This is a genomic window from Aquimarina sp. (assembly GCF_977115655.1).
Genome location: NZ_CDSBKO010000029.1, coordinates 1 through 57,671, shown reverse-complemented (window position 1 = coordinate 57,671; position 57,671 = coordinate 1). Strand labels below are relative to the sequence as shown.

The following is a 57,671-nucleotide window of genomic DNA, read 5'->3' as shown; positions in this document are numbered from 1 at the left end:
TAAAAATCTATGATACTCTAAATTTGTCCATAATAATTCACGAACAGTTCCCAAAACGAATAATTTGGCTACGGTCATTGGTTAGATTTTAGGTTTTAAGGGTTAGCAATTATTTTGGTTTAATTGCTTAGTAGCTAAATTAGTAAATCTTTTATTTTCTTAATTTTTTTAATGTTAATGAATGTGTAAGGTTTAGGGACAGTTTTTATTAGGTATTGAATACATCGATGTTTAATAAAAACAAAACCCCTCTATCCTATAATTTAGATAGAGAGGTCGTTCCAATTCCCTTTTTTTGGTTTTCGTATTTTTTATGTTTACGTATCGTCGTAGTATTATCTACTACAATACGAGGGTTATATTAGTATAAACGATACCAAGATGGATTAAATCTGGTTTGTTTTTAGTCGTTTTCTGGTGAGATAAATTTGTAGATAAGCCCTGCAAAGATTGCTCCTATAATTGGTGCAACCCAAAATAGCCATAGTTGCTCTATTGCCCAACCACCTGCAAATATTGCTTGGCTTGTGCTTCTTGCCGGGTTTACAGAGGTATTGGTTACTGGTATACTTATTAAATGTATAAGGGTTAAACCTAATCCTATTGCCAATCCTGCAAATCCTTTTGGTGCTTTAGAGTGCGTTGCGCCCAAAATGATGATCAAAAACATAAAGGTCATTACTATTTCTGTTACCAGAGCCGATAGCATACTATAGCCTCCCGGGGAGTGTTCTGCATATCCATTGGCAGCAAATCCGCCAACTTCAAACCCAGATTTTCCGGTAGCGATAAGATATAATATCCCTGCACCGGCAATACCACCAAGTACTTGAGCAGCAATATAAGGCAGGAGTTCGTTTTTATCAAAACGCCCGCCTATCCATAAGCCTATAGATACTGCCGGATTAAGGTGGCAACCCGAAATGTGCCCGATAGCATACGCCATAGTTACCACAGTTAGACCAAAGGCGAGTGATACGCCTGCAAATCCGATTCCTAATTCGGGATATGCCGCTGCCAGTACAGCGCTTCCACATCCTCCTAATACCAACCATAAGGTTCCGATAAATTCTGCAATTAATTTTTTCATGTTAGTTACTTAATATAGTTTATTGTTAATAATGGTGGGTATGCTAATTACTAAAGTAAGAATATTTTGTTTTACTACTGCTAATTTACGTGTCCCTTTTTTAATATTTTTATGGTAATCCGTATACTAAATAAAAAAAACTATATATCTGCAATCGACCTGTACATACTATGTACGGGATATAATCCTTTTTGTTATGTAAGTCCCTTTGCCGAATTAATGCTTACCAGATCCAGAGTAGTTTTGTAGAGATCTGTATTCAGTATTTTAGATTTTATCCAGGCATAAAAACTCATGTCAAAAATATCTTCTTTTTGTGATGTTTGGGTAGTAAGTGTTTGTAGTACTTTGTCTTTAAAAGTACCGGTAGTGGCTATCTCTGGTTTGTTATAACAGGTAGTGGCTAGTTTTAAAAAAGAAAGTACCCGCGTATCTTCATTATTCTTTAAATACAATCCATGTTTTTTCTTAAAACCGGCAATTCTGGATTCTACCACCTCGATATGATCCAGCTCGATATGTAACAGGATTTCTATCAGGTTTTTTTTTATTACCCACGCAATACCTGCTTTTTCGGTATACCAGATATCACTATGGTAAAAATCATTAATAGTGTTTAGGGCTTTTTTAAATTGTTGCTGCTGAAAATAGAATACAATAAGACCTAATTTAAGGTCTAAAATATAAGAAATCTGATCTTTATAGTTTTCATAATCAAAAACCTCTAACATGGTAATAGCTTTTTTTGCTTCACCTGTATAATTAAGGTTAAGGGATTGTAAAAGAATGTATTGTGGGTAGAATTGCTGATGGTATTTTTGCCCGTGTTTTTGCATTTGCTCTTGCATAGCCTGCAAATAGAGTATAGAGGTTTTAAAATCTTTATTTCTAAAATAAGAATTGGCTACATAGTACAAGATCTGAATGTGATAAAACAGGTGTTTGTCTATCAGGCTTTCTTTATTTTCGATCTGTTTATAAGTCTCTTCTACAAATGGCAAAACAGTATGATAATCTCTGGTAACATAAGCCGTTTTGTTGGTAATCTCTAATATTTTAAACAAGGACCTAAAGGTAAGGTCCTGTGTGATGGATAACCCAAATTTTAATAAGGTATTTTTGATAATAGGCACTATACCTTTTTTTTGTTGTATAAGCTCATGTTGTACTGTAGCATAAAACAAGTTTAAGTTTTCTTCTTGCTGTAACGATTTTTTATTGTTTTTAAAATGAATAAGCAACGTGTCTAAAGAGGCAGAAGTATTAAGATGTGCATATTGTATTTGCGTATAATAGATTTCGTTAAGAATACTAAAAAGAGCATAATCTTTTGCTTTTTGCTCTGCTTTTTTAATCGTTTTAAATGCAATTTTATATTGTTTTTGCTCAAAAAAAATTCTACTTACCCTTAGTAATCTTATAGCTTCCATTTCTTCAGAAGTTTCCTCTTCAAAACTTTTGGAAGCTATAAAATCGATTAAAGTATCGTGTAGCCTTTTGCATAAAGCATGGTATGCCCCTTTGGCTTTTTTACCATAAATAAGGATGTCCAAATCTTTATGTGTAGAAGTGCTGTCTAAAAGTTTAAACAACTGTATGTTTTTGGTATCATTCCTTTTGTTTTTTTGGCGCAACAAAGCTATAAAGCGTCTCTTTTCTTCATTAGATAAGGTCTGGATAATAGAAGATAGCATATATTATATAGTAAGTTTTTGTGTATAAAAGTACTATAATTATTGAAAAATATGATTTTATGTATAAAATATATCGTAAGTTTTTTTGTAAAGTAGAATTTTATATCCAAGTAGATCATCGCACATTTGTCTTGTCAAAATAAACAATTGAATAATCATCAAAATCAATTATTATGAATTACAAGTTTAATGAAGATGTATCTGAGAATACTATCGAAGATGTTACAAAAAAAGAAAAGAAAGTATACGATCAAAAGCCTACACCGGCATTTATATCAGCATCCTGGGCAGCACTTTTTATAGGGATGATATCGTATTGTACCGGGTTATGGAATGCAGGGATGGCTCTTAACGAAAAAGGATACTATTTTACTATCCTGCTATTTGGATTATTCTCTGCAGTATCTGTACAAAAAAGTGTGCGAGACAGATTAGAGGATATACCCGTTACCGATATGTATTATGGTATTAGCTGGTTTACCACACTTACTTCCATCTTGCTGTTAATTATTGGTTTATGGAACGCAGATCTGGAACTTAGTGAAAAAGGATTTTACGGAATGTCGTTTGCCTTAAGCTTATTTGCTGCTATTGCAGTGCAAAAGAACACCAGAGACAAAAAATTTATCGAAAACAGTAAAAAGTAATCAAAAGAAGGGACCTGAGGGGGCTTGAGGTCTCTTGTTTTGATGATTAGAAAAGGCAGCCGTAAAGTTGCGGTTGCCTTTTTAAAACTATTGATATACCCGGTAAAGATTAATGTAAAAGATGAAGAAATGATAACAAAAATGATTCATGCCATTATTTTTGAATATTCCTATGCGCAGCTTTATTGGCTTACTTTTTTCTATTTTTTTGCTTTGTATTATGGTATAGCACCTGTGTTTAACAGAGCATGTATATGGCTAGCAAGTAAAGGGATGGTTTATAAAATCCGTAAAGAGAAAGCTACAAAAAAACAAATGAAAATGGAGAAGGTACATTCTCTGAAGTCGATTTTTATTTTTGGGTTTTCGGTACTGCCAATAGTGTATTTGATAAGGTCAAATAGTATAGTGTTGCTTCCGGATACTTTGTTGAATACTTTATTAGGTATACTATTGCTAACTTTATGGAACGAGATCCACTTTTTTGTGGTACATCGAATAATGCATATTCCATTTTTTATGAAGACTGTGCATAAAATCCATCATAAATCTATAGTCCCAACAGTATATTCTGTATTTAGTTTTCATTGGTTTGAAGCTTTACTGTTAAGTACGGTTCCGGTTACCATACTTCCGTTTGTACCATTTTCATCTATAGCAATTTTTTTATACCCTTTGATAAGCATATTGTTAAACTATTCGGGACATTGTAATTACAGGTTTGGAAAAGGCAATGGGGCAGACTGGAAATTATTTGGTACCCGACACAATGCACATCACAGTGAGTTTAAAAAAAGTTATGGATTTGCATCACATATCTTAGATAAATTAAGTAATAAAATAAGCCATCGGTGGCAATCAAAAAAATAAACAGATGAAAAATGTATATATAACAAGTTCTGGTATCTATTTGCCAAACAAACCAATATCGAATGATAAAATAGAAGAGTATTTAGGGAAGATTAACGGGCAAAAAAGTGCCGTAAAGGAACGTATTTTAAAGCAAAACGGAATTAAACAGCGCTATTTTGCCATGAACATGAAGCAAGAAAGCACACACTCTAATGCACAACTGGCAGTAAGAGCTATCGAACAGGCTATGAGCAAAAGCACGCTTAGTAATAAAGAGATAGAATTATTATCTGCAGGAACGACTCAAGGAGATTTGCCCGTTCCTGGATTTGCGAGTATGGTACATGGTGGGTTGGATTGGGGAACTTGCGAAGTAGCAAGTTTTCAAAGTGTATGTGCCAGTAGTATGATGGCCTTAAAAAATGCGTATGTGCAAATAAAAGGAGGGGAAAAACAAAATGCAGTTTGTGTAGGAAGCGAATTTGCCAGCAGGCTGTTTAAAGCTTCCAGATTTGAAGCTCAAAAGATGAAATCCGTTCCTTTTGACACAGAATTTTTAAGGTGGATGTTATCGGATGGGGCAGGGGCATTGGTACTCGAAAATAAAAAGAGTACAAAAGGGATATCTTTAAAGATAGAATGGATAGATATTAAGTCACACGCTAATACTTTTCCTGTATGTATGTACACGGGCAAAAATGATAATAAAAATGAATCTGAACAAACTTGGTTGGATTACCCGGATTATGAATCGGCATCAAAGGCAGGGGCTATAAACCTGAAACAAGATGTTAGATTACTTAATAAAGTTGTACAAACAGGGGTTGGGCACTATTTTGAACTAATTGATAAAGGAATGATTGCCCCAAAGGATATTGATTGGTTATGTTGTCATTACTCTTCAGAATATTTTAAAAAACCTATTAAAGACCTTATGGAAAAAGGGGGTGGAGAAATTCCGGAAGAAAAATGGTTTAGTAACCTTACCAGTAAAGGAAATACAGGGGCAGCATCTATATTTATAATATTAGAAGAGCTAATGTATTCCGGCAAATTAAAAGAAGGACAATCTATACTGTGTATGGTTCCTGAAAGTGGTCGGTTTATCACCTCGTTTATGAAGCTTACCGTTGTAGGCAAACATGATAAAATCCACGAAGGATATCCGATTAGAAAAATTGAAGCCCCGGGATTAAACATCAATTCTGATGAGGTATCGCAATGGTTGGTTAGAAACCTCTCCAGGGTTTGGATAGATTTTGAAAGTAATTTGTTAAAAGTGCCCATTGTAGAAAAGATACATCATAAAACATTGCGATTAGAAGACTACAAATTACTTTTAACAGATTTACGGCAGCAAGTAATCGATGGGTCTCAGTGGATATCACGAGCAGCTTCTAATATTGATATCGAATTATTTGATTTGCGTTCTGCTTTTATAAAACATACGGCAGCAGAGCATAAAGATTACCAAATGTTAGAACAAAACTTTGAAAACCTTGGAGAGGATATCTCAAAAATACATTCTGGAGAAAAAAATATTGGTAGTCAGGCACTTTCTTCCTTTATGTTTCAACAAGCTAGTAAACCAAATCCTATAGATCTTTTGGGAGCAATGTTTATTATAGAAGGTATTGGTAAAAGGCTTGCTGCATATTGGGGGACAATGATTAAAGATCAACTAGGTCTAAAGGATGATCAGGTTTCTTTTTTTACATATCATGGTATTGCAGACGAAAAACATTTCGAAAATTTAGAAAAAGCACTAAACCATCCTTTAATGCATATCGATTTGGCTAAAAAAATAGTAAAAACCGCAAAAACAACAGCACTTTTATACGAGATGCAATTAAAAGAGTTGGGTAATTATTAATCTATACAGTAAACCGATGAAAAAAGATATATTTAATATAGCAACACACGATAGCAGGGACCCTAACCCATGGCTAGCCCTATATCTGGATAATAGTATCCCTATTAATGATACCACCAAGAGAGCCTTGATGCTGGATAATGATTCCAGATCCGCGAGGTATTTACAACCATTACTGGTTTTTTGGTCAAAAATCACCATGTTTTTTATTCATGTACTAAAATTTTTCTTTCCAAAGTTGTTTAACTCTTCCAGATTTTTACATATTATTTTAGCATGGGGGCTTAAACATTTTGTAAGCCCAAATGCAAATTTGTTAATATTTAGGCATTTTCATGTAGGGAGCGAAATTTTACAATTTATAGCAGGAAATATTAAGGGGGTTAACGTAAAAACAAGCCCGTTAAAACCAAAAGATTTTAAGGATGTAAAAGATGATTTGTTTCTTAATCACGACCTTAATTTATTCAATTTTGTCATTAATTTAAACAAGGAGTTAAAGGAAAAAGGAGCTATCATTGGCCATGTTAAAGAGTTAAATACAACAATGATTTCTGAAGATCAATTTGATCATATTAAATTCCCGAATAGATGGACCAATATTCTGGATTTAAGATCTGCTATCGAACTTTTCACCCCTTTTTATCAGCTTTTTTTAACAGCAAATGATTTTGTTAGAGCTTCTAACTCTTTACAATTAGATGAAACCATTGCGGTTTATGTTTCTCAGATATTAGGAACCCCGGGGCATTTGGGGTTAGTTAACAACAAACACCCTATGGTACCTAGAACCACATATTCTGCTGCATATAATCTGGTATTGCATGGTTTGGCGGCAGAAACCTTGCATGAAATTTTGGTTACCATTAAAAAAAAGAATGCTAGTGATGGGATTATGGTTCCCAAAAACGGATAGTTGTGATAGACAGATGGTAAATCTGTTTTAGAAAATGTTTAGTTTTGAGCGTAAATTAGTTTTACAAAAAAAAGTTGTCTGAAATTTTTCAGACAACTTTTTTTGTAAACTACTATTTTATGTAACCTGCTTTGCTGGATAAAAAAAAGAAATGTTTTGTTTTAACAAATATCCAGAATCCAAATTTACCAGGCTTCTTCAATTTTAATGCGTTCTCCATTTTGATAAGAAGCTATAAATGCACTTTTAAACCCTAGTCGAACTATTTCTCTTCGAAAAACTTTGGCTTCTTCCAGAGTTTCAAAATTACCTAAAGCATATTTGTTATATCCTTCACTTTTAATTTCTTTAAAATTCACAAAGTTTTTAGAATACAGGGACAAGTCTTTGCTCTCAAAAGCTCCAATCTGCACTGCATATACTTTTTCTCCTTTTAAAGAACCTGCAGAGCCTGAGTTATTTGTGTTTCCTACTTCTTGATTCATAGAAAGATTCTGGATGGTTTGTGTTAACTCAGTTATCTTATTGTCCCGTTGGGTAATCTCAGACTTGTGCTTTTTTTGAGTAACCATATTATCAGGGGTATTAAAATTCATAAAATATACCGTTCCGGCAACTCCTAATAATGCAAGAATACCTAATATGATGGTTGCTGTTTTAAACTTTCTGGATTTTTCCTGCTCGTCCTTAACCGCTTTGGTACGCACATAATCTGCGGTACGTTTAGACTCTTCGGCTTTTTCTATTTGGTCTTTATAATTTTGTAATTCTTCGTCTGTTATAAAAGGCATCGGATATGTATTTAGATGTTCAAATATAATTGATTCTTGCAAAACTTCAACATTTTGTGTGTTTTGGCAATTTAAATAGGAAGTAAGATTGTTAAAATTAAACAGAAAGATATGGATAATTGTTGATTATTAAGGTTTATTTAATCCATACATAACCTTATTCTGTAAAATCAAAAATACATTTGTACGGGGTAATATTTTAATCCACATTGTGGAGTTTAATTCTCTGTATTCTATGATTAAAACAAAATATATTTTTGGAAGTATACCTTGTGAGTTTTTATAGAAGTTGTTGTATATTAATTATTTGTATTTACTAAAAAAGAAAAGAATATTTTATTACAGTAAATTTAGACGATAATTAAATTGTGTATTATAGAATTAACGGCAGGTACTGCCAAGTCTCAATGGTGTATTATAAATACTATTGTTTAAGAAGGATATATAGTTACTGTTAAAATACAGTTTTTGTATAATTAGAATTGATTGAATTGTTTAAAGGGAGAAAACGCGATCTAGAGGATTGCGTTTTCTATTTTAATACCTTCAAGGTTTTTCAAAACCTCTATACCTTCAAGGTTTTGAAAAACCTTGAAGGTATTAATTTTATCGAACTCTTCTTAAGTAAAGCTACTCAGCAATTTCTACTATCAAATCCTCTTCGGTTTTAGTAACTTTTGCCAGTCCTAGTTTTGAAAGTCCTTTCATCCCTTTATCCCAGGCTTTGTTGCTTAACCCACTTGCACTTTTAAGATTTGCCAGTGCCAAACTTTTTTCTTTTTTAAGAATGTCAAAAATCACTTTTTCATTTTCATTAAGCTCTACTTGTTTTTTCTCTGGTCGCATTTGCGGAAAGAACAGAACTTCTTGTATAGATTTGTTATTTGTCATAAACATTGCTAATCTGTCAATACCTATTCCAATACCCGAAGTTGGAGGCATACCATACTCTAATGCACGTAAAAAATCCTGATCTATAAACATCGCTTCATCATCTCCTTTTTCAGATAACTGTAATTGATCCTCAAAACGTTCTCGTTGATCTATAGGATCATTAAGCTCTGTATATGCATTAGCAAGTTCTTTGCCATTTACCATTAATTCAAAACGCTCGGTAAGTCCTTCTTTAGAGCGGTGCTTTTTGGTAAGCGGACTCATTTCTACAGGGTAATCGATAATAAAGGTAGGTTGAATGTAATTTGCTTCACATTTCTCTCCAAAAATTTCATCTATCATTTTTCCAATGCCCATAGTCTCATCCACCTCAAGTCCTAAAGCTTTGGCCGCTTGTCGAATTTCGTTTTCACTTTTTTGATACAAATCGTACCCTGTATGTTCCTTAATAGCGTCCAGAATACCAATACGTTTGTAAGGTGCTTTATAATTGATAACATTGTCTCCAAATTTCACTTCAGGAGTACCATGCAGGTTCATTGCTACTTTTTCTAATAGCTTTTCTGTAGTATCCATCATCCAGTGGTAATCTTTGTATGCGGCATACATTTCCATTACGGTAAATTCTGGATTATGTGTGCGATCCATACCTTCGTTTCTAAAGTCTTTTGCAAACTCATATACTCCATCAAACCCCCCTACAATTAAACGTTTTAAATATAGCTCATTGGCGATACGCAGGTACAATGGGATGTCTAACGCATTATGGTGTGTCATAAACGGACGTGCAGCTGCGCCACCCGGTATTGGTTGCAGAATAGGTGTTTCTACCTCTAAAAACCCCATTTCGTTATAAAAATTACGAATGGTGTTTACAATCTGTGTACGTTTAATAAAAGTATCTTTAACTTTAGGGTTAACTACAAGATCTGCATAACGCTGGCGATATCGCAGTTCTGGGTCATTAAATTCATCATGTATATTTCCCTCCTTATCTGTTTTAGGAAGAGGAAGTGGTTTTAGGGATTTACTAAGTAATGTAAAGTTTTTTACTAATACTGTTTTTTCTCCTACTTTGGTTGTAAAAAGATCTCCTTCAATACCTATAAAATCTCCTATATCTAAAAGTTTTTTATAGACTTCATTGTATTTAACCTTATCCTCACCGGGGCAAATTTCATCTCTGTTAAAATAAACTTGTATACGTCCGTCACTATCTTGTAATTCGGCAAAAGAAGCGTTGCCTTGTATTCGTCTGGACATTAATCTACCTGCAATAATGACTTTTTTGCCATCTTCGAACTTGTTTTTTATCTGTTTCGAGGTATGGTTAACCGGGTATAAAGGTGCCGGATAAGGATCGATACCCAGATTACGCAAAGTGCTTAATTTCTCTCGTCTTACAAGTTCTTGTTCTGATAGTTGCATAAATTCGTCATTTTAAAGGCACAAAAGTAGCCTATTTGAAGAATTTAAAGAAAAGTCTGCTTAAAAACTTTTACTCTGGATTAGATGTAGCACTTAATTCTTTAATTTTATCTTGTATTTCTTTATTGTCTTCAAATTCTAATGATTTTTGGTAGTATTGGATTGCGTTGGTATTATCTTTTGTATAAAGATATTTGTTGGCAAGATTTATATAGGTTTTTGCTTCTTTTGGAAACAGAGCTATATTAAATTTTAATATTTCGATAGCTTCTTCTTTTTTATGATTATAAAAAAGGACACTTGCATAGGTGTTTAATTCGTATAAATTTTCTGTTTTGCCCTTAAATTGTTTTATAAGCTTTTTGGTGTTTTTAGAGATATACGAAATTCCTTTTTCAACCAGTATCTCATTCATTAAAATTACCGAACTATATTTTGGAGTATAGTTTTTGGTAAGTAAAGAAAGAATATCTTCTTCTATAGTTTGCACAGGAGATTCTACAATACGATTAACTTCTCTACCGTTTTTATAAAAAATAAAAGTAGGTACTCTGTGAATGGTAAGCCCTTCGTGTTCTCCTCCAGGACTTTGCTTGTAAGTTTCCTCGTTTCGGTCTACAGCTATAGTGGTTAATCGATCTAATAAGAAATTACTTTTTTCAAGAACTTTATAAAAACGAGGTACTTCTCGTTTGCTATCTCCACACCATGTGCCCATAAAAAGAGTGATAGTATAGTTGTTTAATAAAGATTTTAAAGAATCAATTTTGCTTGGTTCTGGGGTGTACTCTTCATAGTTTTTTAAAAACCATTCTTGATATGGCTCTTGTACAAGTGCGGATTTATTTATTTTTCCTAAAAGCACAGGAGGGCTTGTTCCTTCTTTAACCTCAAGATTAAAAGATTGAGAATAGAGCGTGCTTGCATATAAAATAAGGAATATAGTAAGGTATAGAATTGTTTTCATTGTATAAGTTTTATATTTATGATAAAGACATAAGTTCCTCAAGGCATGCTTTTGAAAACAAAATATATGTTTTAAAAAACATGCCTGGCGAACTTTCTATCTGGTTGTTGGTAGTATTTTCTAAAAGATGAGTAGGATAGGTTTTTTACTTGCTGATAGGTGTGCCACTCGTATTTACCTTTGTTTTAGGAGTAACCATGGCTTTTATTTTAAGGGTTTCGGTACCATTTTGAGTGTTAGCGGTTATGGTAACTTGCTTGGTTTGCATGTTTGGCTTGCCATTAGAGTTAAATGTAACCAGTAATTCTGCTGTTGCGCCAGGAGATACAGGTTCTTTGGGCCATTTAGAAACAGTACACCCGCAGCTTCCTTTTGCACTAATAATGACTAAAGGAGAAGTACCTGTATTAGTAAAAGTAAATTTATGCTCTACAATGTCTCCTTCGTTGATTGTGCCAAAATCATAAGAGATTTCTGTAAAAGTCATAACAGGAAAATTTGCAGGTATTGTGTTTTTACTTGCAGTAATTTCAGAGGTGTTAAGAGCTGTGTTTTTAGTATCTGTGTCTTTACAAGATATAAAAGATAATACAAATACACTTGTTAGAATTAAAATAGAATTTTTCATTTTGTTTTGTTTTTGAATTAGAGTTTCAAAAATCAAAATATAGGTCGGTAAAATCTATAAAATTGGGGTCGAAAAGGGGACTAGAACCCAGGTGGAATTATTTTTTATTGTTGTTGTACAGGGTTTTAACTTCATCTCTGGAGCTAACATCTAATTTTTTATATAGATTGTTTATATGGGTTTTTATGGTGCTAACACTTACAAAAATCGAAGAAGCAATCTCTTTATTTGTCTTATCCTCCAAAATAAGATCCAAAACTTTTTGTTCTTGTTGAGTAAGATTTTTGCCAATAGTATATGATACACCTTGTTTTTTGCGATAGGTAATTACCTGAAATATATTGTATGTAATGGAAATGCCTAATAATAGCAATAGAAATATAATCCAGTTTTTTTGTGAAGATGCTTGTTTTGGATTGATTAAAAATTTATCCGAAGCTAACTCTGCTTCATATTGCTTGGTATAAGTACTGTTTGGATATTTTTTTTGTAACCGGTTTAATAAATTATCATAATATACATTTTGTTGTAAATCTTCGAGATAATTTGAATACAGGTTGTTTGCTTTTTCGGATAAAAATGTATACACATAAAGTTCTGTCAAGGGTTCATTTTGCTTTTCTGCAAATTGTTGTAAAGTAGTAAACCATTTTTTAGAATTTATTTTTCGGTTAGTTTCGCTTCTATACGAAGCAAAAGCAAAACGCATCTCATCTATGATAGAATCCACTCGTATAAAAGCATTACTTTTTTCATTGTTAGAAATAATTTCGCAAAACATTTCATTATCAAAAGAAAAAGGTAAAGCAAGTGTATCGTTATTATTGGCAATAAAAAGAATTTCTTTACTGTTCGGGCAAAACCCGTTAAAATGAACAGTTTTTTTATTGTTTTCTGTACAATTTTCTATATGAATTCGATACATCTGGTTCTGTAAAGGGAGATTATCTCCCGAAAAACTAAAATACCCAACAGAGTCGCTTGTTGTTTTTTGAATGATTTGTTCCGGATAAACTCCGGATAATTTTCTGTAGTCCTCTATCATAGATAAATAAATATCTCCCGACCAGTTTTTTTTATCTGTATATCCAGAAAACTGATACTGTGCAAATACTATTCTCGGGCAAGCTAATAGTAATAGAGAAATAATAAGGTGTTGTAATTTCATATATTCGTAAAACTAGTTAAAAATATAGAAATTGAGTTTATTTTTTAAGTATTCAAGGCAAAAAGCTTGTATCAGACTTGATCTGGTATCAAGCATAGCTATAGTTATGGTTATGTTTTTTAATGAAGAATAGATGAAAAGAAATAATTTATTAGTCCTGTTTCAAAGTTAAAAAGGTATGATATTGTAACATAATATAATTGTTGTATACATATAGATATAATCTTTAATTTATTTTACACAAAAGGGATGAGTATTTGGAGAGTTTTATTAGCTATTTTTTTTCCACCATTAGCGGTTTTAGATAAAGGCTGTGGTTCTGTTTTAATAGTATTGTTATTAACTATTTGTGGTTGGGTGCCAGGAGTTATAGCAGCATTGGTTATCCTTAATAATCCAAAATAAAGAAAAATCTACATAATTGTACACCTGTTTTTAACATGGCACGGATTTAGCAGGGGGTTATAAAAATCAATTTCTTATGGTTAGAAAATTCCTTATGTGTGCATTGGTAATCTTATTATTAGGGTGCTCCTCTACAAAAAAATATAATGAGCAAATAAGCAAGTTGCACAGTATTGAAGAAATACAAGAAGATATTGATTTTACGCACCATAAATTGCAGAGACTTCATCCGGATTTATACTGGTATATAAGTAAAGACTCTCTGGATAAAAAGATAAGTACTTTAAAACAGAGTATAAAAGCCCCTATTTCCAGCATTGAATTTTACAAACGCTTGGCTCCTGTAGTGGCAAGTATACGACAGGGACATACCGCTATTTATTCTCCCAGAAAAAGGCAATCAAAAAAAGAGAAAAAAGCAAAAGGTAAAAGAAGCTATGAGTTTAAACCTCTGGCTTTTGAAGGAGAGGGAGATAAGGTTTTTATTAAGAAAAACTATGGTAAGGATAGTACTTTGATAGCAGGATCTGAGGTATTGAGTGTAGATAACGAAAAAACAAATGACTTACTAACTTCTTTTAAAAAACTTTATACGGGAGACGGGTATAATACTACTTTTATTCCTAAATATACCAGTTCTAATTTTGGCTCTTTATATGCCAGAACCCATGAACAAAAAGATAGTTTATTGGTGACTTTAAAAACCGGGGATAGTATTTACTCTCGTTATATATATCCTAGTTACAGTAAGGAAAATGAGGTTTTAAAAAAAGATACAGCTACGGTTCCAAAACAAAAAATAAGTAAGCTGGATAGACAAATAGCCAGAAAAAAGAACAAGCAAATTCGTAAAAATCAAGATAAATATGGTTATGATTCTTTTAAAAAAGAGTATAACAGAAATTTTGAGTTTATAACATCAGATACTACCGCTACTGTTGCTTATATGAAAATTAGAAGCTTTACCAAAGGGAATTATAAAGATTTTTATGAAGAAAGTTTTTCAAAAATAGATTCTGCAAAATGCCAAAACCTGATACTTGATTTAAGAGGTAATCTAGGAGGAAGACTATCTGAAATTGATGAACTCTACTCGTATGTAACAGATAAAGAATATGTATTTATAGAAAAAGCCAAGATGACTAAACGCATGAGCTTTTTGTATCCCTTGTTTCATACAAAATCCTGGATAGCAAAAAGCGGAGCGGTATTGTTCTCTCCTTTATTGGCAACATATCAACTGTTTAAAGTTAAAAAAATAGAAGGGGCTCCTTATTTTAAATTCAAATATAGTAAACCCCGAGCCCCAAAACCTAATGCCTATACTGGTAAGATTTATGTCTTAATAAACGGAGAAAGCTTTTCTGCAAGTAGTATTTTATCTACACATTTAAAAGCAACCAAACGAGCCATATTTATAGGAGAAGAAACAGGTGGGGCATATAATGGCACTATTGCGGGTTTGTTTACTATACTAGAGCTTCCTAATTCTAAAATAAATATGCGCTTTGGTCTTATGAAAATAAATGCACCCCATACAGTACAACCAGATGGATTTGGTATTCTGCCAGATGTGTATATTCAATCTGAAAAGGATAAAGATGAAGAATTAGATTGGGTACTACAAAATGTAAAAACTGGAAGTTGAAAATATGTACTGTAATCCATAAAGTGTTTTTTAAAATAGAAGAAGGGCATTGTTTACTCTTTTTTATCCTTGTATCTTTACCACTTTTTATATAGTTATGAATAAAAAAATTCAATTTCAGGATATTGGTAATAAAGATTTTAAGGAAACCTGGGAGCATCAGGAAGATCTTTTTAATGGTATTTTGGATATAAAAATTAAAAACCGAAGAGAAGATGCAGGTTTAGAAACACCTAATTACTTTCTCTTTGTAGAACACCCGCATGTATATACATTAGGCAAAAGTGGGGATATTGATAATCTTTTGTTGTCTGAAGAACAGCTTAAAGAAAAAGAAGTTACTTTTTATAAAATTAATAGAGGAGGGGATATTACCTATCATGGTCCGGGACAAATTGTAGGATATCCAATTCTGGATCTCGATAATTTCTTTACAGATATACATAAGTATTTACGTTTTTTAGAAGAGATGGTGATTCTTACTTTGGCAGAATATGATATTAGCGCAACCAGAAGCGAAGGGGAAACAGGAGTATGGTTAGATGCAGGGACCCCGTTTGCGCGTAAAATTTGTGCTATGGGAGTTCGTGCCAGTCGTTGGGTAACAATGCACGGCTTTGCATTAAATGTAAATGCCGACTTGGGATATTTTGACCACATTATCCCGTGTGGAATAAAAGGAAAAGCAGTTACCTCGCTTCATGTAGAATTGGGGCTGGAAAAAGTAAATGAAGAAGAAGTGAAGAAAAAACTATTAAAGCATTTTACGACACTTTTTGAGGCAGAGTTTGTATAATAAGTTTGTTATTTATCGTATTCGTTTTCATACTAAAAAAGGAAATAATAGGTTTTATGTATAAATCCTCTATTCTTAAGGTATAGAGAGTTTAGTTAAATTTAATATGCCCATAGATGAAAACATATATTCTACTTAGTTATCTAATTCTTTCAGGAGCTTGTAAAACTTGTGCGATACCTAATAGCTTAAGTATTGTTCCGGTAACTTCAAAAATTGAAAAAAATGAAGAATACTGCCCTGAAACCGGGGAATGTAGTATAAAACTACATAAAAATGCATCTATACTACTTAAACAGGATACCGTAAACACCTACTATCCTATTATTGAAAAAGGAGAAAAAATAGTAGTAGTCTTTGAGTTTTTAATTAAAGGGCCAGAGGGTACTGTTGATGGGGATTATTCTGAAACTATACATTTTGAAATAGATAAAGATATTAAAACTCTTAATATTAGCGGAGAACAGCTAAAACAAGCAAACTTAATTTTTGGGAAACATTGTTTCTGCAGGGGTGAAGCAGGATATTATAAAATTGAGGAAGGTAATTTGAATATTGATGGATCAAAAAACACTATTGACATTGATTTATCTTTCAAATTAAATGATGTTTCTCATAAAATAAATCGGATTAAAGAGATAATAAAGATTTAATACCGATTACACTTTATTTATCACGATAAAATTCTCTTTTTCGAATATCCTTCAAAATAAAGACTAACCATAGCTATACTTAGGATTATCTTAGTACAAGATGCTATGCTGATTTTTTTCTTCTTTGCATACTAAAAAAATAGCTAATTCTTTTGTATTGCATATTCATAACTTAATATATTATTGAGAAATTATTTTTTATCAGGCATATCATAATAAGGTGTACAGACAAAATAATAGCTTTAAAAAACAAGCGGTACATTTTCATGTACCGCTCATTTATATTTTAATTATTAAATACTATTTATTCTTTTACAAATTGAAAAGATTTGTATTTACCTTCTCCTTCCGGATTAAGCTTTAAAATATATAATCCCGATGGTAATGAAGCTGTATTAATTGTTTTAGAAGTTAGCTTACCACTCATGATAATTTTTCCAAGCAGGTTAACAACTTGATATGGAGTGTCTTTTTTAGAGATTACGTTTAAAATATTTTCATTTCCTACCGGATTAGGAAATAAAGATACTTGTACAGGAGCTGTAGTGATAGTTTTATCTACAATCACCATAGATCTGGAAAGAGGATTTCCAATAGTAAAAGTTGTAGCTTCAGATGTTCCAAAAGACGCTCCGGATGCTATAGTTGTGCCCTCAGATACAAGTGTGTAAGATCCGTTACCATAAGAACAGCAAATACCATCACCGTAACTGTCCTTAAGTGTAAAAGTATAAGTACCAGGATCTAAACATTCTGTAATAGTAATTGTCGATCCATCTGGTTGCGTACCGTATGTTCCTCCCGATGCTACTACTTGATTATTGCTGTTGGTAATTTGCCAGCTTGTTTCTTCCGGGTAGTTATCAAAAGTAAGAGTCAATACAACATCTGTACAAGTCGGTGATCCACCACCGCCTTCAGTAAGGCGTACATTGTCTATTGCTATATCTCCTTGCCAAGTACTGCCTGTAACCCCGTTAAAACGTAGCTTTACAGTTGCTCCTGTATATGCTTTTAAATCTATATTTTCAGATGCCCAGGAATTTCCCTGATTTCCTGATTTTGACCATAAAGAGGTCCATGTTGCACCATTGTCTGTACTGGCTTCCAAAGCTAAGCTTCCCATGCTTGCAGCACCGTACATGTGATATTGAAATGTAAAGTTAGCAGCTGTTAGATTATTTAAATCAAAACAAGGAGAATTTAATATGGCTCTTTTTGTTGGGAAATTAGGAGAAGAAGACTCCATATATACATAGTACGTCCCTTCTGCAGCACTTGCAGGACCTGTATTGTTTGATGGGGTTCCATTTGCATCTACAGTCCAGTTAAAATCATCGGTAGTATCTTGTGTCCAGGCACCAAGAGTGTTTTCAAAGCCTTCAGTATAAGGAAAAGAAGATACATCTGCCGTACAGGAATTGCCGCCAGAAGATGGTAATGTGGTAATATTTACAGTATTACTAGCATTAGATACATTACCTGCAGCATCTTTGGCTTTTACGCTAAAAGTGTATGCAGTATTTGGAGACAAACCAGTAACTTGATAAGAAGTAGTGGTAACGGTAGTAATTACAGTTGTCCCTCTGTATACATCGTATCCGCTTACTCCTACATTATCTGTAGAAGCATTCCAGCTAAGATCTGTAGTTGTTTGTGTTGTGTTAGATGCGGCTAAACCAGTTGGTGCGGTTGGCGCTTGGGTATCTGTTTGCGATGTAGTAGTAACATTTACAACATTACTGGCAGCAGATACATTGCCTGCAGCATCTTTAGCTTTTATGCTAAAGTTATAAGATGTATCAGAAGTTAAACCAGTAACTTGATAAGAAGTACCGGTAACTGTAGTGATTACTGTGTTTCCTTGGTATACATCATATCCGGTAACTCCTACATTATCTGTAGATGCATTCCAACTTAAGTCTACAGAGTTTTGTGTTACATTAGATGCAGTAAGATTAGCAGGAGCTGATGGTGCTTGCGTGTCTCCACCAGTACTTCCTGTAATGGTAAAGTTGGCATTAGAAATATCATAGAAAATATGACCAGAACCTCTAACCATAATTCTGTTTTGTGTTCCTGCAGCGTTTGGTACAGTTATACTTTGAGATCCGTCATTAGCAACAGCAGAGGCAATTGTTACAGGATATGTATTTCCTCCATCGGTAGATAGTAAAATATCTACATTGGCAGCATTAATACCATTTGCGGTTGTTCCGGCTACATCCCAGGTAACCGTTTGTGTGGATCCGGCAGCCCAACTCACGTTACTATTAGGGGTGTTTACTACAAAAGGCCCTGCGGCACCAGCTACAGTTATTTTGGTGTCATCACTGGCAGTACTTGCGCCACCGGCAACATTATCTCTAACAGTAAGTCTAAAATTCATAGTTCTGCTTACAGAAGGAACTACCTCCCAGGTCGAAGATGTTTGCCCTGCAATTACTGTAGGTAATGCCGGCATGTATCTGTCTGGGGATACAGTAGGGTTTACAGATCTAAAAGCTGGTCCGTTGGTAGATGTTGCAACAGGAGGCATAGTAGCTACTTGTGCATCCATCTGCTCCCAGCAATAAGTTAAATTGTTTCCAGAATTAACGTCAGAACCACTGCCTTTTAAAACAAAAGGAGTAGAAGCAGGAATAGTGTAATCTTGCCCTGCATTTGCAGTTGGGGCAGTATTACCCGTATTGCTTTGCGCACCACATCTGCTGCTTCCCTGAGAAATGTTTGCCCACATTTCTTGTATACTTATAGCATGAAAATATGCATCACTATTATTCTGTACATTAGGAGCACATATACCTGCATATCCCATAATAGTAGATGCGCTTCCTGGCTCTACAGATGCGCTGGATCTGTTGCAATTATTGTTCTGAGTGTGATTTCCTCCATATTGATGACCCATTTCATGGGCAACATAATCCACATCATACGGATCTCCTATAGGGCGATTACGTCCTGTAATTCCTTTCGCTTTAGAACTTGTGCAAGGAGATCTAAGCTGTGCTAAACCACCACCACCGGTACTAAAAGCATGCCCAATATCATAATTGGCAGAACCAATATAATTATCGCATACAGTTTGGCTTTCGTTTATTAAAGAACCAGCATTACTATTACTTAAATTATCTGTGTTAGCATCCAGAAAAATGATATCTGTATTGTTGTTTACAAGAACCATTGTTAACGCTAAGTCTTTTTCGAAAATACCATTTACTCTTGTCATGGTAGTATTTATGGCAGAAAGTACAGCTTCTTTCTTTACTTGATCAGATGCATTAGAACTAATTCCTTGATTATTTATATGAAACTGAGAATACTCTCCTGTACATGCAATCGCAAGTCTAAAGGTTCTTAATTTACCATCATTTGCATTTTTAGTTGCATTGATTTTTTGGTTTGGTAAGCTGGATTGTACACTTTCTTCTACAAAACATTCAAAACTATTGGGATCTGAAGGTAAATCTGATTTAGCATAAGAGATATAGCTTTGTTTATCTTTTGTATATGGATCAATGTAAATGGTAGAATGATTACCAGAAGTTATCATTGCATGCAGACCAACTTTTGAAAAACTGAATCTGGCAAAAGATGTTGGATCATCGATACCGTAACCAACAAAAGATTTAATGCTTGGAAATCTATTTGCCAAGTCTTTGTCCAGAACAGAAGCTTCTAGAATTCTAAACTTTTTAAGAACCCCTTCGCTGGTAGGTAATTCCATTATAATCCCAGAGTTTTTTTGTTGTGTTCTGGATGGGGTACTTTGTAAAATAGAATTTAATTCATTGGTGTTTAAAGTAAATAGTTGATACTTAGTTGGAGTTGTTTTTCTAAGCTCTTTAGGTTTGGTTTGAGATTTCCCAAGTGGCATGGGACTCCATAATTGTGCATTAATACTAATACTCGTCATTAAAAATGCGAGTACCAGTATTTTGTTAAAAATACTTGTTTTCATAATTGAGTTGAGTTTGTGTTAAAATATGTTATTATAAGGTTACAACTTGAAATGTTAAACATTAGTATATATATTGTTAAATTTAACTCTTTAGTTGTAATCCAGTTAACAAAAATACAATAAAATGTTAATTTTTTTTATCACTTAACAAAGATCATCTCTGTTAATTTTGTTTAACGTCAAAAATTATGGTTAATCAATCAAATTACTTTAAGTATAGCTAAATTAATATGAAATGGCATAAAAGATTCATAAAGGAAAAAATCGAAGTTCAATGCAAAAAACGCAGTCATAGCAGAGCTATGACGAGTATTTTTAACGTAGAAATTCGATTTTTTACTAGAAAGATTAATGTTATTTTATGCTGATTTAGCTATACAGTAAGGCGCTAGTTTGTAATAAATTTGCGGTCTGTGCCAGAATGATCCAAAAACAATACTTTCTGCTTATTGTTTCAACATACACAAAAACTCATTGTTATAACTAAATGGTATAATAGATTTTTTAAAACATTATCTGGATTTAGGGGACATAGTTTTATAAGCTATTCAAAATAGTGGTGTATGTTCTGTGTTAGGTTTTGAACAAATATTTTTTAATGTGTGTTTTGCAATCTAATTGATTTGATAGATCAAAATACTATTTTCTTCTCCCTGAACAACAAATTCGATATTAGGATCTTTATCTATATTGCCCATGCTTAGCACTGAGTTTCCATACACAGGAAAATTTGGAAAGAGCTCGGCATTACTATCATACAGGTACACTTTTTTTGCTTGTATATCGGTAATAGTAATGTAGATTTTGTCATTGATAAAATAGAGTTTAGGTTCTGTATATATACCAAAATCCAGTTCTACGGTTTTACCTTTGACAGAGAGTTTGTTTTCAGAAAAGGTTATCAATGTCTTATTGGTAGCAATTACTTGATTACCTTCTTGCAAACCTAGATTTTGTTTTATAGATGAGCCATCATTTTGTATTTGAATTAAATCTCCGCTTTTGGTGGTAGATGTAATTTTATCCAGATATGAATACCATTCGTTTTTAGAAAAATCAATTTTTTCTTTTACATCAATCCTTGTTTTTCCTAACCGGTCTAAAATAATGAGTTTTCCATCTTTTTCAGAAAGCAAAATATAATCTTTGGCTCCTATTCTAATATGTTTGGGGGGTAATATAAGATCTGTTTGCGTGCCCTTAAATCCAAATCCTTTTACAATATCCGCCTCGGCGTTATACATAGTAACTATATTTCCTTGGGTAATTAGGATGCGATATCGCTTACTTTTATCATAATCAAATAAGGCAAGTGGTTGTGTAATGGGTTTTTCAAATTTTTTCGGATATGGTTTTACATCTTTGCCATCCCGATCTACTAAATATAATGTACTTGAGGTATTAAATAATAATTGGTAGCGACCATTTTTATAAATATCGATTTGTTGAATATCCCCTAATATTTCACCGTCAATTTGTTTTTTCCAATAAATAGATCCTGTGTCAGAAATAAGGTATAAATTGTTTTTGACATCCTGCACAGCTACATCCATACCTTTGGTTCTGTGGTTTTTTACAAGGATCGGTTTGTTTAGGACTTTGTCTTCCAGGGTGGTAGAGGCTATTTGTGTTACAGATGTTGCAGCTCCTTCGGTTTTGTTTTTTTGTAAGGTACAATGAATATGAGCAAAATCATTTTCTTTAATAATTTGTATTACCCCTATCTGGTATCCTTCATCTTTAAGGTTTTGCCACTGCTCTGTATAGGTTTCGTCTGCGTTTTCTGCAATATATTGTTTTATGTTTTTAACAAAACCAACTATTAATATCGAAGATTCGCTAGCCAGATCTTTTACAGTGGTTTTATAATAATCTTGATTAAATAGCAGGGTTTGATTTAAAATATTGGCAATAATATCCCGAAGCGAATCTATAGTAGGGCCAAAAATCACGAACTCATCTTGAATAAAATAATATTTAGCCTCAAAATTTTTGACCAAAGGGCTTAGGGTATTAGAAAAAGAAGAAGGATTGTCGTAACTATAGATAGAAACATTTCTGTAGGTTTCTGTTTTTTTTTCTCCCAGATTTTCTTTAATGGTTTCTATATCCAAAACATTTAAAACTAAAGCATTTTCTTTTTCCAGAAAAATCATTCCAATCTCTGAAACATTAGACAATAAATCATCCAGATCTGTTGGGATATCCTCTGGGGCTCTGTCTTGCGCTTTGGATAAATTCTTTTTAAATACAGGATAATCATTATAAGTATACGATATAAATCCTTTTGCAGTAACAGGGGTAACTTTAGAGATTTTATTTTCCTGAGGTATTGTGTTATCAAAAATCCCTATAGTGCTGGATAAAGAGTCTTTTTCGATAGCAATACCGTCCAGATAGATTGCGTTTTGTTTTATTGTGGCATCGGCAGATATCCAACCGCTAAAGTTGCGCAGGGGTTTTAGGTCGGTATCAGGTAATAAGCTGTTGTGGATATTCTGTAGTTTTTTTCCGTTTAGTAATAAGGATAAAGTGTTTTCGGTACCCGAAACGTCATAAGCTTTTTGCAGATCTTCATCTATAGGCAAAGGAGCTGTGTGCATACGTATGGTATTTTCTATCAATAGTTGAGAGGATGACGCTATTAATACACTATCTTTTTTGGTGGCAAAGAATGTTTGATCGTTGGATGTTACTTTGTATATGGTGTGCCCCGAATAATTGATGGTTTCTACCTTCTTTGCAGATAAAGAATCTTTTTGGATTAAAGAAGGGGTTAATTTTGAAATATAGGTATATTCAAAATCGTTTTTTCCTAAAGGAGAAAAACACAATAAACCTTTTGCTTGATTTTTTTTGTCTAAAACAGAAAGACTTTTAAAATATTCAAAAAACTCCAGATTTTTATTTTTTTTAATAAAATCATTGTCTCTTAATTTGCTTACCGCACCTTCTAAATCATTTATTTTTATAACGATCTGACTATCTCTGGGGATATAATCCACCAAAGAACTGGATTGTTGTGATATGTCGTCACAAGAAATAGCAATAATAAGTAAAAGGATAGTAACTATTTTTTTCATTGTGCCAATGCGTTTTGTATTTCTGGATGGAGTTATCAAAATAAAAAATTCATTTTCCTGATTTAATACTCAAAATATAAATTAATATGTAATATTTTTCCTAAGTCCCAAAGATATAATTATTTAAGATCTAGTGCGAGTTGTTCGGGTAATAACCTAAAGCTTTTTCTATGGTATTTGGTAATACCATATTTACGTATTGCTTCTCGGTGCTCTGCGGTGGGGTATCCTTTGTTTTTTTTCCAGTTGTACATAGGGTATTCTAGGTGTATTTTTTCCATATAGGCATCTCTGTATGTTTTTGCCAAAACAGATGCTGCAGCAATATTCAAATACTTAGCATCTCCTTTAATAACGCAAGTATGTGGTATATTATGATATGCTTTAAAACGATTTCCGTCTACAATAATATGTTCTGGTTGTAGTTGTAATTGCTTTATTGCTTTTTGCATAGCAAGAATAGATGCATTAAGAATATTGATTTCATCGATCTCTTCCATAAAAACATGTGCAACACCGTAACTCAAAGAACAGTCTTCTAGTAAGGGTTTAAGACGGGCTCTTTTGGTTTCGCTTAGTTGTTTGGAGTCATTAAGGATAGGATTACTAAAATCATCCGGAAGTATTATCGCGGCCGCAGTGACTGGTCCTGCCAAACAACCTCGGCCAGCCTCATCGGTGCCACATTCGAGAATATCAGAATTTAATTTTAATTTAAGCATAACACGAAGATACAGTATGAATAGAATACCCGAAAATTATTTTTAAAAATTGAAAAGAAAGTTACCCTAAACAAACAATGAGTATTCTTTACTTTCGTTAAAAAAGTATATTTTTGCCACAGTTCAGCATTCTAATGAAAAAAAACATAGTATTCATAATCGCATTTCTATTTGTATCTATACTTTGGTCGCAAGATAGGAAATTAGGAGAAACAGAGCAAACCGGTATTGGTGCTCCAAATCCCCAAGAACCTAAACCATCCTTGAGAAGACCTAAGGATAAAAAGGAAAAACCACCTGTAACGGAGTATAAAATCATTACTATACAAAGTGATACTACATATTTGGATACTACACTATCTATACAAAAGGATTATAAGTTTAATTATCTGCGCAGGGATGATTTTGAGTTATTGCCAATACATAATGTAGGACAATCTTATAACAGCCTCGCCAAGCAAGAAGAAAAAAATCATTTATTACCTCTTTTTGGTGCCCGATCCAGGCATTTTAATTTTATGGAAGTGGAAGATATTAGATATTATCAAGTCCCTACGCCACTTACAGAGCTATATTTTAAAACTACTTTTGAGCAAGGACAACAACTGGATGCTTTTTTTACAGTAAATACCTCGCCACGCCTTAATCTGTCTATTGCATATAAGGGAGTGCGCTCTTTAGGAAAGTTTCAACATGCACTAACCAGTTCCGGAAATTTTAGAGCAACAGCAAGTTATGTAACCAAAAATGATCGCTATAAAGTACGTACGCATTTTGTTGCACAAGATTTGCTTAATCAAGAAAATGGGGGATTGTCTCCACAAGGTATAAATCAATATTTGGCACAAGCAGAATTTGTTGGAGAAGAAAGTGAGTTTAAAGACAGGGGATCCATATCTGTTAATTTTCAGGATGCAGAAAACAAACTTTTAGGCAAACGATTTTATTTGGATCATCAATTTGCTGTTCTTAAAAAAACAGATAGCACAGCTTTGGGTATATCCGTTGGGCATATTATGGATATAACCGATAAAAGGTACCTGTTTAATCAGGCAGCAATAGCCCCCAATAATCTTTTGGGAAAATCCTATGTAGGAGCAAATCTTTCAGATAATGTTGCCTTAGAGGATTTTACCAATCAAATGTTTTTAGAATTTAATAATAAATGGCTGGGTTCATTACGGGTATTAGGAGAAAATTCTAACTATAACTACGGGTATAACAGTATATTAACCAGGGCAGATGCTTCTGGTAACATAACAAATATTACAAACCGACTCAAAGGGGATGTCTACACTATAGGTGGAGAGTACAATAATACCTACAAAGGCTTTAATCTGTTTGCAGATGGCAAAACTATTGTTTCCGGGGATTTTAAAGGTACTTATTTTAATGCAGGTGCCAGTTATGATTGGAATGATAAATATGGTGTTTTAGCAAAAATAAGCTCTGGATCTGTAGCGCCAAATTATAATTTTTTACTCTATCAAAGTGATTATATAAATTATAACTGGCAAAATGATTTTAAGAATACAGAAACTAAAAAACTACAACTAACCCTTAAAGCCATGAAAATAGCAGAGTTAGAAGCAAGTTACTCTACTATAAAAAACTATTCTTATTTTACAAAAAATGCAGATTTAGCAATTGTTCCGTTGCAATATGCAAACAATATAGAAGTGTTGAAAGTAAAGCTTACTCAAGGTGTAAAATATTGGAAACTTGGTTTGGATAATACCATCATGTATCAAAATATACAAGGGGGGGATAATATATATAATGTGCCAGAATATGTAACCCGAAACAGTTTGTATTATGAAGATCATTGGTTTAAAAATAATGCCCTTTTTTTACAAGCAGGAGTAACCTTTAAATATTTTAGTGGATACAAAGCAGATGGATATGATCCTGTTTTGTCAGAGTTTTATGTGCAAAACGTCGAAGAAATTGGAAGTTACCCACAGTTTGATATCTTTTTTAATGGTAAAGTAAGACAAACCCGTATTTATTTTAAATTCGAAAACATAGGAGAAGCTTTTCAACAAAACAATGAGTTTTCTGCTCCTGGATATGCTACCCGAGATGCGGTATTACGTTTTGGTTTGGTATGGAATTTCTTTTTGTAGAACCGCAAATTATTTTAAAAACTTGAATATTTGAGAAAGAAAATTGTTTTGATTTGAAAATCTGGAAATATAATAATTAGTACAGAACCATAAAAATCTTAAAACATAACATAAACTTCTTACTTAGCATAAAATAATTAATAAACTGTCCGGGGTTTGGCATGGATTTGTCAGCACCTTTTTTTTAATTTTTTTAATTCACTTTTCGCAGCATTCAAAAGCATGGTCAGATTCTTTTTTTGGGCAGCACTTTTTGAATTGGATAAATCCTCTGTAGTGCGATAAATTAATGATTCACAATATTTAATTTTATTTTCAGTCGGTAATTTTGAGATTATGGTATTGTATAAATTATCTATACAAGTTAACGGTTTTTTGGGGCGTTTGTAAAATAAAAACATTTAATACATTAGTTTAAGTTTTATGAAATTTTCATTATTAAAACTGACTATAGGCTATGCTATATACTATCAAATTTCATTCCTAAGTACTATAAAAAGCGTTAAAGTATTGTGTAAAGATTAGATTTGATTTTTTAGGTTATATGTTATATTTAAAATAGTAATTTGCAAGATGTTGATAATAAAAGAAATACAGAGTTTAAGTGTTAAATTAGTATTTTGCTGTTATTTTCATTCCTATAAATGGTATTTTTAGTAATCCTAACCTACATCATTCTTTTTTTGAATATATATATAATAACTTTTTTGTTGTTTGCTCAAGAGTCCGCGCCTGCAAATACAATACTCCAAAATATATTAGGGGTTATGGTTACAGTAGGAGTGGTTTTAATCTGTATATACTATATTTTACGATATATAGAGTCAATTTATGTAAAACATAGAAAGAAACCTTATTTTATTCATTTTTATCCTACTCTCAGGAAATTACCAATCCATTTGCAGAAAATTTTGGAAGAGAATGATTTTTACAAGTCTTTAGGCAAAAAAAGGAAACGGTATTTTATGCATAGGACAGTTAGGTTTTTAGAAGAAACTAATTTTGCCGGCAGAGAAGGTTTAGCAGTTAATGATTTCATGCGTATGCAAATAGCGATAATGGTAACCAAACTTACTTTTGGAATGCGACATTATTTACTAGACTATTTAAGAACTATAGTGTTGTACCCGTCATCATTTTATTCTATTTTAAACCAAACCGAAAACATTGGAGAGTATAATCCGGGATCCAAAGCTCTGGTTCTGTCCTGGAAGGATTTTCAAAAAGGAAATTTGCATCAGGATAAAGGAAAAAGCCTTGGTATACACGAGATAACACATGCTATTCATTATAATTCTATTAAGAACAGTAATATTAGTAGTGAGATTTTTTATGATACATTTTTGATGTTAGAAAAATATTTAGGATCTACAGAGTTACGAAACAGGATTGTACAAACAAAGATATTGAGAGATTATGCATATACCGATAAATTTGAGTTTATAGCTGTTCTTGTCGAGGTATTTATGGAGTCCCCAAAAGAATTAAAAAGTAAATTTCCTCAAATCTATACGTATGTTTTGCAAATGCTTAATTTTAGATATTTTGAAGAATAATATAAATTTCATTATAAAGAAACGATTATCTTTATAGCAAAAATAATTTAATTACTTATTTTATATGGAAGAATTTCAGCAAATACTACCTGTTAGTTCCCTTACTGACGAAAAAAGAGTAGCGTTTTATAAAAAAACATATACTCATCTTGCTATGGCCGTTTTACTTTTTGTAATTGTAGAATGGGTGTTTTTTCAGATAGAACCTTTAGTAAATTTTGCCTTTTCTATGACCCAAGGCTGGAGATGGCTACTTATGTTGGGAGGTTTTATGCTAGCTACCAATTATGCAGAAAAAATGGCTTTTAAAAACCATAATATAAACCAGCAATATTTGGGTTTGTTGATTTATGTAATTGCCGAAGCATTTATTTTTATACCTCTTATTGGTATGGCAATGATGATTGCAGAAAGCGGAGGAGTTAACATCCTTAATCAGGCTGCAATTTTAACTTTATCTCTTTTTACAGGCCTGTCAGCAGTTGTTTTGGTTACCAAAAAAGATTTTTCATTCTTAAAATCGATGCTGGCTATTGGTTTTTTTATTGCTTTAGGATTGATTATAGCAGGGATGATTTTTGGATTTGATATGGGGCTTTGGTTTAGTGCAGGGATGGTTGTGTTGGCATCTGGATCTATTTTATACCAAACTTCAAACATGGTGCATAAATATTCCGAAGATCAATATGTAGGAGCATCATTAGGATTGTTTGCATCACTAATGCTATTGTTTTGGTACATATTGAGCATCTTGTCCAGAGAATGATTGAAGATATATACTATAGTAAAGCCAGGTAATTTACCTGGCTTTTTAGTTTAAATGCTTTTCGCTAATTGATTTTAAAATTCTTTTAGCATGAATTTTTGAGTTTTCTATGAACCAAAGGTGTGTATCCATCCCCCCGCATATTACCCCTGCCAGATATAGGTTTTTTATATTGGTTTCCATGGTTTCTTCAATATATTGAGGATGTAGTTTTTTATCTTTAGAAAGTTGAATACCTGTTCTTTGTAAGAACTCAAAATTGGGTTTGTATCCTGTTAAGGCTAATACATAATCATTAGGAATACTTAATTCCCCTTCTGGTGTTTGGAAGTTCATTGTTTCAGGTAATATTTTTTTTACTACAGCATTATAGTACACTTTAATATTGCCTTCTTTGATACGATTTTCTATATCTGGTTTTACCCAGTATTTTACTCTTTTTCCAATTTCTGATCCACGAATAAGCATAGTAACATCTGCACCTTTTCTATAACACTCTAACGCCGCATCAACAGCAGAATTACTGGCTCCGATAATTGCCAATTTTTGTTTTGCAAAAAAATAAGGATCTTTATAATAATGAAAAACTTTTGACAAATCTTCTCCCGGAACATCTATAGTATTGGGAATGTCGTAAAATCCGGTAGCAATAATTATATAAGAAGAAGTATAGCTGTTTTTGTTGGTTTCAATATAAAAAATATCCTTCCTTTTGTTTATGGTATCAACTTTTTCAAATAACTTAATTTTTAAGTCATTATAAGTTACAATTCTTCTGTAGTACTCTAATGCCTCATTTCTTTTTGGCTTTGTTTCATTACTAATGAACGGGATTCCATCTATTTCCAGTTTTTCTGAAGATGAAAAAAACTGCATGGTAAGCGGGTAATTATATAAGGAATTGGTGATAGTGCCTTTTTCAATAATAAGGTAGTCAATACCTTTTTTCTTTGCTTCTAAGGCACAAGCGATACCAATAGGGCCACCTCCCACAATAATCAAATCCGTATGTGTCATCAAAAAAATATTTGTTGTTTTGTGATTTCTGTAAAGCTCTTGTTATTAAAATTTCTGTATCAAAAAATGCAAGCTTATATAATAAGAGCTTGCATTTTGTACAGATGATAATCTTTGTTTTTGTTTTAAAACTTATGCGGTTATAATCTCTTTCAATTCTTTGATAGTTTGAGTGGGGTTATGGCTTTTAAAAACAAAACTTCCGGCAACCAGTACATCTGCTCCTGCATCGATTAGCTCCTTAGCATTTTTACTGGTAACACCTCCATCAATTTCTATGATAGTACTAGCATTTTTTTGTGTAATGATCTCGCGTAGCTGGATGATTTTTTTATAGGTGTTCTCAATAAATGATTGTCCACCAAATCCCGGATTTACACTCATGATACATACCAAATCTATATCATTGATAACATCTTCCAAAAGGTTTACGCTGGTGTGTGGGTTGATGGCAACCCCGGCTAGCATTCCTTCGGCTTTAATTGCTTGTAGGGTTCTGTGTAAATGTGTACAAGCTTCATAATGCACGGTTAAAATGTTACTGCCCAAATCAGCAAATGTTTTAATATATCTATCGGGATCAACAATCATTAAATGTACATCAATGGTTTTATTTGCGTGTTTTACTATATCGCGCAAAACAGGCATGCCAAAAGAAATATTAGGAACAAAAACGCCATCCATAATATCTATATGAAACCAATCGGCCTCACTATTGTTAATCATTTCTACATCGCGTTGTAAATTAGCAAAATCTGCTGCCAGTACGGAAGGGGCAATACGTTTTAAAGCCATAAAAAGTGTTGTTTACGGCAAAAATACTATTTAAGTTTTAAATATCGTATTAAGTAAGCTTCATAATTTTTTTGGTTAGATAAGAGATACTGTCAAAATGTTCCGGGTTATTTGTTTTTTCTTTTTTTTAAAATAAATGTAATTCTTTATGGTTATAATGATCAGATATTACAGTAAATGAAGAACTGTATTCAGAAAAAGAATTTGCTATTATTTCTTTACCCAACATTTTAATGATATTATAATGCCTCCCATCTTTTTTATTTTATCAAAGATCGTTTTTACAAGAATATCTTCTCCTTCAAGGATTTGAAAAAAACCATCAGAGTGTACTAGTGTCCCGGTAATGTTTAAGGTGTTATTATTAGTTCTTACAAAATCCATAAGTTTTACTATGTCATAACCAGACACTTGTGGGTTAACTGTACTAACATAACGGATTACAATCTCATGATGATTTTGTTAAAAGAGTCTTGCTTAAAGATATGTATTTTGGGATTAAATTACTAGGCTATTCTAGCTTCGGGTATAAAAAAATGACATTTAATTGTTTGTTTTTCAAGTATTTATTGGTTTTTGTGAAATTATTATGGGTTGCTATAAAAAAAACCTCCGGTAATCAGCCGGAGGTCATTCATCAATCAAAAAACGAACAGTTATGTTATAAAACTGTTTGTAACTGCAATTTAGGAATTTATCCTAAATAAGTTTTCAATATTTTACTTCTGGAAGTGTGTTTTAATCTTCGTATTGCTTTTTCTTTAATCTGTCTTACACGTTCACGGGTTAAGTCAAATGTTTCTCCAATTTCTTCAAGAGTCATTGGGTGTTGATCCCCAAGACCAAAATATAATCTTATTACATCTGCTTCTCTGGGAGTTAATGTTTCTAATGCACGTTCTATTTCTGTTCTTAGAGATTCATGCAGTAACGTTCTGTCTGGGTTTGGAGATTCGCCAGAGTTAAGTACATCATATAGGTTAGAATCTTCTCCTTCAACAAGTGGAGCGTCCATACTTACGTGACGACCAGAGTTTTTCATAGACTCTTTAACATCGTTGATAGTCATATCCAATTCTTTTGCAATTTCTTCTGCGCTTGGCGGGCGCTCATGAGATTGCTCTAAGAAGGCATAAGTTTTATTGATCTTGTTGATTGACCCAATTTTGTTTAATGGTAAACGAACAATACGGGATTGTTCTGCCAAAGCTTGTAAGATAGATTGACGAATCCACCATACTGCATAAGATATAAATTTGAATCCTCTGGTTTCATCAAAACGTTTAGCAGCTTTGATTAATCCCAAGTTACCTTCGTTTATTAAATCCGGAAGTGTAAGTCCTTGGTTTTGATATTGTTTTGCAACAGATACTACGAATCTAAGGTTGGCCTTTGTTAACTTTTCAAGGGCTCTTTCATCTCCTGCTTTAATACGTTGGGCCAATTCTACTTCTTCATCTGCCGTAATAAGATCTACTTTCCCTATTTCTTGCAAATACTTATCTAGCGATGCAGTTTCACGATTCGTTACCTGCTTCGTAATTTTAAGTTGTCTCATCTATTTTTACCTTGAAATTTAATTATGAATATTATGGGGCCTTTATCTTTTATACGTAAGATGTTATATAAATGTTACAAACATGAAAGTCTTTTTTTTAAATTTATATAAAAAGCAACTTTAGGAGATTGATTTTTTAGGGAGTTATACCAGTTGTATTTTGAATTTGCAGGAAAATAGAATCAGATGTTTTTTTAATATTCAAGGCAAAAAGCTTGTGCGGACTTGGTATGGTATCAAGCATAGCACTTGTACAGGGCTAAGATTGTTATGTTTAATTTTTATTTTGAAGCGCATGCGAAAAAGAAAATTTTATTACAATAAACCCAAAATGCAAATAGTATTCAATTTAATTATATCAAATTAGTTATGAAATGTCGTGTGAAAAACGAAATTGCTTTTTTGTTTTTATACGCTGTGATTGATTTGTATAGCGATAGCTATGGAAATCACGAACAAGAAAATAAAACAGGAAATGAATAATACCAATTTACTTTCTAATGACGTATTAAATAGTTTTTTCTCCATTTTTTTGTTAAGATATGTTATCGTAACCAAAGCTATAGCTAAATCGTTATAATTTGTCATATTTTTTTGTATTTTGTAGTATGGCATATTCATTAGATTTCCGGCGACAAGTATTTAAGGTGAAGCAAAAAGAAAAACTTACTTTTCAAGAATTAAGTGACCGTTTTGATATTCCTATCAGAACACTTTTTAGATGGCAAAGCCGTATTGAACCTAAGACCCAACGCAACAAGCCAGCTACAAAAGTTGATATGGAATCATTAGCCCAAGATGTCAAGGATCATCCTGATCTATATCAGTATGAGCGAGCAAAGAAGTTTGGGGTAAGTCAAAGTACTATCTTCTACGCTTTAAAGCGTTTACAGATCAGTAATAAAAAAAACGTTGTTCCATCCTAAGGCTGATTGGTTGTCCAGGTTATTATTTCAACTCAAGATATTTCGTTACGAGTTTGTGGTTTTATAAAAAAACCATCTTTAAGTTCTTTAAAGATGGTTTTTTTAGGATAAGATAAAAATAAAAGATTATTCTTCTCTTTTATTTTGTCTTGGTTTTCTGTCGTCTCTGGGCCTGTCTCCTTTTGGTTTGTCCCCTTCAGGTCTTGGAGGTCTGGGTAATAATGCTTTTCTGGAAACTTTTTCTTTACGTGTCCTTGGATCAATGCCAAAATATTTCACATCAAATATATCGCCCATTTTTACAACATCGCTAACATTTTCTGTACGTTCCCATGCTAATTCTGAAACATGAAGTAAAACTTCGTTTCCGGGAGCTTCTGTGTATTCTACAACCGCTCCAAAATCTAGCATTTTGATTACTTTAACTTCGTATATACTATTTACTACTGGTTTGAAAACAATAGAATCTATTTTTGCCAGAACAGCGTCAATTCCTTCCTGACTTGTTCCTAGTATTTCAACCAGTCCTTCTTCGGTAACCGGATCTTCATTGATAACAATAGTAGTTTTGGTTGCTTTTTGCAATTCCTGGATTACTTTTCCTCCAGGTCCAATTAAGGCACCTATATATTCTCCCGGAATTGTTCTTGTAACCATTTTAGGAGCATGTGCTTTTACCTGTGTATTCGGAGAAGCAATAGCTTCAGTTAATTTGCCTAAAATATGTATACGACCATTGGCAGCTTGCTTTAATGCATTTACTAATATCTCATAAGAAAGACCTTTTACTTTAATGTCCATCTGGCAAGCAGTAATACCATCTGCAGTACCAGTTACTTTAAAGTCCATGTCACCCAAATGGTCTTCATCTCCTAAAATATCAGATAAAACTGCGTATTTACCAGATTCACTATCTGAAATTAGCCCCATGGCAATACCTGAAACTGGTTTTTTTAATTGAACACCTGCGTCCATTAATGCCATAGTACCGGCACAAACAGTAGCCATAGAAGAAGAACCATTAGATTCTAATACTTCGGATACAACTCTTACAGTATACGGGCACTCCTCTGGGATCATTACCTTTAGTGCACGTTGTGCTAAGTTTCCGTGTCCTACTTCTCTGCGCGAGGTGCCTCGTATTGGTTTGGCTTCTCCTGTAGAAAATGGAGGGAAGTTGTAGTGAAGGTAAAATCTTTCTTCTCCTTCATAAGAAGGCATATCTATTTGATTAGCTTCTCTGGATGTTCCTAATGTTACTGTAGCTAATGCCTGAGTTTCACCTCTTGTGAATATAGCAGAGCCATGAGTAGAGGGTAAGTAATCTATTTCGCACCAAATTGGTCTGATCTCATCGGTTTTACGACCATCTAATCGTAACCCTTCATTTAAAGTAAGGTCACGAATAGCAGCTTTTTCTGCTTTAGAATAATATTTGGATACCAAATCCCCAAAGTCTTCTAGCTCTTCTTCAGAAAAAGTAGCTGTTATTTCTTCTTGTATTTCTGAAAAAGCTAAACCACGTTCTTTTTTTGAAGAACCAGCTTTGGCAACAGTATATACTTTTTCGTATGCCAAATCATGAATTTTCTTAGCTAAATCTTCATCTTCTCTTTCTGATTCATATTCTCTGGTTTCTTTTTTTCCAAAGGCTTCAGCTAATCTTATTTGGGCAGCACATTGTATTTTTATATGCTCATGAGCAAATTTGATGGCTTCTACCATCTCTTCTTCACTGATTTCTTTCATTTCACCTTCCACCATCATCACAGAATCTGCAGAAGCACCAATCATCATATCGATGTCTGATTCTTCTAATTGCGCTCGGGTTGGGTTGATGATAAATTCACCATTTATACGACCTACACGAGCTTCTGAAATTGGGCATTCAAAAGGAAAATCAGATAGCTGTATTGCTGCAGATGCTGCCAGTCCTGCCATTGCATCCGGCATAACATCATCATCATGAGACATTAATTGGATCATCACTTGCGTTTCTGCATGATAATCTTTAGGAAACAATGGGCGTAATACACGGTCTACCAATCGCATAGTTAGCACTTCACCATCACTTGGTCTTGCTTCTCTTTTAAAGAATCCTCCAGGATAACGACCTGATGCTGCAAATTTTTCTCTGTAATCTACTGTTAATGGCAAAAAATCTACATCGCTTTGTTTGTAATTTGAAACAACTGTACATAGTAACATACATTTTCCTGATTGTACAACAACAGAGCCATGTGCTTGTTTTGCTAATTTTCCGGTTTCAATAGAGATTTCTCTACCATCACCAAGGTCAATGACCTCTTTGTAAACTTTTGGAATCATATTTTTTTGTTGATTCTAACCTATCGCTTTTATCAAAATGATAAAGCTTGATACGTTTAATTAAACATTGGTTTCCGTCTTACTCGGACGGACAAGGTTGTGTTGTTGTTGTAGTTGTACGACCAATGAAAAACTAAGGCATGCATTCCTGTTAATAAAGAGGAATGTTTTTTATTACAAAAACAAAAAAAGAGGCGTGAAGCCTCTCTTTTTATTACTTTCTTAATCCTAATTCTTTTACTATTGCACGGTATCTTAATATATCTTTTTTGATAAGATAATCTAATAGGTCTCTGCGTTTTCCTACTAATTTTACAAGAGAACGCTCTGTGTTAAAATCTTTACGATTGTTTTTTAAATGCTCGGTAAGATGTGTAATTCTGTGCGTAAACAATGCAATTTGACCTTCTGCAGAACCACTGTCATTTTTTCCTTTACCGTGCTTTGCGAAGATTTCTTCTTTAACTTCTTTCGTTAAATACATTCCAATATTATTTAAATGATTTTTATGTATATTCATAGCACTTTGCTATGAGCGTGCAAATATACTGTTTTTTGTTTTATAAATGTGTTTTGTCTAAAAAAACATAAAAGCTACGTGTTTTCAGAAAACATTTCTTTTTTACTTTTCAGGCTAATTAATTCATTAACGGGCGATTAAGAATCAAATTTAAGTACAGGTTTACTTTTTGTTTTAGCTCGTGCCTGGGGGTTATAAAATCTAAAAAGCCGTGCTCTTTTAAGAATTCTGCGGTTTGAAACCCTTCCGGAAGTTCTTTTCCTGTAGTGTCTCTTACTACACGAGGTCCTGCAAACCCAATTAATGCTCCCGGCTCTGCAATATTAATATCCCCTAACATTGCAAAGGATGCAGTAGTACCTCCTGTTGTTGGATCTGTACATAAAGATATATATGGTATTCCTGCATCTGCCAATTGTGCTAATTTTGCAGAGGTTTTTGCTAATTGCATTAGGGATAATGCTGCTTCCATCATACGGGCACCTCCTGATTTGGAGATAATCATAAGCGGGATTTTATGTTTCAAAGAATAATCTGCGGCTCTTGCAATTTTTTCTCCTACCACACTACCCATTGAACCCCCAATGAATGAAAAATCCATACAAGCAATAACCAAATCATTTCCGCAAGATTTTCCTACTGCTGTTCTTACGGCATCTTTTAGATTTGTTTTGTCTTGTGCCTCTTTAAGGCGATCTACATATTTCTTTTTGTCTTCAAATTTAAGAGGGTCCTTAGAGGTGATGCCTTTGTCTAATTCGGTAAATTTATTGTCATCAAATAAGATTTCAAAATATTCTTTACTTCCAATTCTTACATGATATCCGTCTTCCGGACTAACATAAAAGTTTTTTTCAAGTTGTTCTGCGTCTACAATTTTCCCTGTAGGGGATTTATACCAAAGCCCTTTAGGGACATCTTTCTTGTCTTCGGTAGCTGTTTGTATACCTTTTTGTGTTCTCTTAAACCAAGCCATAAAGTTATATTATATTAAAAAAGCCGAAACTTTATAAAAAAAGTTTCAGCTCTGGTTTCAGTATTTACAATGTATTTACATTGTTTAAGTCCTCAAATGCTTTTTTAAGACGAGTTTTAAAAGTGATTTCTCCTTCTCTTAACCATTTTCTTGGATCGTAATGTTTTTTGTTAGGTTCTTCGGCTCCTTCAGGATTACCTATTTGTGTTTTCAGATACTCGATATTGTTTACCATATAGTCGCGTATACCTTCGTTAAAAGCAAACTGTAAATCAGTGTCGATATTCATTTTGATAACTCCGTATCCAATAGCTTCTCTTATTTCTTCTATAGTAGAACCGCTCCCTCCATGAAATACAAAATCGATGTGGTTATGTCCAACTCCGTATTTTTCTGAAATAAATTCTTGAGAATTTTTAAGGATTTTAGGTGTTAACTTTACATTTCCGGGTTTGTATACGCCATGTACGTTTCCAAAAGCGGCAGCTATAGTAAATTTATCACTTATTTTACTCAATTCTTCATAGGCATACGCTACTTCTTCTGGTTGTGTGTATAATTTAGAATCGTCCACATCGCTATTGTCTACTCCATCTTCTTCTCCCCCTGTTATACCAAGTTCAATTTCCAAAGTCATTCCCATCTTGCTCATACGAGACAGGTATTCTTTACAGATTTCTATGTTTTCTTCAATTGGTTCTTCAGACAGGTCAATCATGTGCGAGCTATATAATGATTTTCCTGTTTCCGTATAAAATTTTTCTCCGGCATCTAATAAACCATCGATCCATGGAAGTAAATTTTTTGCACAGTGGTCAGTGTGCAAAATAACAGGTACTCCATAAGCTTCTGCCATTAAATGAACATGCTTGGCTCCGGCTATTCCTCCGGCTATAGCAGCTTTTTGGTTTTCATTAGACAATCCTTTTCCGGCATTAAAATGTGCTCCGCCATTAGAGAACTGAATAATAACAGGAGAGTTTAATTCTGCTGCAGTTTCTAAAACGGCATTGATCGAATTAGAACCGATGACATTGACAGCAGGTAATGCAAAAGCGTTTTCTTTTGCATATTTAAAAATAGCTTGCACCTGATCTCCTGTTGCAACTCCTGGTTTGATGTTGTGACTCATAATTTAGTTTTGGTTTATAAGCCTACAAAAATAGTAAAATTATACGGAAACTTATAGGAATAAAATAATCATTAAAGATAGAACAATGGCAGGTTATTGTTAATTATTATAAAATACAATTTTATGGTCAGGTATTATTGGTTTAAGATTAAAAAGGGTAGTTAATCCCAAAATTGTATACGGCTTTAGAAAACTGGTATCCTTTAAACCATCTTTGGTCTTTATCGTTGGCAGGATTGAAAGTTTTGAATCCAATATCAAGTCTTAAGACAAAAAAATTAAAGTCATATCGAAAACCTAATCCACTTCCTACTGCTATTTCCTGTAAGTCATTAAGCCCTGAAAATACGGCATCTTCATCTTCTACATTATCTAAAATATTCCAGATGTTTCCTGCATCAACAAACAAAGCGCCATGTAATGATCCTAATATATTGTATCGGTACTCCAGGTTTAACGCAATTTTCATATTGGCTTCATTAAACTGGTCTCTTCCTCCTGTACGTCCCGGGCCTAAATCATAAACCAGCCATGCACGGTTGTCGTTTGGTCCCCCACCAAAAAAACTTCTTGCAAAAGGTATACTGTTGGCATTGCCATAAGGTAGGGCTATTCCGCCAAAAGCTCTAAATGCGATTATGTTTTTTCTTTCTAAATCCCAGTGTTTTATATAATCTATTTCTGTTTTGATATACTGGGAAAATTCAACCCCAAATATTTCAAAACGTTTATTGGAGTTTTCTTTTAACCCGGATATTTTAGAGATAGAGCTTAAGATATTACCAGCTAGTTCAATTTTGGTTCTAAACCTTGAGTAATTTTCGTCATAAAGATTTTCTCTGTTGTTTTTTGTAAACGTGTAATTTGATGCAAAAATTAGGTTGTCTTCGGTTAAACGTACTTTTCGTTCATTAATATTTTGTATTTCCTTTAATTGATTTTGTGTTAGGTCGGGGTCAGGTTCTGATCCTAAGGATTGTGATATAAAACCATTTGCCCCGGATGGTGTGCTTAATATATTTGAGTTAGGCTCAGAAAAAAAAGGAGAATCAGGTTTAAGAACTTGAACAGCAATATCGTTTAATTTGTTAAACGAAGCATCATAAATATTAAAATAATTGCTGGTGTTTAAGTTTCTTACATACTGCGCGTTAATTAGGTCTAATCTGTTAGTGATAATATTACTTGGTTTCCAGTTATAGCCAAATATACCGGTAGCATTTTGTTTGTCTAACCCTATATTTTGTTGCACGTTTATTCCAAAAGTTAGATTAGTGGTTGGGGACATATATTTTGGAACAATTTTATTTGTTTTCAACGGAAAAAGTATCTTAGGAAAAGATAATCTTAGGTCAGTTCCTATTTCAGATATGTTAAAGAATTTTTGACCGCCATCAACTGCGTCACTAGAGGATCCGACGCTTCCTCTTGCAGAGATTTCTAAAATTTCTGCGCCGCCAAAAAGGTTTCGTACTAAAACAGAACCTCCAAACCCTATTCCAAATGCTTGAATATTTGAAGTAGAGACATCAAAATCTATATTTGTACTGTATTTTTTTTTGGGAGTAAGTAAAATGTTTGCAATAAGATCTTCTCCTTTGGGATCATTGGGATCACTATCAAATCTAATGCTGGGGTACTTAAAAGTTCTTAGGTTGTTGATTTGGTTATAAGTAAGGGTGCGATCTTTGTCTCTAAAGATTTCGCCGGGAGTTATTAATACAGAATTAGCAATTGCTTTGCGGGTAAACTTTATTTTTTCATAAGCAAAAATGTTATAGCCTTTATAGCTAGTACTGTCTTTGGGTTTTTGATTTCGGTTTTGGTAAGAGTAATCTGTAAAAATATTTACTTTACTTATTTTATGTACCTTAAAAGGAATTCGGGTGCTAGAATCGCCTATTGTTACAGGGCGGTTTTTTATAAGCATATTCAGATTTACCTTGTGGTTTGTATTAATGGTATCTGCATCAAATTTGATGAATTCTTTTTCGAAATGGAATAGCCCCGAATTGCGATATAGCGAAGTAATCCTTTCTCTTTCAGATTCTATGTCCAAAGTTTTGTACTGTTTGCCAGAAACAATAGAAGACTTGTTTACATGTAGCTTGTATATAGAATCTGCAACTCTGGATTCGATCTTTGTACTTAAGGAATCTATAAAATATGGTTGATTTGGTTTTACATAGTAATCTACTGTTGCGGTCTTGTCGTTTTTTTTGTTGACCTTGTAATCTGTCTCGATATTAAACCAGCCATTGTTCCAGTAATATGCCTGTAGCCTTCTGATGGATCGTTTTATTTTAGATTCATTAATAATAGCAGGAGGTTCACCGGTACTTTTCAGCCATTCGTTAATTCTGGATAATCCAACCCCCAATCGATCGACCTGTTTTTTGGAAAGAAAACTTACGATTCGGTTTTCGCGATTCGGTTTTCGGGTCAACCAATCTTTATATAAAGAATCTTGATTTACACTGGCAAGATTATATATATGCAGCCTGATAGGGATTCCTAAAAGTTTAATATTGGGTTTTTGAAAAAGTTGATTGTAGAGCTTTGGATCCTTGGATTTGATGCTGTCTACAAAAATCGTGCTCTTTTTCAATAAAAAATCCTGCCCCTTAACTCTTTTTGTCGCATTACACGAAAATAAAAAGATGGTAGTTAGGGTAATTAATAATATTTTTGTCACAAAGTGTTTCAATCCTTATTTATTATTGATTCAAAAATACACTATTTGTATGGTTAGCAAAAACCAAAAGAAACTAATAAAAAGTTTATATCAAAAAAAATACCGAAAACAACATGGATTATTTGTTGCTGAAGGTAAAAAAGTAATAAATGAGCTTTTGGAAGAAGGATTAAAGCTTCACACTCTTTTTACTACCAAGGATATTTTTGATATTGATCTTGCGCATAAATATATCATTACAGAGGAAGAATTAAAACAAATTAGTTTTTTAACAACTCCCCAAATGGCATTAGCTGTATTTTATATTCCCCATAGCAGTGGCATTGAAGATAATGGGTTGGTTTTGGTATTAGATGATATTCGGGATCCTGGTAATTTAGGAACTATGATTCGTTTATGTGATTGGTTTGGGGTTAAGGATTTAGTTTGTTCTATGCAAACAGTAGATTGTTACAATCCAAAAGTGATTCAGGCAACTATGGGATCGATTACCCGGGTAAATATTAATTATACAGATCTAAAAGATTTTTTGGCAACAAAAACTAAAGATATTAAGGTGTATGGCACTTTTATGGAAGGCAAGTCTGTTTATGAAGAGAAACTGCCTAAAAATGCTATTGTTATAATGGGGAATGAAGCAAATGGAATTTCTGAAGATGTTCAAAACCTTATTGATAACAGGATAACTATACCACAATTTGGAACAAATCAAAAAACAGAAAGCCTTAATGTAGCTACGGCAACTGCAATTGTTTTAAGCGAATTTAAAAGGTCTTGAAAATACGCAGATCTTATTGAAATGTAAAGTTTATAAAAATTCCTCTGGTAGACATTTTGTCAATAGTTGCAGTATACGGGCTATTAGGGTCATTGTCTCTTACCAACTCATCAGACATGGCAAAAACACCTCTTATAGAAGGGGTAAACTTAAAATAATAAAGATATAGATCTATCCCAAAACCTATTTCATAGTAGTTGGTATTAGTTTTCATTCTAAATTGCCCCAGACTATTATCATCTGGATTGTCTTCATTACTGGAAAGGTTAATAGACGTAGAAACCCCTCCAATAATAAAGGGTTTGATATTGTTAATTCTTTTAGTAGATATTTTGAGTAATAATGGGACATGAACGTATGTAGACGGAACCTCTCTGGAAGACTCAAATTCAGATGTAAATTCGGGATTTGTAAACTTAAGGTTTCTGGTGTTAAATATTACCATAGGTTCTAATCTAAGGTCTAAATAATCATTTATTCTAAGATTTCCTAAAAGTCCAACGTTAAAGCCTAAGGAAGTATCATGTATTATATCGGTATTTGAAGCGTCTGCAGAATAATCAAAATTAAAATCGTAGCTGTTAAATCCAAGAATATAACCATAGCTAAACCTTGGTTTATCGAAGTTTTGAAGATTTTGTACCTTTTCTTTAGAAAATAGCTGAGCACTCATGCTTTGAGCACATGCTAAAACAACGATGAAGATAAATATTCTTTTCATTAAAATTAAATTAACCTTTTTAATGGTTTTCTTTTAAAAAAACCTTACACATTTATAGTTTATTACTTTTAAAATGCCGTTTATATACTTCCAGATTATTTTTTGGCAGTATAAATGGTAGCGACACCAAAAGTTTGTGGGGTGTCTTTGACTTCTATAAACCCAATTTTTTTCAAAATATTGTTGAACCCTTCTCCGTACGGAAAAGCTGCAGCACTTTTGCTAAGGTAAGAATATGCAGATTTGTCCTTAGAAAACAGTCTGCCCACCAGAGGTAGAATTTTTGTGGAATATAACCTGTATCCTTGTTTATAAGGAAATTTTGTGGGTATAGAAGTTTCTAAAACAACAAAAACACCTCCCGGTTTAAGTACTCTTAAAATTTCTGAAAGCCCTTTTTCTAAATTTTCAAAATTACGTACTCCAAAAGCTACAGTAACAGCATCAAAATAGTTTTCAGGATAATTAAGATTTTCACTATCCCCTTGAACCATGTTAATAATAGAATCCAGTTTTTTTGTGGCAACTTTATGTTTTCCAACTTCAAGCATTCCCAAAGAAATATCAAGGCCAATTATCTCTGAAGCCCCTGTTTTTGACAAGTTTATGGCAAGATCCCCGGTTCCTGTTGCGACATCTAAAATTTTTTCAGGATTAGATTTTTTAACTAACTGAACAACTTTTTTGCGCCATTTAACATCGATTCCAAAAGAAATAACACGATTAAGTCCGTCGTAATTCTCTGAAATGGTATCAAACATCTCTGCAACCTGTTCTTTTTTGGATCTGTTTTTGTCTTTGTATGGTGTTATTTTTTCTGACATTCAAAAAAATTTAGGCAAATATACATTTTTGATATGGATCGCCAGAATAGAATTGAATTAAGTTGAGGATAAACAAATTTTACCAGTTAGGCAATTTACATTACCTTTGTATACTTTTATATTCTAAGACAAGTATTAAAACTACTTCTTAAAACAGTAGTTGTTCTTAGTTTTATTTTTTTTTAGATGAAAAATAATATATATAACCAATGAAAATCATTATTGCCGGTGCAGGTGAGGTAGGGTTTCATTTGGCTAAATTACTCTCGTTTGAGTCTCAGGATATTACGCTTATTGATACAGATAAGGAATGTCTTAACTATGCAGATACCCATTTGGATATCAGGATTATTAAAGGAGACTCTACTTCTATCGCTATTTTAAAAGATGCAGGAGTAGAAAACGTTGATATGGTAATAAGTGTTACTTCTAGCGAAACAACTAATATAACTATTTGTGTGCTAGCGAAACAATTAGGCGCTAAACGTACTATTGCCAGAATTTCTAACACAGAATTTATAGGGAATAAAGAGGAAATAGGATTTGCTAAGTTTGGGATTGATGAGCTAATTTCTCCAGAAGCTCTTGCCGCTAGTGAAATAGAGCTGCTTCTTAGTCAGTCTGCATTTCATGATAGTTACGAATTTGAGAACGGAGCATTAACAATGGTAGGTACTACCTTGTCTAAAGAAGCTTTGTTTGTGGGTAAATCTGTGAGAGAATCAGCAGAGATATTTCCAGAATTACATTTTATGCCAATAGCAATTCAGCGTTCCGGAACACAATATACATTGATTCCCAGAGGAGATACTACTTTTAAAGAAGGAGATCAAGTATATTTTGTAACATCCAAAGGAGGGGTAGAAGAATTATATAAATTAACCGGAAAAGTTAAAGAACAAATCAAAAAGGTTATGATTCTGGGAGGTAGTAAAATTGGTTATAAAACCGCACGAGACCTTTGTAATCATAAGTTTAGGGTAAAACTTATAGAAAAAGATAAAGACAAAGCCTTTGATCTTGCAGATGAGCTTTCCAGTGCTTTGATAATTAATGGAGATGGTAGAAATGTAGAGCTTTTAGAAGAAGAAGGAATTGATGGAATGGATGCTTTTATAGCAGTAACGGGTAATTCTGAAACTAATATCATGTCTTGCCTGGTAGCTAAATCTAAAGGCGTAAGAAAAACTATCGCATTGGTAGAAAACATGGATTATTTTCAGCTATCCCACTCTATAGGTATAGATACATTGATTAATAAAAAACTTTTGGCAGCAAATAATATCTTTCGGTTTATCAGAAAAGGAGAGGTGGTTGCTATGACAAAACTTAATAACATGAATGCAGAGTTATTAGAGTTTGTTGTTAAGCCCAGATCCGAAGTAAGTGATAATTTTATCAAGGATTTAGACTTTCCCCGCTCTGCTATAATTGCCGGGGTTATTAGGGATCAAAAAGGAATGATCCCATTGGGTAATTTTTATATTCAGGCAGGAGATAGGGTGGTAGTATGTTGTTTGCCAAAATCTATCAAGAAAATAGAAAAGCTTTTCCTTTAAAAATGTATAAGTTAAACTACAAGATTATCTCGCATATAATGGGTCTTTTGTTGCTTTGCAACGGGGGGTTTATGCTTATTGCTACTATAGTTAGCTTTGCCTATAAAGATGGGGTTACTTTAGAGATAATGATGGCATCTTTGGCAACTATGTTTGTAGGGATTATGCTAATGTTTTTTACCAGGGAGCACCAAAAAGAAATCAATAAGCGAGATGGGTACATTGTCGTGACTTTTGGTTGGATATTTATGTCTCTAAGCGGTACTTTGCCATATTTGTTTTCGGGAGCAATACCATCGTTTACCAATGCTTTTTTTGAAACCATGTCGGGCTATACCACAACGGGATCTACCATTCTTAATCAAATAGAAATTATTCCAAAAGGAGTTTTATTTTGGAGAAGCCTAACACACTGGATTGGTGGTATGGGGATAATAGTGTTGGCGATTGCTATTTTGCCGTTGTTGGGTATAGGAGGGATGCAGTTATTTGCGGCAGAAGCTCCGGGGCCAAGTGCAGATAAGCTACATCCCAGAATTACAGATACAGCAAAAAGACTTTGGTTGATCTATTTTGGGTATACAGTAGCCGAAACTATTCTTCTGAAACTAGCAGGAATGAATTTTTTTGATGCTATAAACCATGCATTAAGTACTTTGTCGACAGGAGGTTTTTCTACCAAAAATGCAAGTGTGGCATATTGGAATGACCAACCTGTAATACAATATATAATTATATTATTCATGTTTTTGGCAGGAATGAATTTTGTCCTTAGTTATTTCGCGTTTAAAGGCAAGGTAAGTAAAATTATAAAAGATGAAGAGTTTAAATATTATACCTTGTTTATTGTTGGGTTTACTTTGATAGCGGCTATTGTAATTTATTTCAAAGCAGACCTGTCCTTGTCATCTATAGACCATCCCATGGTGTGGGGACGGGCAGAAAGTTCTTTTAGACATGCATTGTTTCAGGTACTGACGGTTATAACTACAACGGGGTTTATAACAGCAGATTTTACTATGTGGACCCCTTTTTTAACAATTCTTTTCTTCGGTATTATGTTTTTGGGAGGATCTGCAGGATCAACATCCGGAGGAATAAAAGTAATGAGGCATTTAATAACTATCCGTAATGGGATTTTGGAATTTAAAAGAACGTTACACCCCAGGGCAGTATTGCCAGTGAGGTACAATACCAGAGCGGTTTCTAAAGAAATAGTTTTTAATATACTGGCATTTTTTATTTTGTACATGCTAGCTTTTATTATAGGCTCTGTGGTATTGGGGGCTTTGGGGTTGGATTTTGAAACAGCAATAGGGGGCGCGGCATCCTCATTAGGAAATATTGGCCCGGCATTCGGAAAATTAAGCCCTGTAGATAATTTTAATATATTACCGGATTTTGGAAAGTGGTGGTGCTGCTTTCTTATGCTTATAGGCAGGTTAGAGTTGTTTACAGTGCTGATACTTCTTACACCTTTTTTTTGGAGAAACAGATAACTTTTTTAGATGTAATATTTTAAAAAGTTAATAAATCTTAGATCTGCTTTATTAGATTAACTGCTTTTTCCTCAATTTTCTTCTTTGATTGATAGAAGCCCCAAGTGGAATATAGAGTTGTGAATAGTAGCATACATACCTTCAAAAAAATTATAAACTTAAATGTATAAAGATAATCCAGGTTCTAAAAGACCTGAATTATCTTTATGGATTGGCGGTAAAAAATGAGTAGTACAATAATATGTACTTGTTTTAAAATAAATTATTTAAAAGATGAAAAATGCTTCAGTATATGCCAAAGAACCTATTGCATCTGCCATTCCCATGTTGCAGAGGAATTAGGGATAATAGACCATAATTCTGCAACCTTTTTTATAGTGTCCTTTACAGTTCCTGTAATGGTATCAATATGATTGTCTTCGATCAAAAAAATATCTAATATAGACTCATAATACCCCATGTAATTAGAACTAAACTCCTTTTCAGGTTTAATATCAAGGATTTCATCGTCTGTTTGAGCAACATTAAAGTTCTCTTTAAAAATTTCTAAAACATTTTTTTTGACGATACGTTCTTTTTCTATAGTATCCATAACGATTGCGTGTTTAAGTTGGTTTTTTTTAACACTAACCTTTATTAAGATTAGTGTTTGGGAAAAATTATAACTCTAAATTAGGTCCTTTAGTATTTGGAGATGCTTTTTATAATTATAAAAAAATGTTAAAAATTTCTTAACAAATATTAACAAACAAAAAGCCGTTTATTTCTAACTAGAAATAAACGGCTTTTTTTGGGTTGGGATAACTAAAAAATTAGCTCACAACTTCTTTGATTCTTTTAGCAGCTTCTTTGATTTCTTCTTTGCTAGCGGCATAAGAAAGCCTGATGCAGTTACTGTTTCCAAATGCAGTACCGGTTACTGTTGCGATATTAGCTTTTTCTAGTAAAAACATAGAGAAGTCTGTAGCATTTTCAATAAGAGATCCTTGCAATGTTTTTCCAAAGTAATATGAGATATCTGGAAAAACATAAAAAGCACCTTCAGGTTTATTGCATTCAAAACCGGGAATATCAGATAATAGTTCCAATATTAGTTCTCTTCTTTCTTTAAATTCATCTACCATGTATTGGATTTTGCCAACAGGAGCTTCCAAGGCTGTAATTACAGCTCGTTGTGCAATACAATTTGCCCCACTGGTTACTTGTCCTTGTATTTTGTTGCAAGCCCTGGCAATTGCAGTAGGTGCTCCTATGTATCCTATCCTCCAGCCAGTCATGGCAAACGCTTTTGCAACCCCGTTTACAGTAACAGTTCTGTTGTACATATCTTCAAACTGAGCCATGGATGCATGTCCCCCTATATAATTGATATGCTCATATATCTCGTCACTTACAACAATAATATTAGGATATTTTTGTAGCACATCTGCTAATGCTCTTAATTCATCTTTGCTATAAATAGACCCGCTTGGGTTACAGGGAGAGCTGTACCATAGCATTTTGGTTTTTGGCGTAATAGCTTTCTCCAATTGCTCTGCGGTCATTTTAAAGTCGGTATCTATAGAGGTTTCTACCTCTACAGGAACCCCGCCTGCAAGTTTTATGATATCGCTATAACTTACCCAATACGGACAAGGCAGGATAACCTCGTCACCTGGATTAATGTATACTTGAGCAATATTGTACAGGGATTGTTTTGCACCTGTAGAAACAACAATTTGAGAACGATCATAAGTAATGCCATTATCTCGCTTAAATTTGGTGATGATAGCATCTTTTAATTCAACATATCCATCAACAGGAGAGTAGGAGTTGTAATTGTCGTTTATTGCTTGTATAGCTGCTTCTTTAATAAAATCCGGAGTGTTAAAGTCTGGTTCCCCAAGGCTTAAACTAATAATGTCTTTTCCTTCTGCTTTAAGCTCACGAGCTTTTGCAGCCATAGCTAAAGTAGCCGATGCTTCAAGCGCATTAATTTTGTCTGATAGTTGGATATTCATCCCTGATACTTGTGTACTCATGTAATCTGGTAAATAAAAGTTATGATTGTATAGCAGCAGGCTTCATCCCCATTTCTTTAAGATGCTTAAAGTGGGCGATAATTGCTTTGCGTGTTGTTTTGTATTCGTTATAAGGCAGATTAAATTCTAAGGCAGTCTGTTTTACAATCTTAGAAATTTTGGTATAATGAACATGGCTTATATTTGGAAAAATATGGTGCTCTACCTGATGGTTTAAACCACCTGTAAACCAATTGACTAATCTGTTTTTTGTAGAAAAGTTAACCGTAGTAAATAACTGATGCACTGCCCAGGTGTTTTTTATAGTTCCTGTTTTGTCGGGAACAGGCATTTGTGCCTCTTCGACCATGTGGGCCAACTGAAATACTACACTCAATATTAACCCTGCAACATAGTGCATTATAAAAAAGCCTATTAAAATTTTCCACCAGGCGATAGACATTATCAGCATTGGGATTACAATCCAAATTAAAACATAGATCATTTTGGTTATCACCACTGTGCTCCATTGTTTTAAAGAGCTTGGTAGTTTTCCGTAAGAAAGTTTTCGGGCAAGATAATTTTTTGTTTGTTTAAAATCTGTGGTTAATGCCCAATTAAAAGTTAATAAACCATATAAAAATATAGAATAATAATGCTGAAATTTATGAAAACGCATCCATTTTGCGTGTTTGGTAAATCTAATCACTCTACCAGCATCCATATCTTCATCAATACCATGTATATTTGTATAGGTGTGGTGTAAAACATTGTGTTGTACTTGCCAGTTATAAACATTGCCGGCAAGGATATAAATGCTGCTCCCCATCAAATTGTTTATCCATTTTTTTGAAGAATAAGAACCATGATTGCCATCATGCATCACATTCATGCCAACACCAGCCATGCCAACACCCATTACAATCGTAAGCAGTAGCATCCACCATTGCGAGATATCTAACGTAAGTATCAAAAAATAAGGAGTTAAAAAAATAGAGAACATAACGATTGTTTTAAGATGTAATCGCCAGTTTCCCGTTCGTTTAATGTTATTTTCTTTAAAATATTGATTTACTCTTTTGTTTAATGTTCTAAAAAAGTTGGCAGATTCTGCCCTGCTAAAGCGTATGTTAGGTGTAACCATAATTATTGAGGTTTACGGCAAAACGAAATTTACCATAATAATATTGGGTAAAGTTAGCTAATTAAATTTTTTTAAGTTCCTAAAAAGTAGTAAAATATATCCTTTTAACATGTATTTTTGCGCTTTAATTTTATATTGTTAAATGGATATTCTAAAAAAATACTTTCCAAATCTAACGGAAGAGCAGGAAACCCGGTTTTTGCAACTTGAAAATCTTTATACAGAATGGAATTCTAAAATAAACGTTATCTCACGCAAAGATATAGAGTCGTTGTATGAACGACATATTTTACATTCTCTTGGAATAGCCAAAATACAAGAGTTTATGCCAGGTGCAAAGATATTGGATGTAGGGACAGGAGGAGGTTTTCCCGGGATTCCTTTGGCAATCCTGTTTCCTGAAACCCATTTTTATTTGGTAGATGTTATTGCAAAAAAAATAAAGGTAGTAAATGAAGTTGCAAATGCTTTGGGGTTAACAAATGTAAAAGCAGAACAACGCAGGGCAGGTACATTTGATGACCGTTTTGATTTTGTGGTAAGTCGCGCCGTAACAAATATGCCGGATTTTGTAAAGTGGGTAAGAAAAAATGTAGCCAAAAAGAATAATCACGAATTGCAAAATGGAATTTTATACCTTAAAGGAGGAGATTTGACAGAAGAGCTGGCATTGTTTCCAAAAGCTATAGAACACGAACTGTCTGATTATTTTGAAGAGGATTTTTTTGAAACAAAAAAAGTGGTGTATTTGCCAATAAAGTATAAAGTTTAAGAATGATTGAATATAATATATAATCATCCCTTAAATTATGCACAGCAGTACTTGTTTTAAGGGATGTAGATATCTTTTTAAAAAATTAATTATTGATTATCTGCCTTGCAGAAGTATATCCCTTATAAAACTCAACATTAGAACGTCTGAATCTTTTGGTTACATTGTCCAAATTTTTTAAGAGAGGAAGGCTTTCTTTAAAAAGCTCATCAAGACTTTGTGTAGCCACGCTGGATGCAATCTGGTATTAGCGGGTTTTACCGCGACGTTCAAGCCAAGAATTAAAGCTGGTCTTTACATCCTCTACCTGATCGGCAGAACTACCATATTCTGTGGCATTTTGCACATTGTTTTCTATCAAGGCAATCATGTTTTTAACTTTTATCTCAAAATTTTCGTTAGATAGCGAAAAATAATCCGAATACGAATTAGTTGCCTTTGCAAGTAGCTCTGTATCATTGGTATCACTAGCATACGCTTCCAGAATATCATCCTGTATGTCCATTTTTAAAGCAATATTTTTTTTAAGCTCCCGTACAGATTGGGCGATAAACAATTGAGCAGATTCTTGTTCTCCCGCTTTACTTTTTATTTTTTCTATTAATTGGGTGAGCAGGTTTTTGTATCTGCCAATTGCAGGAACAGTATTCCATACGCTACTATTCGCATCCATGTAATTAGCGGTAGATTAGCACATTTCTAATTTGTTGATTTGATCTCTTGTCATAAGATTATTAAATTATAAGGTTAAAAAAGGCAACCCCCATTATAATAATAGACAAAGTGGGAGAAAAAGAAGGGTAGGGATCTTTCCGAAGCTAAAGGCTATAACGGATATTTGTTGTTAATACTGCCAAATATAATAAACTTCAAAAATATAGCGCTACCATCTGTACTATAAATTTTAACAATTTGCACAGCCCACCGAGAGGGGTTGTTAGCGCACCGAGCAAGGTGTTTTATAGGAGGAGATGGGTTGTTTGTAAGTAAAGTTGCTTTTTTTGCGCACGGAGCAGGGTGCTTTGTAGGAGGAGATGAGGTGTTTGTAAGTAAAGTTACTTTTTTTGCGCACCGAGCAGGGTGCTTTGTAAGAGGAGATAGGGTATTTGTAAGTAAAGTTGCTTTTTTTGCGCACCGAGCAGGGTGTTTTGTAAAAGGAGATAGGGTATTTATATATAAAGTTTCCCTTTTTTAGGTATCCGTAAACTGTTTTATAAAAAGAGATACGCTATTTGCTATTTAGAAAGCGTGAATACCTTTTTAAAGTACAGGCATCTCTCCCTGTTTACTCCTCTTCAGCTTATCTATACTTTTATTTAATTCTTGGATTTACTATTAACATTCCCTACCTCCTTTTTTAGATCAAAACTTTTACCTTTTTCTTTAGAAGAAGATGGGAGATAGATGTTTTTTTTAATATAAGAGTACAGCAAAGGGATATAACCCACAAACAGCTTACGTATAAACCTCGATAATTTAACAAATATTTAACGCCTCAAAAATACCCGATGTCGGAAAATGAAACTTTTACATAGTATTCTTGTACAGGGAAATCTAATCCATAGTCTTAACGCAAGCTTTGGTAAATTTAACTCCACAATGTGGAGTAAAACAGTATAACACAACACTATGAAAACAAAAAAAGCACCGCATTTACATTCTTTGTCAAGACCAATTTTAAAAAGCAGAAGAGAAAACAATCCTACTTTGAGTTTTATACCGATTATTATGTTTTTATTGTATAAAGAATTGTTTTTCAAGGGTTTTGTTCCTGTGTGCTATTTTAAATAGGGGCTATTTTTATTGCCGTTTTGTTATTAGAAAAATTAAAAACATCAACCTTTAATCTCATTGTATTTTATATGTCTATATCTATAAATCAATTATTACATTTTTTATATACACCCAAAATGAAGCACTTTTTTTTAGCCGTATTTCTTGCCGGTTGTTCCATGCTGAATGCGCAGAATACTAGTCAAAACACTGGATTGGATCTGCCAGAAGTAAACGCTTTAGTTCAGTTCCCAAATTCACCAGAGGCCGAGGCATTTGCCAGGTATGGTAATGTTCCTGTCTCATATTATACTGGTAAGCCCAATGTTGCTGTTCCTATCTATACGATTCAGGGAAAAGAGACTTCAGTTCCTATTTCGCTTACCTATGATGCTTCGGGTATTAAAGTACAAAGTATTTCGACCATTGCAGGTGCCGGCTGGAACCTTAATGTAGGGGGTATGGTTACCCGTCAGATACATGGATTGGCAGATGGTATGATATCAGGAGGACCAACTTATCCAGTTGATTCTGATATGGCCACAAGTTTGAATGCCTATATAAATTCGTTACAATCATCATCGAGGAGTTATAGAAACTTTGAGAGCTATGAGCATACACTACTTCAGATTCGAAAATTTCATAATAGCAAATACGAAAATAGTCTAGGTGAATTGGATCTTTTACCAGATATTTATAGTTTTTATGCCCCTGGCGTATCAGGATCTTTTGTGATCGATCCTCAAACCGGTGATGCTATAAGTCTTAAAGATCCGGATATTAAAGCTAGTTATACGATAACCGGCTTTAATAAAAGTATCGATAGCTGGAAAATTACCAATGCAGATGGCACGGTGTATAAGTTTGATAAGGCAGAAGAAACTACTACCTCTTATACTTCATCAGATGGTTCGGAAGGTACTCGTGTCTATAATTCGGCATGGTATCTGACTCAAATGATCTCTGCTAATAAAAAAGACACTTTTGATTTTATATACACCAATGGGCAATACTGGGATCAACCCCAGTTGTATCATAACAGACAGATAAGCCAGAATCGGCTTTCAGATTGTGGTCAGACCCATAATTACAATCCTGTGGATCATGAATACATTACTACCTCTAACCTGAATGATTTCAGAATCAAGCAATCTAACTTAAGGAGCATAACACATAATGGTATCGAGGTTGTGAGCATTACCCAAGCCACGGAGCGTTTGGATTTAAAAGGTCGAGAAAAGCTGGATCATATCAATATTATGTATAATGGATCGTTGATCAAAAGCTTTAGCTTTCATCATTCCTATTTTACATCGGGTAGTCCGACAAACGAAAAAGATTATCGTTTAAGGTTGGATTTTATTTCCATTACAGGTCACAATCCTAAGTCATTGATACCTCGCAAGGAAAACGAGATACATACCTATAAGTTTTCTTATTTTGGAGAGGATATATTGCCGAGTCGAGAATCTTTGGCTATAGATGGATTGGGCTATTTCAATGGTGCTTATAATAATAGGAGTCTTATTCCTAAGTATACCGATGAATATAATCGGGTTTTTTTCGGAGCGAACCGTAAACCTGATTTTAACTCCAGGATGAAAGGAATGCTTCAAGAGATCTATTATCCCACTGGGGGATCTACACAATTCGAGTTCGATCACCTTGAGCTTTCAACAGTGGATGAGGTAGTTTCGAGAGGGGAAAGTTTAATTGAAATTGGTAGCGGCGCAGACCCTAATGCCAAAGAATCGGATTATTCTTGTGATGATGGGTTTTGGTATTTTCCTAAGACTTCTACTGTTACTTTTACAGTTTCTGAAGATGAGGTAGTTACCCCAGATACCGGATATTATGGCGATACTACAATAGAAGGTAACTATAGTCAGACAGGGCGTATGTTTTTTATGGCGATTTATAAAAGTGCTCCTCCTGTTTCTACTCCCAAAAATTACACTACCCTTGCCAATGGGTGTATACAAGTTAATGGAATTACCCCTCCACTTATCCTTTGTGCTGGAGAATGTAAAAGTATATCAACTGATAGACCTCTGGAAATATGTTATGATGGTTTGGTAAACCCGCCTGTTGATGATGGGATCAAAACGTTTTGCGAGATAAAAAAGATGATTGAAAATGCAGATAGTGATATTGTATATTCTTCGTACGCTATTCCTTTAAACGGAAGTAAACTTGGAGATCGTGAATTTTTTTTTCTTCCCGCCGGAACCTATAAGATATTTATGGCTAACAGTTTGTTAGGGGTAAGTGCTCATGTTCATAGAAAGTATGGTAAGAGGGTAGCCATTAATACCTGGAACCATAATCCTATTGTTTCTAAAACGATAGATAAAACCAACCAGGGAGAAACCTATATTAAGAGTTTTGAGTACCTGAAACAAAATATCCAACAACAGGTACAGTTACATACTGTTAAAACTACTACAGGTAATGTAGCCCCGGGTTGTTATAGAGGGAAGTATGAAACGTTAGAGCGGCATACTTCTAATTTGTATAGTGCTACCCCTTATGAGGTAACTTATCCCATGGTACGAGAGACTATCGAAGATGCCCAAGGTAACAAACTAGGGGCTACGGTGTATGAGTATTATGACCAGAAGTTTTATATCCCTAACGGTCCTTATGGTATTGCAGGGTCTTATACTCCAGAAATTGGATTGCCTTATATTGAGACTAATCCTTTGCAGGGACAATTAAAGAAGATGTCACAATATGATGCTTCGGGACGGATTTTAAAAAGCAGTACTTCGGTATATGATTTTACAAGTACTATGGCCGCTACAGGAACTAATTTTTATAGTAGCAAATCTTTTTTAGATATCTGTACTGTTGCTGTTCCCGGGGAGGTTGATCCAAACTTAAAAAAACTGGCATACCTAACCTCTACCAAAAGCCCAGATAAGGTATGTTCTTCTACAGATGAGAATATTGTTATTAACAGTTGGCGTAATGTACAAGGGTATTCAGATAAAAATATTCGTTTTTTTAAGTTTGCCTCCCGGTTACTGTCTACTCAGTCTAAGGATTATCGTTATGATACGATTGGCCATAAAGATTCTATCGTTCAAAATACAGTGTATAGTTATGGTAGTCATCATAACCTTCCAATCGCCGTTAGTACCACGGTAAACAATGGTCATACCACGGTTATCAATACGCAGTATCCAGAGGATCTGTCATCACCGACCTCTGCAGAACAGGGATTGATTGCGCAAAACCGTATCGCCACACCTATTCAGGTAGAGTTATTACAAAAAGATAATACTACAATATTGTCTAGTCAAACCCAACATACTATGTATGACAATAGTTGGGGTAATGCTATGATTCTTCCTCAGAAAATAAGCACTACCAAAAATAACGCGACTCTAGAAGACCGTGTGGTTTACCACAAATATGATAATAAAGGCAACCCATTAGAAGTATCCAAGGCAGATGGCTCCCATAGTATATACATTTGGGGGTATCAGCAACAATACCCGATAGCCAAGATTGAAAATGGCATATATGCAGAAGTTTCCGGTTATATAGCAGACCTGCAAGCAAAATCCAATACAGATACAGATAACTGTCGGGCCACCGATTGTAAAGAGCAGCAATTAAGGGATGCCTTGCAAACCCTTCGGGATGGGTTGCCCAATGCCATGGTCACTACCTATACGTATGATCCACTAATAGGAGTGACCAGCATGACGGATCCCAAGGGGTATACTGTGTATTATGAGTATGATGGGTTTAGTCGTTTACAACATATCCGCGATGCAGAATCCAATATTACTGCAAAATACTATTATAACCATACCGGGATTCCTCATGATCCATTAGTAGTCAATATCACTTCCGGGACCTGGGCCAATACCAATACCAGTTTTGGGGTGCAGTCTGATGTAATCGGAGGATCAGGTAACTACACTTATTATTGGAAGATCACCAAACCGGGGAATCAGATTGTAGAATCTACCGGTAAGGATATGACTTTTCAAAGTGGTGCTACAGTTGGGATGGCTACTATTTTTTTAGAAGTCAGGGATTTGGCCACCGGTAAAACCGAAACAGCCAATAAATCGATTAGTATCTATACGCCATTAGAGGTAAATTCCAGTTCGATTTCTTATCCTTCGACCCATTTGGTCAACACTTCAGCAGCTTTTGATATCAGTCCGACAGGAGGATCAGGCAACTATACCTATAGTTGGGAGATTCGAGGAAAAGGAGCGAGGTATACGACTGCTCAAAAATCGTTTGATCTTATGATGGGATGTAAATATTATGGACAAGTCACAGTAACATGTACGGTGCAGGATATCACAACAGGAAGCTCTCAAACAGTATCGACTACGATGAGTGTAAAACTCTCATCATTTAGCAGTGCCTCTATAACTACTACACCACCAGAGAGTTCTCCTCCAAGAACACAGAAATTCCAGGTGCAAGCCAAAGTTAATGGAGGTATAGGAGGCTATACTTATAAATGGTATGTAGATGGGGTTCATGTAAGTTCATCCCCATCGATGTATGTAACCCTTAATTGCGGCAGCTCCAAAACAGCACTGGTAAGTTGTACCGTGACCGATACTTGTACAGGTACAGCCCTTTCTGCATCACGAAGCTTTACCATTACCAACGCGAGATGTAGCGGTGGCTTCGGCGGTGGTCCCGGCGTTGGGAACCCCAAGGATGATAGTGATAACTCCAAACAATAACCCAAAACCTACAGAGAAGATGATCCACGGGTTTTTAAAAAATATATAGATGAAATCAATTATAAGAACAACAATCGTGCTGATATGTTTTATGTCATCCCTGATGACCGCAGAGGCACAGGGGCTTGATCTGAGCAGGGAGCATAATTATGTTTTATCGGTACAGGCACAACAGCCTTATACCACGGTAGAGACATTAGAGGCTGCTCCGGTCAAGGAAAAGATCTATAACATTACCTATTATGATGGTCTGGGAAGGCCTAAGCAACAAACAGCTATCCATGCCTCAAGGAATAATAAAGATATTGTTACCCATATAGAGTATGATGGGTATGGGAGGCAAGCCAAACAATACCTGCCGTATGAAGCAACAGGTATAACAGGAAGTTACAGATCGGTAGATATTAATACCAATATCAATGCCTATTACCAAAATAAATATCCTGATGATTTCCCGGGAATTACAGATCTAAATCAAATAAACGCCTATAGCGAAAGTGTATTCGAAGCGTCACCTTTAAACCGGGTACTGGAACAAGGAGCACCGGGAGCAGCATGGAAAGCAAGCCCTAATAGTGATACCGATCACACGATTAAATTCGATTGGGCAACCAACACAAACAACATAGCATATTTTTCAGTAACCTTTGCGGACAACGATACCGAAAAACCACAATTGGTAAAAAACACGGCAAACTATGCCGCCAACCAGTTGTATGTATCGATAACCAAAGACGAGAACTGGCAACCCGGGTATCTGGACGATCATACCACCAAAGAGTACAAAAATAAGTTGGGACAGGTGATCCTAAAAACCACCTACAACGCAGCAGTAGCCCACGACACCTATTATGTTTATGATGATTACGGGAACTTAACGTACGTACTGCCACCAAAAGTAAATACCAGTGACGGGGTATCGAACACGGAGCTTTCCGAACTGTGTTACCAATACAAATACGATTACCGAAACCGATTGATCGAAAAGAAAATACCTGGCAAAGGCTGGGAGTATATTGTATACAATAAACTGGACCAGCCCATAATGGTCCAAGATGCTTTGCTAAAGGCAGAATCTGCATGGCTCTTTACCAAATACGATGCTTTTGGCAGAGTAGCGTATACAGGTAAGATTGTTGATAATAAAGATCGTAAAACAATACAAGACGAAATAAAGGCTTCTACTGGAGATCTATGGGATCTATGGGTAAAGCGTGGCAGCGCTGTGATGATTGGTGGAGTAACCATGTATTATAATAATGGGGC

At 34.1% G+C, this 57,671-nt stretch carries 44 protein-coding genes (1 of these 44 running past the window's edge); 18 read left to right on the top strand and 26 right to left on the bottom strand.

Annotation, left to right across the window (positions count from 1 at the left end):
* From tssD to ACZIYX_RS13260, 3 genes are all read right to left on the bottom strand, one after another.
* Nucleotides 1-78 carry the start of a type VI secretion system tube protein TssD gene (tssD, locus tag ACZIYX_RS13270; RefSeq protein WP_462682726.1) on the bottom strand. It extends 654 nt beyond the left edge of the window, so 78 of the gene's 732 nt are visible here — the first part of the coding sequence; its start codon is at nucleotides 76-78; its stop codon lies beyond the left edge, outside the window.
* Between the two features lie 325 nt (nucleotides 79-403).
* Nucleotides 404-1,090, bottom strand: a complete 687-nt coding sequence (gene aqpZ, locus ACZIYX_RS13265; protein ID WP_462682725.1) for an aquaporin Z — start codon at nucleotides 1,088-1,090, stop codon at nucleotides 404-406.
* 194 nt (nucleotides 1,091-1,284) lie between these two features.
* On the bottom strand, nucleotides 1,285-2,784 hold the full coding sequence (locus ACZIYX_RS13260) for a hypothetical protein (RefSeq protein ID WP_462682724.1): 1,500 nt from the start codon (nucleotides 2,782-2,784) through the stop codon (nucleotides 1,285-1,287).
* A 173-nt stretch (nucleotides 2,785-2,957) separates the two neighbouring features.
* On the opposite strand from ACZIYX_RS13260, the gene yiaA reads away from it, so the two are divergent.
* Genes yiaA through ACZIYX_RS13240 form a run of 4 tightly spaced genes read left to right on the top strand, consistent with a single transcriptional unit; the run spans nucleotide 2,958 to nucleotide 7,072 of the window.
* Nucleotides 2,958-3,431 (top strand): inner membrane protein YiaA, encoded by a 474-nt coding sequence (gene yiaA, locus ACZIYX_RS13255; RefSeq protein ID WP_462682723.1) that lies wholly within the window; start codon nucleotides 2,958-2,960, stop codon nucleotides 3,429-3,431.
* Nucleotides 3,432-3,473: 42 nt separating this feature from the next.
* Nucleotides 3,474-4,301: a sterol desaturase family protein gene (locus ACZIYX_RS13250; RefSeq protein ID WP_462682740.1), complete on the top strand. Its 828-nt coding sequence runs from the start codon at nucleotides 3,474-3,476 to the stop codon at nucleotides 4,299-4,301.
* A 4-nt stretch (nucleotides 4,302-4,305) separates the two neighbouring features.
* Nucleotides 4,306-6,156, top strand: a complete 1,851-nt coding sequence (locus ACZIYX_RS13245; RefSeq protein WP_462682722.1) for a beta-ketoacyl-ACP synthase III — start codon at nucleotides 4,306-4,308, stop codon at nucleotides 6,154-6,156.
* 16 nt (nucleotides 6,157-6,172) lie between these two features.
* Nucleotides 6,173-7,072 carry a DUF6999 family protein gene (locus tag ACZIYX_RS13240; protein WP_462682721.1) on the top strand — a complete coding sequence of 300 codons (900 nt, stop codon included), beginning with the start codon at nucleotides 6,173-6,175 and terminating at the stop codon, nucleotides 7,070-7,072.
* Nucleotides 7,073-7,257: 185 nt separating this feature from the next.
* On the opposite strand, the gene ACZIYX_RS13235 is transcribed toward ACZIYX_RS13240, so the two are convergent.
* The 5 genes from ACZIYX_RS13235 to ACZIYX_RS13215 all read right to left on the bottom strand — a co-directional run bounded on the left by ACZIYX_RS13235 (nucleotide 7,258) and on the right by ACZIYX_RS13215 (nucleotide 12,948).
* The gene (locus ACZIYX_RS13235; protein ID WP_462682720.1) at nucleotides 7,258-7,863 is read right to left on the bottom strand and encodes an SPOR domain-containing protein; all 606 of its coding nucleotides are present in this window, start codon (nucleotides 7,861-7,863) and stop codon (nucleotides 7,258-7,260) included.
* Between the two features lie 630 nt (nucleotides 7,864-8,493).
* On the bottom strand, nucleotides 8,494-10,185 hold the full coding sequence (gene lysS / locus ACZIYX_RS13230) for a lysine--tRNA ligase (protein WP_462682719.1): 1,692 nt from the start codon (nucleotides 10,183-10,185) through the stop codon (nucleotides 8,494-8,496).
* A gap of 70 nt (nucleotides 10,186-10,255) precedes the next feature.
* Nucleotides 10,256-11,152: a thioredoxin family protein gene (locus tag ACZIYX_RS13225; protein ID WP_462682718.1), complete on the bottom strand. Its 897-nt coding sequence runs from the start codon at nucleotides 11,150-11,152 to the stop codon at nucleotides 10,256-10,258.
* Nucleotides 11,153-11,297: 145 nt separating this feature from the next.
* Nucleotides 11,298-11,780 carry a DUF1573 domain-containing protein gene (locus ACZIYX_RS13220; protein ID WP_462682717.1) on the bottom strand — a complete coding sequence of 161 codons (483 nt, stop codon included), beginning with the start codon at nucleotides 11,778-11,780 and terminating at the stop codon, nucleotides 11,298-11,300.
* Between the two features lie 97 nt (nucleotides 11,781-11,877).
* On the bottom strand, nucleotides 11,878-12,948 hold the full coding sequence (locus ACZIYX_RS13215; protein WP_462682716.1) for a response regulator transcription factor: 1,071 nt from the start codon (nucleotides 12,946-12,948) through the stop codon (nucleotides 11,878-11,880).
* Nucleotides 12,949-13,197: 249 nt separating this feature from the next.
* Here ACZIYX_RS13215 and ACZIYX_RS13210 point away from each other — a divergent pair, with 249 nt between their 5' ends.
* The 4 genes from ACZIYX_RS13210 to ACZIYX_RS13195 all read left to right on the top strand — a co-directional run bounded on the left by ACZIYX_RS13210 (nucleotide 13,198) and on the right by ACZIYX_RS13195 (nucleotide 16,450).
* On the top strand, nucleotides 13,198-13,353 hold the full coding sequence (locus tag ACZIYX_RS13210) for a YqaE/Pmp3 family membrane protein (protein WP_081414525.1): 156 nt from the start codon (nucleotides 13,198-13,200) through the stop codon (nucleotides 13,351-13,353).
* Between the two features lie 76 nt (nucleotides 13,354-13,429).
* Nucleotides 13,430-15,001 (top strand): S41 family peptidase, encoded by a 1,572-nt coding sequence (locus tag ACZIYX_RS13205; RefSeq protein WP_462682715.1) that lies wholly within the window; start codon nucleotides 13,430-13,432, stop codon nucleotides 14,999-15,001.
* Between the two features lie 97 nt (nucleotides 15,002-15,098).
* On the top strand, nucleotides 15,099-15,797 hold the full coding sequence (gene lipB / locus ACZIYX_RS13200) for a lipoyl(octanoyl) transferase LipB (RefSeq protein ID WP_462682714.1): 699 nt from the start codon (nucleotides 15,099-15,101) through the stop codon (nucleotides 15,795-15,797).
* A gap of 116 nt (nucleotides 15,798-15,913) precedes the next feature.
* A complete protein-coding gene (locus ACZIYX_RS13195) occupies nucleotides 15,914-16,450 on the top strand; it encodes a hypothetical protein (RefSeq protein WP_462682713.1) in 537 nt (178 codons plus the stop codon).
* Nucleotides 16,451-16,754: 304 nt separating this feature from the next.
* On the opposite strand, the gene ACZIYX_RS13190 is transcribed toward ACZIYX_RS13195, so the two are convergent.
* From ACZIYX_RS13190 to ACZIYX_RS13180, 3 genes are all read right to left on the bottom strand, one after another.
* Nucleotides 16,755-20,411: a reprolysin-like metallopeptidase gene (locus ACZIYX_RS13190; RefSeq protein ID WP_462682712.1), complete on the bottom strand. Its 3,657-nt coding sequence runs from the start codon at nucleotides 20,409-20,411 to the stop codon at nucleotides 16,755-16,757.
* A gap of 614 nt (nucleotides 20,412-21,025) precedes the next feature.
* Nucleotides 21,026-23,494, bottom strand: a complete 2,469-nt coding sequence (locus tag ACZIYX_RS13185) for a hypothetical protein (protein ID WP_462682711.1) — start codon at nucleotides 23,492-23,494, stop codon at nucleotides 21,026-21,028.
* A gap of 119 nt (nucleotides 23,495-23,613) precedes the next feature.
* Nucleotides 23,614-24,216 (bottom strand): ribonuclease HII, encoded by a 603-nt coding sequence (locus ACZIYX_RS13180; protein ID WP_462682710.1) that lies wholly within the window; start codon nucleotides 24,214-24,216, stop codon nucleotides 23,614-23,616.
* Between the two features lie 134 nt (nucleotides 24,217-24,350).
* Between ACZIYX_RS13180 and ACZIYX_RS13175 the strand changes: the two genes are divergently transcribed.
* The 3 genes from ACZIYX_RS13175 (at nucleotide 24,351) to ACZIYX_RS13165 (ending at nucleotide 28,664) form a co-directional block, all read left to right on the top strand.
* A complete protein-coding gene (locus ACZIYX_RS13175; RefSeq protein WP_462682709.1) occupies nucleotides 24,351-26,342 on the top strand; it encodes a putative porin in 1,992 nt (663 codons plus the stop codon).
* A 644-nt stretch (nucleotides 26,343-26,986) separates the two neighbouring features.
* A complete protein-coding gene (locus tag ACZIYX_RS13170) occupies nucleotides 26,987-27,898 on the top strand; it encodes a zinc-dependent peptidase (RefSeq protein WP_462682708.1) in 912 nt (303 codons plus the stop codon).
* Nucleotides 27,899-27,962: 64 nt separating this feature from the next.
* On the top strand, nucleotides 27,963-28,664 hold the full coding sequence (locus tag ACZIYX_RS13165; RefSeq protein ID WP_462682707.1) for a Bax inhibitor-1/YccA family protein: 702 nt from the start codon (nucleotides 27,963-27,965) through the stop codon (nucleotides 28,662-28,664).
* Between the two features lie 45 nt (nucleotides 28,665-28,709).
* Here ACZIYX_RS13165 and ACZIYX_RS13160 read toward each other — a convergent pair whose 3' ends face one another.
* The 4 genes from ACZIYX_RS13160 to ACZIYX_RS13145 all read right to left on the bottom strand — a co-directional run bounded on the left by ACZIYX_RS13160 (nucleotide 28,710) and on the right by ACZIYX_RS13145 (nucleotide 32,034).
* Nucleotides 28,710-29,681: a YpdA family putative bacillithiol disulfide reductase gene (locus tag ACZIYX_RS13160; RefSeq protein ID WP_462682706.1), complete on the bottom strand. Its 972-nt coding sequence runs from the start codon at nucleotides 29,679-29,681 to the stop codon at nucleotides 28,710-28,712.
* 132 nt (nucleotides 29,682-29,813) lie between these two features.
* Nucleotides 29,814-30,476 (bottom strand): ribulose-phosphate 3-epimerase, encoded by a 663-nt coding sequence (gene rpe / locus ACZIYX_RS13155; RefSeq protein ID WP_462682705.1) that lies wholly within the window; start codon nucleotides 30,474-30,476, stop codon nucleotides 29,814-29,816.
* A gap of 210 nt (nucleotides 30,477-30,686) precedes the next feature.
* Nucleotides 30,687-30,917, bottom strand: a complete 231-nt coding sequence (locus ACZIYX_RS13150; protein WP_462682739.1) for a BLUF domain-containing protein — start codon at nucleotides 30,915-30,917, stop codon at nucleotides 30,687-30,689.
* A 253-nt stretch (nucleotides 30,918-31,170) separates the two neighbouring features.
* Nucleotides 31,171-32,034: a sigma-70 family RNA polymerase sigma factor gene (locus ACZIYX_RS13145; protein WP_024772554.1), complete on the bottom strand. Its 864-nt coding sequence runs from the start codon at nucleotides 32,032-32,034 to the stop codon at nucleotides 31,171-31,173.
* 608 nt (nucleotides 32,035-32,642) lie between these two features.
* Here ACZIYX_RS13145 and ACZIYX_RS13140 point away from each other — a divergent pair.
* Nucleotides 32,643-32,960 (top strand): IS630 transposase-related protein, encoded by a 318-nt coding sequence (locus ACZIYX_RS13140; RefSeq protein ID WP_462682704.1) that lies wholly within the window; start codon nucleotides 32,643-32,645, stop codon nucleotides 32,958-32,960.
* Between the two features lie 126 nt (nucleotides 32,961-33,086).
* Here the strand turns inward: ACZIYX_RS13140 and ACZIYX_RS13135 are convergent, their stop codons facing one another.
* The 5 genes from ACZIYX_RS13135 to tamL form a co-directional block, all read right to left on the bottom strand.
* On the bottom strand, nucleotides 33,087-35,288 hold the full coding sequence (locus ACZIYX_RS13135; RefSeq protein WP_462682703.1) for a polyribonucleotide nucleotidyltransferase: 2,202 nt from the start codon (nucleotides 35,286-35,288) through the stop codon (nucleotides 33,087-33,089).
* 214 nt (nucleotides 35,289-35,502) lie between these two features.
* The gene (rpsO, locus tag ACZIYX_RS13130; RefSeq protein ID WP_462682738.1) at nucleotides 35,503-35,772 is read right to left on the bottom strand and encodes a 30S ribosomal protein S15; all 270 of its coding nucleotides are present in this window, start codon (nucleotides 35,770-35,772) and stop codon (nucleotides 35,503-35,505) included.
* Nucleotides 35,773-35,926: 154 nt separating this feature from the next.
* Nucleotides 35,927-36,784: an acetyl-CoA carboxylase, carboxyltransferase subunit beta gene (gene accD / locus ACZIYX_RS13125; RefSeq protein ID WP_462682702.1), complete on the bottom strand. Its 858-nt coding sequence runs from the start codon at nucleotides 36,782-36,784 to the stop codon at nucleotides 35,927-35,929.
* A 64-nt stretch (nucleotides 36,785-36,848) separates the two neighbouring features.
* Complete coding sequence (gene fbaA, locus ACZIYX_RS13120; RefSeq protein ID WP_462682701.1) at nucleotides 36,849-37,916, bottom strand: class II fructose-bisphosphate aldolase; 1,068 nt, start codon at nucleotides 37,914-37,916, stop codon at nucleotides 36,849-36,851.
* 148 nt (nucleotides 37,917-38,064) lie between these two features.
* Nucleotides 38,065-40,611, bottom strand: a complete 2,547-nt coding sequence (gene tamL / locus ACZIYX_RS13115; protein ID WP_462682700.1) for a translocation and assembly module lipoprotein TamL — start codon at nucleotides 40,609-40,611, stop codon at nucleotides 38,065-38,067.
* 49 nt (nucleotides 40,612-40,660) lie between these two features.
* Between tamL and ACZIYX_RS13110 the strand changes: the two genes are divergently transcribed.
* The gene (locus ACZIYX_RS13110; RefSeq protein ID WP_462682699.1) at nucleotides 40,661-41,389 is read left to right on the top strand and encodes a TrmH family RNA methyltransferase; all 729 of its coding nucleotides are present in this window, start codon (nucleotides 40,661-40,663) and stop codon (nucleotides 41,387-41,389) included.
* A gap of 13 nt (nucleotides 41,390-41,402) precedes the next feature.
* Here ACZIYX_RS13110 and porT read toward each other — a convergent pair whose 3' ends face one another.
* Both porT and ubiE read right to left on the bottom strand, forming a co-directional pair.
* On the bottom strand, nucleotides 41,403-42,110 hold the full coding sequence (gene porT, locus ACZIYX_RS13105) for a type IX secretion/gliding motility protein PorT/SprT (protein ID WP_462682698.1): 708 nt from the start codon (nucleotides 42,108-42,110) through the stop codon (nucleotides 41,403-41,405).
* A gap of 95 nt (nucleotides 42,111-42,205) precedes the next feature.
* Nucleotides 42,206-42,934, bottom strand: coding sequence for a bifunctional demethylmenaquinone methyltransferase/2-methoxy-6-polyprenyl-1,4-benzoquinol methylase UbiE (gene ubiE / locus ACZIYX_RS13100; RefSeq protein WP_462682697.1), 729 nt, complete (start codon nucleotides 42,932-42,934; stop codon nucleotides 42,206-42,208).
* A 209-nt stretch (nucleotides 42,935-43,143) separates the two neighbouring features.
* Between ubiE and trkA the strand changes: the two genes are divergently transcribed.
* Nucleotides 43,144-44,493: a Trk system potassium transporter TrkA gene (gene trkA, locus ACZIYX_RS13095; RefSeq protein WP_462682696.1), complete on the top strand. Its 1,350-nt coding sequence runs from the start codon at nucleotides 43,144-43,146 to the stop codon at nucleotides 44,491-44,493.
* Between the two features lie 2 nt (nucleotides 44,494-44,495).
* Nucleotides 44,496-45,992 (top strand): TrkH family potassium uptake protein, encoded by a 1,497-nt coding sequence (locus ACZIYX_RS13090; RefSeq protein ID WP_462682695.1) that lies wholly within the window; start codon nucleotides 44,496-44,498, stop codon nucleotides 45,990-45,992.
* 304 nt (nucleotides 45,993-46,296) lie between these two features.
* On the opposite strand, the gene ACZIYX_RS13085 is transcribed toward ACZIYX_RS13090, so the two are convergent.
* From ACZIYX_RS13085 to ACZIYX_RS13075, 3 genes are all read right to left on the bottom strand, one after another.
* Entirely contained in the window at nucleotides 46,297-46,584 is a 288-nt protein-coding gene (locus tag ACZIYX_RS13085; protein ID WP_462682694.1) for a hypothetical protein, read from the bottom strand.
* 220 nt (nucleotides 46,585-46,804) lie between these two features.
* On the bottom strand, nucleotides 46,805-47,992 hold the full coding sequence (locus ACZIYX_RS13080; protein ID WP_462682737.1) for a pyridoxal phosphate-dependent aminotransferase: 1,188 nt from the start codon (nucleotides 47,990-47,992) through the stop codon (nucleotides 46,805-46,807).
* A gap of 40 nt (nucleotides 47,993-48,032) precedes the next feature.
* Nucleotides 48,033-49,136 (bottom strand): fatty acid desaturase family protein, encoded by a 1,104-nt coding sequence (locus ACZIYX_RS13075; protein WP_462682693.1) that lies wholly within the window; start codon nucleotides 49,134-49,136, stop codon nucleotides 48,033-48,035.
* A gap of 142 nt (nucleotides 49,137-49,278) precedes the next feature.
* On the opposite strand from ACZIYX_RS13075, the gene rsmG reads away from it, so the two are divergent.
* Nucleotides 49,279-49,908 carry a 16S rRNA (guanine(527)-N(7))-methyltransferase RsmG gene (gene rsmG, locus ACZIYX_RS13070; RefSeq protein ID WP_462682692.1) on the top strand — a complete coding sequence of 210 codons (630 nt, stop codon included), beginning with the start codon at nucleotides 49,279-49,281 and terminating at the stop codon, nucleotides 49,906-49,908.
* A 247-nt stretch (nucleotides 49,909-50,155) separates the two neighbouring features.
* On the opposite strand, the gene ACZIYX_RS13065 is transcribed toward rsmG, so the two are convergent.
* A complete protein-coding gene (locus ACZIYX_RS13065) occupies nucleotides 50,156-50,581 on the bottom strand; it encodes a hypothetical protein (protein ID WP_462682691.1) in 426 nt (141 codons plus the stop codon).
* Nucleotides 50,582-51,818: 1,237 nt separating this feature from the next.
* Between ACZIYX_RS13065 and ACZIYX_RS13060 the strand changes: the two genes are divergently transcribed.
* Both ACZIYX_RS13060 and ACZIYX_RS13055 read left to right on the top strand, forming a co-directional pair.
* Nucleotides 51,819-56,405, top strand: a complete 4,587-nt coding sequence (locus ACZIYX_RS13060; RefSeq protein ID WP_462682690.1) for a hypothetical protein — start codon at nucleotides 51,819-51,821, stop codon at nucleotides 56,403-56,405.
* 49 nt (nucleotides 56,406-56,454) lie between these two features.
* A partial coding sequence (locus ACZIYX_RS13055; protein ID WP_462682689.1) for a DUF6443 domain-containing protein occupies nucleotides 56,455-57,671 on the top strand: 1,217 nt, incomplete at its 3' end.

Coding starts and splice junctions, on each gene's coding strand:
- aqpZ (WP_462682725.1), bottom strand. CDS start 1,090: ATGAAAAAATTAATTGCAGAATTTATCGGAACCTTATGGTTGGTATTA.
- ACZIYX_RS13260 (WP_462682724.1), bottom strand. CDS start 2,784: ATGCTATCTTCTATTATCCAGACCTTATCTAATGAAGAAAAGAGACGC.
- yiaA (WP_462682723.1), top strand. CDS start 2,958: ATGAATTACAAGTTTAATGAAGATGTATCTGAGAATACTATCGAAGAT.
- ACZIYX_RS13250 (WP_462682740.1), top strand. CDS start 3,474: ATGATTAGAAAAGGCAGCCGTAAAGTTGCGGTTGCCTTTTTAAAACTA.
- ACZIYX_RS13245 (WP_462682722.1), top strand. CDS start 4,306: ATGAAAAATGTATATATAACAAGTTCTGGTATCTATTTGCCAAACAAA.
- ACZIYX_RS13240 (WP_462682721.1), top strand. CDS start 6,173: ATGAAAAAAGATATATTTAATATAGCAACACACGATAGCAGGGACCCT.
- ACZIYX_RS13235 (WP_462682720.1), bottom strand. CDS start 7,863: ATGCCTTTTATAACAGACGAAGAATTACAAAATTATAAAGACCAAATA.
- lysS (WP_462682719.1), bottom strand. CDS start 10,185: ATGCAACTATCAGAACAAGAACTTGTAAGACGAGAGAAATTAAGCACT.
- ACZIYX_RS13225 (WP_462682718.1), bottom strand. CDS start 11,152: ATGAAAACAATTCTATACCTTACTATATTCCTTATTTTATATGCAAGC.
- ACZIYX_RS13220 (WP_462682717.1), bottom strand. CDS start 11,780: ATGAAAAATTCTATTTTAATTCTAACAAGTGTATTTGTATTATCTTTT.
- ACZIYX_RS13215 (WP_462682716.1), bottom strand. CDS start 12,948: ATGAAATTACAACACCTTATTATTTCTCTATTACTATTAGCTTGCCCG.
- ACZIYX_RS13210 (WP_081414525.1), top strand. CDS start 13,198: ATGAGTATTTGGAGAGTTTTATTAGCTATTTTTTTTCCACCATTAGCG.
- ACZIYX_RS13205 (WP_462682715.1), top strand. CDS start 13,430: ATGGTTAGAAAATTCCTTATGTGTGCATTGGTAATCTTATTATTAGGG.
- lipB (WP_462682714.1), top strand. CDS start 15,099: ATGAATAAAAAAATTCAATTTCAGGATATTGGTAATAAAGATTTTAAG.
- ACZIYX_RS13195 (WP_462682713.1), top strand. CDS start 15,914: ATGAAAACATATATTCTACTTAGTTATCTAATTCTTTCAGGAGCTTGT.
- ACZIYX_RS13190 (WP_462682712.1), bottom strand. CDS start 20,411: ATGAAAACAAGTATTTTTAACAAAATACTGGTACTCGCATTTTTAATG.
- ACZIYX_RS13185 (WP_462682711.1), bottom strand. CDS start 23,494: ATGAAAAAAATAGTTACTATCCTTTTACTTATTATTGCTATTTCTTGT.
- ACZIYX_RS13180 (WP_462682710.1), bottom strand. CDS start 24,216: ATGCTTAAATTAAAATTAAATTCTGATATTCTCGAATGTGGCACCGAT.
- ACZIYX_RS13175 (WP_462682709.1), top strand. CDS start 24,351: ATGAAAAAAAACATAGTATTCATAATCGCATTTCTATTTGTATCTATA.
- ACZIYX_RS13170 (WP_462682708.1), top strand. CDS start 26,987: ATGGTATTTTTAGTAATCCTAACCTACATCATTCTTTTTTTGAATATA.
- ACZIYX_RS13165 (WP_462682707.1), top strand. CDS start 27,963: ATGGAAGAATTTCAGCAAATACTACCTGTTAGTTCCCTTACTGACGAA.
- ACZIYX_RS13160 (WP_462682706.1), bottom strand. CDS start 29,681: ATGACACATACGGATTTGATTATTGTGGGAGGTGGCCCTATTGGTATC.
- rpe (WP_462682705.1), bottom strand. CDS start 30,476: ATGGCTTTAAAACGTATTGCCCCTTCCGTACTGGCAGCAGATTTTGCT.
- ACZIYX_RS13145 (WP_024772554.1), bottom strand. CDS start 32,034: ATGAGACAACTTAAAATTACGAAGCAGGTAACGAATCGTGAAACTGCA.
- ACZIYX_RS13140 (WP_462682704.1), top strand. CDS start 32,643: ATGGCATATTCATTAGATTTCCGGCGACAAGTATTTAAGGTGAAGCAA.
- ACZIYX_RS13135 (WP_462682703.1), bottom strand. CDS start 35,288: ATGATTCCAAAAGTTTACAAAGAGGTCATTGACCTTGGTGATGGTAGA.
- rpsO (WP_462682738.1), bottom strand. CDS start 35,772: ATGTATTTAACGAAAGAAGTTAAAGAAGAAATCTTCGCAAAGCACGGT.
- accD (WP_462682702.1), bottom strand. CDS start 36,784: ATGGCTTGGTTTAAGAGAACACAAAAAGGTATACAAACAGCTACCGAA.
- fbaA (WP_462682701.1), bottom strand. CDS start 37,916: ATGAGTCACAACATCAAACCAGGAGTTGCAACAGGAGATCAGGTGCAA.
- ACZIYX_RS13110 (WP_462682699.1), top strand. CDS start 40,661: ATGGTTAGCAAAAACCAAAAGAAACTAATAAAAAGTTTATATCAAAAA.
- porT (WP_462682698.1), bottom strand. CDS start 42,110: ATGAAAAGAATATTTATCTTCATCGTTGTTTTAGCATGTGCTCAAAGC.
- ubiE (WP_462682697.1), bottom strand. CDS start 42,934: ATGTCAGAAAAAATAACACCATACAAAGACAAAAACAGATCCAAAAAA.
- trkA (WP_462682696.1), top strand. CDS start 43,144: ATGAAAATCATTATTGCCGGTGCAGGTGAGGTAGGGTTTCATTTGGCT.
- ACZIYX_RS13090 (WP_462682695.1), top strand. CDS start 44,496: ATGTATAAGTTAAACTACAAGATTATCTCGCATATAATGGGTCTTTTG.
- ACZIYX_RS13085 (WP_462682694.1), bottom strand. CDS start 46,584: ATGGATACTATAGAAAAAGAACGTATCGTCAAAAAAAATGTTTTAGAA.
- ACZIYX_RS13080 (WP_462682737.1), bottom strand. CDS start 47,992: ATGAATATCCAACTATCAGACAAAATTAATGCGCTTGAAGCATCGGCT.
- ACZIYX_RS13075 (WP_462682693.1), bottom strand. CDS start 49,136: ATGGTTACACCTAACATACGCTTTAGCAGGGCAGAATCTGCCAACTTT.
- rsmG (WP_462682692.1), top strand. CDS start 49,279: ATGGATATTCTAAAAAAATACTTTCCAAATCTAACGGAAGAGCAGGAA.
- ACZIYX_RS13065 (WP_462682691.1), bottom strand. CDS start 50,581: ATGGATGCGAATAGTAGCGTATGGAATACTGTTCCTGCAATTGGCAGA.
- ACZIYX_RS13060 (WP_462682690.1), top strand. CDS start 51,819: ATGAAGCACTTTTTTTTAGCCGTATTTCTTGCCGGTTGTTCCATGCTG.